General features: G+C 34.4%; 51 protein-coding genes and 3 tRNA genes (1 of these 54 running past the window's edge). 12 read left to right on the top strand and 42 right to left on the bottom strand.

Features of this window, described 5'->3' with window-relative positions; translation table 11 throughout:
- The 9 genes from UMR38_07445 to uvrB form a co-directional block, all read right to left on the bottom strand.
- Positions 1–274 carry the 5' portion of a hypothetical protein gene (locus UMR38_07445; protein ID MEC9485694.1) on the bottom strand. It extends 734 nt beyond the left edge of the window, so only the first 274 of its 1,008 coding nucleotides appear in the window; the start codon lies at positions 272–274; its stop codon lies beyond the left edge, outside the window.
- Complete coding sequence (locus tag UMR38_07440; GenBank protein MEC9485693.1) at positions 274–690, bottom strand: secondary thiamine-phosphate synthase enzyme YjbQ; 417 nt, start codon at positions 688–690, stop codon at positions 274–276. The genes UMR38_07445 and UMR38_07440 overlap by 1 nt, the downstream gene beginning before the upstream one ends.
- A 54-nt stretch (positions 691–744) precedes the next feature.
- Positions 745–2,094: a 23S rRNA (uracil(1939)-C(5))-methyltransferase RlmD gene (gene rlmD / locus UMR38_07435; protein ID MEC9485692.1), complete on the bottom strand. Its 1,350-nt coding sequence runs from the start codon at positions 2,092–2,094 to the stop codon at positions 745–747.
- A gap of 104 nt (positions 2,095–2,198) precedes the next feature.
- Positions 2,199–2,564: a hypothetical protein gene (locus UMR38_07430; GenBank protein ID MEC9485691.1), complete on the bottom strand. Its 366-nt coding sequence runs from the start codon at positions 2,562–2,564 to the stop codon at positions 2,199–2,201.
- A gap of 156 nt (positions 2,565–2,720) precedes the next feature.
- Complete coding sequence (locus UMR38_07425) at positions 2,721–3,077, bottom strand: DUF2089 domain-containing protein (GenBank protein MEC9485690.1); 357 nt, start codon at positions 3,075–3,077, stop codon at positions 2,721–2,723.
- 10 nt (positions 3,078–3,087) lie between these two features.
- Positions 3,088–3,444 (bottom strand): hypothetical protein, encoded by a 357-nt coding sequence (locus UMR38_07420; protein MEC9485689.1) that lies wholly within the window; start codon positions 3,442–3,444, stop codon positions 3,088–3,090.
- A gap of 164 nt (positions 3,445–3,608) precedes the next feature.
- On the bottom strand, positions 3,609–4,340 hold the full coding sequence (locus UMR38_07415; GenBank protein MEC9485688.1) for a hypothetical protein: 732 nt from the start codon (positions 4,338–4,340) through the stop codon (positions 3,609–3,611).
- A 1-nt stretch (position 4,341) separates the two neighbouring features.
- Positions 4,342–5,586: a M48 family metallopeptidase gene (locus tag UMR38_07410; protein MEC9485687.1), complete on the bottom strand. Its 1,245-nt coding sequence runs from the start codon at positions 5,584–5,586 to the stop codon at positions 4,342–4,344.
- A gap of 52 nt (positions 5,587–5,638) precedes the next feature.
- Positions 5,639–7,600: an excinuclease ABC subunit UvrB gene (gene uvrB / locus UMR38_07405; GenBank protein ID MEC9485686.1), complete on the bottom strand. Its 1,962-nt coding sequence runs from the start codon at positions 7,598–7,600 to the stop codon at positions 5,639–5,641.
- A gap of 81 nt (positions 7,601–7,681) precedes the next feature.
- Here uvrB and UMR38_07400 point away from each other — a divergent pair, with 81 nt between their 5' ends.
- On the top strand, positions 7,682–9,301 hold the full coding sequence (locus UMR38_07400) for a DUF4080 domain-containing protein (GenBank protein MEC9485685.1): 1,620 nt from the start codon (positions 7,682–7,684) through the stop codon (positions 9,299–9,301).
- Between the two features lie 8 nt (positions 9,302–9,309).
- Here UMR38_07400 and UMR38_07395 read toward each other — a convergent pair whose 3' ends face one another.
- The 10 genes from UMR38_07395 to UMR38_07350 all read right to left on the bottom strand — a co-directional run bounded on the left by UMR38_07395 (position 9,310) and on the right by UMR38_07350 (position 24,226).
- Entirely contained in the window at positions 9,310–9,903 is a 594-nt protein-coding gene (locus UMR38_07395; GenBank protein MEC9485684.1) for a TetR/AcrR family transcriptional regulator, read from the bottom strand.
- A complete protein-coding gene (locus UMR38_07390; protein MEC9485683.1) occupies positions 9,896–13,183 on the bottom strand; it encodes an efflux RND transporter permease subunit in 3,288 nt (1,095 codons plus the stop codon). Before UMR38_07390 ends, UMR38_07395 begins: the two co-directional genes overlap by 8 nt.
- A gap of 82 nt (positions 13,184–13,265) precedes the next feature.
- A complete protein-coding gene (locus UMR38_07385; GenBank protein ID MEC9485682.1) occupies positions 13,266–14,777 on the bottom strand; it encodes a DUF1700 domain-containing protein in 1,512 nt (503 codons plus the stop codon).
- Complete coding sequence (locus UMR38_07380) at positions 14,770–15,090, bottom strand: PadR family transcriptional regulator (GenBank protein MEC9485681.1); 321 nt, start codon at positions 15,088–15,090, stop codon at positions 14,770–14,772. The genes UMR38_07385 and UMR38_07380 overlap by 8 nt, the downstream gene beginning before the upstream one ends.
- 124 nt (positions 15,091–15,214) lie before the next feature.
- On the bottom strand, positions 15,215–16,648 hold the full coding sequence (gene pyk, locus UMR38_07375; GenBank protein ID MEC9485680.1) for a pyruvate kinase: 1,434 nt from the start codon (positions 16,646–16,648) through the stop codon (positions 15,215–15,217).
- A 10-nt stretch (positions 16,649–16,658) separates the two neighbouring features.
- Positions 16,659–17,615, bottom strand: a complete 957-nt coding sequence (gene pfkA, locus UMR38_07370; protein ID MEC9485679.1) for a 6-phosphofructokinase — start codon at positions 17,613–17,615, stop codon at positions 16,659–16,661.
- Between the two features lie 69 nt (positions 17,616–17,684).
- A complete protein-coding gene (locus UMR38_07365; GenBank protein MEC9485678.1) occupies positions 17,685–20,696 on the bottom strand; it encodes a DNA polymerase III subunit alpha in 3,012 nt (1,003 codons plus the stop codon).
- A gap of 66 nt (positions 20,697–20,762) precedes the next feature.
- The gene (locus tag UMR38_07360; protein MEC9485677.1) at positions 20,763–22,037 is read right to left on the bottom strand and encodes a hypothetical protein; all 1,275 of its coding nucleotides are present in this window, start codon (positions 22,035–22,037) and stop codon (positions 20,763–20,765) included.
- 60 nt (positions 22,038–22,097) lie between these two features.
- Positions 22,098–23,282, bottom strand: a complete 1,185-nt coding sequence (locus UMR38_07355; GenBank protein MEC9485676.1) for an acetate kinase — start codon at positions 23,280–23,282, stop codon at positions 22,098–22,100.
- Positions 23,279–24,226, bottom strand: coding sequence for a hypothetical protein (locus tag UMR38_07350; GenBank protein ID MEC9485675.1), 948 nt, complete (start codon positions 24,224–24,226; stop codon positions 23,279–23,281). The genes UMR38_07355 and UMR38_07350 overlap by 4 nt, the downstream gene beginning before the upstream one ends.
- Before the next feature lie 108 nt (positions 24,227–24,334).
- On the opposite strand from UMR38_07350, the gene yidD reads away from it, so the two are divergent.
- Together yidD and UMR38_07340 are read left to right on the top strand one after the other, a co-directional pair.
- Positions 24,335–24,559 carry a membrane protein insertion efficiency factor YidD gene (yidD, locus tag UMR38_07345; protein MEC9485674.1) on the top strand — a complete coding sequence of 75 codons (225 nt, stop codon included), beginning with the start codon at positions 24,335–24,337 and terminating at the stop codon, positions 24,557–24,559.
- Between the two features lie 5 nt (positions 24,560–24,564).
- A complete protein-coding gene (locus UMR38_07340; GenBank protein ID MEC9485673.1) occupies positions 24,565–25,002 on the top strand; it encodes a peroxiredoxin in 438 nt (145 codons plus the stop codon).
- Between the two features lie 29 nt (positions 25,003–25,031).
- Here UMR38_07340 and UMR38_07335 read toward each other — a convergent pair whose 3' ends face one another.
- From UMR38_07335 to UMR38_07320, 4 genes are all read right to left on the bottom strand, one after another.
- Positions 25,032–26,306: a cation:proton antiporter gene (locus tag UMR38_07335; protein MEC9485672.1), complete on the bottom strand. Its 1,275-nt coding sequence runs from the start codon at positions 26,304–26,306 to the stop codon at positions 25,032–25,034.
- Positions 26,307–26,492: 186 nt separating this feature from the next.
- A tRNA-Leu gene (locus tag UMR38_07330) sits at positions 26,493–26,575 on the bottom strand.
- Positions 26,576–26,580: 5 nt separating this feature from the next.
- Positions 26,581–26,655: transfer RNA gene (locus UMR38_07325), tRNA-Gln, on the bottom strand.
- Positions 26,656–26,659: 4 nt separating this feature from the next.
- A tRNA-His gene (locus UMR38_07320) sits at positions 26,660–26,735 on the bottom strand.
- A gap of 143 nt (positions 26,736–26,878) precedes the next feature.
- Between UMR38_07320 and UMR38_07315 the strand changes: the two genes are divergently transcribed.
- Entirely contained in the window at positions 26,879–28,825 is a 1,947-nt protein-coding gene (locus tag UMR38_07315; GenBank protein ID MEC9485671.1) for a sulfatase-like hydrolase/transferase, read from the top strand.
- 42 nt (positions 28,826–28,867) lie between these two features.
- On the opposite strand, the gene UMR38_07310 is transcribed toward UMR38_07315, so the two are convergent.
- Genes UMR38_07310 through UMR38_07300 form a run of 3 tightly spaced genes read right to left on the bottom strand, consistent with a single transcriptional unit; the run spans position 28,868 to position 31,320 of the window.
- On the bottom strand, positions 28,868–30,025 hold the full coding sequence (locus UMR38_07310; protein ID MEC9485670.1) for a glycosyltransferase family 4 protein: 1,158 nt from the start codon (positions 30,023–30,025) through the stop codon (positions 28,868–28,870).
- A gap of 4 nt (positions 30,026–30,029) precedes the next feature.
- Positions 30,030–30,713 (bottom strand): hypothetical protein, encoded by a 684-nt coding sequence (locus UMR38_07305; protein ID MEC9485669.1) that lies wholly within the window; start codon positions 30,711–30,713, stop codon positions 30,030–30,032.
- A gap of 52 nt (positions 30,714–30,765) precedes the next feature.
- Positions 30,766–31,320: an AAA family ATPase gene (locus tag UMR38_07300; protein MEC9485668.1), complete on the bottom strand. Its 555-nt coding sequence runs from the start codon at positions 31,318–31,320 to the stop codon at positions 30,766–30,768.
- Positions 31,321–31,385: 65 nt separating this feature from the next.
- On the opposite strand from UMR38_07300, the gene UMR38_07295 reads away from it, so the two are divergent.
- Positions 31,386–32,531: a DUF362 domain-containing protein gene (locus tag UMR38_07295; protein ID MEC9485667.1), complete on the top strand. Its 1,146-nt coding sequence runs from the start codon at positions 31,386–31,388 to the stop codon at positions 32,529–32,531.
- A gap of 29 nt (positions 32,532–32,560) precedes the next feature.
- On the opposite strand, the gene UMR38_07290 is transcribed toward UMR38_07295, so the two are convergent.
- The 13 genes from UMR38_07290 to UMR38_07230 form a co-directional block, all read right to left on the bottom strand.
- Positions 32,561–33,409, bottom strand: a complete 849-nt coding sequence (locus UMR38_07290; protein ID MEC9485666.1) for a DegV family protein — start codon at positions 33,407–33,409, stop codon at positions 32,561–32,563.
- Between the two features lie 16 nt (positions 33,410–33,425).
- The gene (locus tag UMR38_07285) at positions 33,426–34,049 is read right to left on the bottom strand and encodes a hemolysin III family protein (protein ID MEC9485665.1); all 624 of its coding nucleotides are present in this window, start codon (positions 34,047–34,049) and stop codon (positions 33,426–33,428) included.
- 106 nt (positions 34,050–34,155) lie between these two features.
- Positions 34,156–35,166 (bottom strand): hypothetical protein, encoded by a 1,011-nt coding sequence (locus tag UMR38_07280; GenBank protein MEC9485664.1) that lies wholly within the window; start codon positions 35,164–35,166, stop codon positions 34,156–34,158.
- The gene (locus UMR38_07275) at positions 35,159–37,174 is read right to left on the bottom strand and encodes an HD domain-containing phosphohydrolase (GenBank protein ID MEC9485663.1); all 2,016 of its coding nucleotides are present in this window, start codon (positions 37,172–37,174) and stop codon (positions 35,159–35,161) included. The genes UMR38_07280 and UMR38_07275 overlap by 8 nt, the downstream gene beginning before the upstream one ends.
- Complete coding sequence (locus UMR38_07270) at positions 37,161–38,288, bottom strand: PAS domain-containing protein (protein MEC9485662.1); 1,128 nt, start codon at positions 38,286–38,288, stop codon at positions 37,161–37,163. The genes UMR38_07275 and UMR38_07270 overlap by 14 nt, the downstream gene beginning before the upstream one ends.
- Before the next feature lie 89 nt (positions 38,289–38,377).
- Positions 38,378–39,019 (bottom strand): cyclodeaminase/cyclohydrolase family protein, encoded by a 642-nt coding sequence (locus tag UMR38_07265; GenBank protein ID MEC9485661.1) that lies wholly within the window; start codon positions 39,017–39,019, stop codon positions 38,378–38,380.
- Complete coding sequence (hutI, locus tag UMR38_07260; protein ID MEC9485660.1) at positions 39,010–40,260, bottom strand: imidazolonepropionase; 1,251 nt, start codon at positions 40,258–40,260, stop codon at positions 39,010–39,012. The genes UMR38_07265 and hutI overlap by 10 nt, the downstream gene beginning before the upstream one ends.
- 8 nt (positions 40,261–40,268) lie before the next feature.
- Positions 40,269–41,231 (bottom strand): glutamate formimidoyltransferase, encoded by a 963-nt coding sequence (ftcD, locus tag UMR38_07255; protein ID MEC9485659.1) that lies wholly within the window; start codon positions 41,229–41,231, stop codon positions 40,269–40,271.
- 1 nt (position 41,232) lies between these two features.
- On the bottom strand, positions 41,233–43,242 hold the full coding sequence (locus UMR38_07250; GenBank protein MEC9485658.1) for a urocanate hydratase: 2,010 nt from the start codon (positions 43,240–43,242) through the stop codon (positions 41,233–41,235).
- On the bottom strand, positions 43,229–44,761 hold the full coding sequence (gene hutH, locus UMR38_07245) for a histidine ammonia-lyase (GenBank protein ID MEC9485657.1): 1,533 nt from the start codon (positions 44,759–44,761) through the stop codon (positions 43,229–43,231). The genes UMR38_07250 and hutH overlap by 14 nt, the downstream gene beginning before the upstream one ends.
- Positions 44,762–44,906: 145 nt before the next feature.
- Positions 44,907–45,836 carry an aldo/keto reductase gene (locus UMR38_07240; GenBank protein ID MEC9485656.1) on the bottom strand — a complete coding sequence of 310 codons (930 nt, stop codon included), beginning with the start codon at positions 45,834–45,836 and terminating at the stop codon, positions 44,907–44,909.
- On the bottom strand, positions 45,826–46,236 hold the full coding sequence (locus tag UMR38_07235) for a thioesterase family protein (GenBank protein ID MEC9485655.1): 411 nt from the start codon (positions 46,234–46,236) through the stop codon (positions 45,826–45,828). Before UMR38_07235 ends, UMR38_07240 begins: the two co-directional genes overlap by 11 nt.
- A 4-nt stretch (positions 46,237–46,240) precedes the next feature.
- A complete protein-coding gene (locus UMR38_07230) occupies positions 46,241–47,734 on the bottom strand; it encodes an NAD(P)H-hydrate dehydratase (protein MEC9485654.1) in 1,494 nt (497 codons plus the stop codon).
- Positions 47,735–47,842: 108 nt separating this feature from the next.
- On the opposite strand from UMR38_07230, the gene UMR38_07225 reads away from it, so the two are divergent.
- The 6 genes from UMR38_07225 to UMR38_07200 all read left to right on the top strand — a co-directional run bounded on the left by UMR38_07225 (position 47,843) and on the right by UMR38_07200 (position 54,011).
- Positions 47,843–48,526, top strand: a complete 684-nt coding sequence (locus UMR38_07225) for a metal-dependent hydrolase (protein ID MEC9485653.1) — start codon at positions 47,843–47,845, stop codon at positions 48,524–48,526.
- Positions 48,527–48,623: 97 nt separating this feature from the next.
- Positions 48,624–49,919 carry a hypothetical protein gene (locus UMR38_07220; protein MEC9485652.1) on the top strand — a complete coding sequence of 432 codons (1,296 nt, stop codon included), beginning with the start codon at positions 48,624–48,626 and terminating at the stop codon, positions 49,917–49,919.
- A 129-nt stretch (positions 49,920–50,048) separates the two neighbouring features.
- Positions 50,049–52,007: a toll/interleukin-1 receptor domain-containing protein gene (locus UMR38_07215; protein ID MEC9485651.1), complete on the top strand. Its 1,959-nt coding sequence runs from the start codon at positions 50,049–50,051 to the stop codon at positions 52,005–52,007.
- Entirely contained in the window at positions 52,004–52,825 is an 822-nt protein-coding gene (locus UMR38_07210; protein MEC9485650.1) for a hypothetical protein, read from the top strand. The genes UMR38_07215 and UMR38_07210 overlap by 4 nt, the downstream gene beginning before the upstream one ends.
- A gap of 2 nt (positions 52,826–52,827) precedes the next feature.
- Entirely contained in the window at positions 52,828–53,703 is an 876-nt protein-coding gene (locus UMR38_07205; GenBank protein ID MEC9485649.1) for an SPFH domain-containing protein, read from the top strand.
- 8 nt (positions 53,704–53,711) lie between these two features.
- A complete protein-coding gene (locus UMR38_07200) occupies positions 53,712–54,011 on the top strand; it encodes a hypothetical protein (protein ID MEC9485648.1) in 300 nt (99 codons plus the stop codon).
- Positions 54,012–54,044: 33 nt separating this feature from the next.
- Here UMR38_07200 and UMR38_07195 read toward each other — a convergent pair whose 3' ends face one another.
- Genes UMR38_07195 through gnd form a run of 3 tightly spaced genes read right to left on the bottom strand, consistent with a single transcriptional unit; the run spans position 54,045 to position 56,909 of the window.
- On the bottom strand, positions 54,045–54,659 hold the full coding sequence (locus UMR38_07195) for a cyclase family protein (protein ID MEC9485647.1): 615 nt from the start codon (positions 54,657–54,659) through the stop codon (positions 54,045–54,047).
- On the bottom strand, positions 54,649–56,016 hold the full coding sequence (zwf, locus tag UMR38_07190) for a glucose-6-phosphate dehydrogenase (GenBank protein ID MEC9485646.1): 1,368 nt from the start codon (positions 56,014–56,016) through the stop codon (positions 54,649–54,651). The genes UMR38_07195 and zwf overlap by 11 nt, the downstream gene beginning before the upstream one ends.
- The gene (gnd, locus tag UMR38_07185) at positions 56,013–56,909 is read right to left on the bottom strand and encodes a decarboxylating 6-phosphogluconate dehydrogenase (GenBank protein ID MEC9485645.1); all 897 of its coding nucleotides are present in this window, start codon (positions 56,907–56,909) and stop codon (positions 56,013–56,015) included. Before gnd ends, zwf begins: the two co-directional genes overlap by 4 nt.
- A gap of 115 nt (positions 56,910–57,024) precedes the next feature.
- Between gnd and UMR38_07180 the strand changes: the two genes are divergently transcribed.
- Positions 57,025–57,540 carry a heme-binding protein gene (locus UMR38_07180; protein MEC9485644.1) on the top strand — a complete coding sequence of 172 codons (516 nt, stop codon included), beginning with the start codon at positions 57,025–57,027 and terminating at the stop codon, positions 57,538–57,540.
- Positions 57,541–57,671 lie beyond the last annotated feature (131 nt).

The following is a 57,671-nucleotide window of genomic DNA, read 5'->3' as shown; positions in this document are numbered from 1 at the left end:
ATATTTTAGCTAACCTTTCACCATACTGTTGCGCGATAGAAAGGCTCGTTTTTCTAATAGAGGGTACTTCTGATTGAATACATTCATTGAATCTTTCTAATAAATGCTTGTTTGTTTCTAATTCATTTAATCCAAGTTGATCTTTATGGGCTAAGATGGCTTCTTTAATCAAAGAAAGCTGAAATAAATCACTTACTTTGTCATCATCTACATATGTGTTATTAATTGATGCTATCGGTAACATATAGCCGTTTTCTTTAAAGGGATTACTCATTATTCACCAATAATTTTAACCAATACACGTTTCTTACGCATACCATCAAATTCTCCATAAAAGATTTGCTCCCACGGACCAAAATCAAGTCTACCCTCTGTAATTGCACAGACTACTTCACGTCCCATAATTGTTCGTTTAATATGGGCATCCGCGTTATCTTCATACCCATTATGATCATATTGATCATACGGTTTTTCAGGGGCAAGTTTTTCTAGAAATCGCTCAAAATCAGCATGTAAACCAGACTCATCATCATTAATAAACACAGATGCTGTGATGTGCATCGCATTAACTAAGACAAATCCATGTTGTATCTTTGATTCATCAATGCATTTCTGTACATCTCGTGTGATATTAATAAATTCTCGACGATGTTTAGTGTTAAACCATAATTCCTTACGTAAATGTTTCATGAAACCACCTCTTCACCTTATTATAGCACAAAAAAAAGGTAAGACATCAATATCTTACCCAATGTATCTAATTTTTGTAACAACCTCAATGTGAGTTGTTTGTGGAAACATATCAAATGGTGTTACTTCTTCTACCTCATACCCATGGCATTGCAGATAATTTAAGTCTCTTGCAAGGGTGGATACATTGCAAGAAATATATACAATTTTAGGTATTCTCATATCTTTAACGGTTTCTAAGAATGATTTTTGTACACCTTTACGTGGTGGGTCTATAAATAATGTATCAACTTTGTAATTTGCCCAAGAATTGATTACTTTTTCAGCACGACCAGCAACAAATTTAGCATTATTAATTTTGTTGTTTTCAGCATTTTCTTTTGCATCTAGTATCGCTTGTTTAACGACATCAACACCTAGAACAGTCTTAACATGTTTAGCAGCTGAAAGGCCAATAGTCCCAATACCACAGAAGGCATCAATAACAACATCATTTTCTGTTAACTCAGCATATTCCAAAGCTTTTTTGTAGACTTCTTCTGTTTGTAATGGATTGATTTGATAAAAAGAGCGATGTGATATTTTAAAGAATACACCATTAATCTCATCTCTAATATAATCTTCACCAAAGATTACTTTACTTTTTTTACCAAGCACCACATTAGTCTGTTTATTATTGATATTATGTATAACAGATACAATTTCCTCATATCGGTTTGTCAATTTCTCTAATATAATATCTTTTTTTGGTAAATCTTTTGTCTGTGTCACAATTGTTACCGATATATCATCATATTTATATGAATTTCTAATCATAACGTGACGAATGACACCGGTTTGATTATCTTCATTATATGCTGGTATATTGAGTTCTTCAAACACATTCTTTAAATATCGAATGATGTCTGATGTAATTTTTGGTGCAATTGAACATTTTTTCATGTCGATAATATCATGTGATCGTTTGCGATACAAACCAGCAATCATATTGCCATCTTTTTCACCATACGGCATAATTGTTTTGTTACGATAATAGTATGGATTTAACATACCTTCTGTTGATTTAACCTCTGTTTCAATTTTACCTAATTTGCGTAATGTTTCTTTGACTCTAAATTGTTTAAAATCTAATTGCATCTGATAATCCATATGCATCAGATTACAGCCACCACACTCCGCAAAATAGTCACATATTGGTTCTTTTCTAAATGGTGATTTATGTGTAACATTAATTAAGCGCCCAAAACCAAAACTTTTGTTTACTTTAGTCACCTTTATTTCTGCTTTTTCACCTTTTAATGCTTTTTCAACAAAAATAGGGAATCCATCAATCTTACAAACCCCCATACCATCATGTGTCATATCCACAAATTCTACATTGTAGTACTCATTTTTACTAACCACGTTGTCACCTCTATATTTTGCCTTCTTATCTATTATAACACACTTTTATAAAAAGTTATAATTACATGTAAAAAGGGCTCAACCAAGCCCTTTTTAAATTAAATCTATTCGATGACAATTTCGACTGTATCGCCATCAGCTGATTCAATATCGACAATTTTACCAAGTGTTCCACTATCAATCATTTCCAAGATCATATCAACATCTAAATCAAGATCACCTAATTGATCCATTTTCATAAATCCTTTGCCATTCTTTAGTGCGACTTTGGCAAATTCAACTGGGATTTGAACATTTACTTTGTCCCCATCATTACTTAATATTTTGATACGGAACATTTTAAATGCGTCTTTTTTTGGGGATAATTTTGTTACCTCAGTTGTATCTAATGCTTTTAATAGTTCTGCGCCTTCAGCTGCAGTAATTTGTTTCTTTTCAATCATTTCTAAAATTCTCATTCTATCATCCATTTTACTTTCTCCTTTCGATTCATATTATAATTTTTTTCGGTCATGCTTTTTATGTTTACAGTTACAATCAATTAATATTTTATTTTTCTCACGTTCCAACTGATAATCAACCATTAGGTTGTCATGCATAAACATACACATTTTATTGCCTCCTATCTACTTCAATAGTTTGACAGCTTCCTTCGCAGTAATTTCTCCATTTTCTAACTTCTTAAAAACATCTTCTTTCTTCTCTTTTTCATCATCCGTAACCTCATACCCTAAATGTACAATAACTTCATCAAGGTTCTTTTTAACGGTTGGATAAGAAATCCCCAGTTCTTTTTCGATTTGTTTGATATTTCCGCGATTTTTGATGAACACTTCAATAAAATATAAGTCTTCTTTTGATAAATGATTAAATTTAGATAACTTAAACTTTCCTGATACTTCTGTACTACACGATGTACAACTTAATTTACTTACAACTAATTCTCCGCCACATATTGGGCATTCTCCTATAACATTATTCATAATATTCCTCCTAAATAATTCTAATATCTACTTGTGCATCATTTGAATCTACTTGTATTTTCGTATTTTTCGAATATTTGATCAGGTGTGATAGTTGATCAAAATCAATCTCATCATTGTCTAATTTCGCAAATCGTTTACCTAACCGCAAGCCCATTCGCGCAAAGATCATAGGTATCGGAATCGCAAACAATATTTTTAAAAACGTATTGACACCTTTAGACTCATCTGGGACACGAACATCTATCTTTATAAATGTAGCACGTTTTCCTGGTTTTACTTTTGTCACTGGATACATTTTCTCAAATGCCTCTTCAGCTGTTAAGTCACCAGATTCAATTTTGTCTAGAATCCTTTTTGTTTTCAAGTATTTCACCGCCTTTGATTAAATTTATTAATTCAAAGTTAAATATTTTTAATTACAACTACAGTTTATCTTATATATTTGATTTTGTCAATACGTTTAATTAATTTATTTAATTTTGTGTTTAATATGATTAATTATTATATTAAATAAAATAAAAAGAGGCGTTAAGCCTCTTCATTTTCTGTAATTCTTTCTTTTAATTCCTTAAATAAATTTGTATAAAATACTGGATAGTTTTTATCTAGCATAAAATCAATCACGGCCAATGCATCCTCTTTATTATCAAGTTGACCATAAGCAAGCGCTAAATAATATTCCATTTCAACAATATGTAGCCGGGTCTTATATTCAGGGATTAACAGTAATAATAATTCTTTAGCTTTGTAGTACTCTTCATCAATTAAATGTCTAAAAAGTACAATAGTTTGACCTACCGCAAACGTTCTGTGTTTATGTCCTTCAATGCGTTTTTCTAGATTTATGAGTGCTTGTTTATTATTTTGGTAATAATAAATATGTGCTTCAACCAATGTATAAACACGAAATAAATCTTCATTTAAGTCATCTATTGTCAATGTGTTTTCTTGATATACACTAACCGCTTCATCTAGTTTGTTTTGGTAAATCAGTCCATAAGCTTTATATAAAGGATAATAAAGTGGTACGCGTCTTTTCACTTTTGATTCAATGTATTCCATATACACTGATGGATTAACAATCTTTTCTAAATAGGGTAAGGGACGAATTTTAAAATATAACCCATAAATGATATATCCACCACTAATTAAAGCAATAACTCCAATTAATAATGGAAATGAACGCGTGACATCATACAGTACGACTAAAGAAGCAAGAACTAACACTTGAAATAAATACACTTTTACACCTTTGCGCATATTATGTCACCTCATTAATTGCTGCTATACGGTTTGCGGTTGGAGGATGAGAATATCGTAATTTTACATAGAGTGGATGCGGGGTAAGATTAGCAAAATTTTCTTTTGCTAAGACTTTTAATGCCTGAATCATCGCATCATTAGAAGTGTTGAGTGAAGCATAAGCATCCGCTTGATATTCATGTTTTCTAGAAAAACTTGATGTAACTAACTCAATTAAAATAGAGATTGGATCGATTAAAACGGTAAATAGAATTAAAGAAAATCCAATGTTAACCGTATCAAATCCAAAGGCAGTGCTAAACACTGAAACATTAAGCACTAACAGTAAGACACCTAAGTAAACTGTCAATAAAAAGGCCGATTGAAGCATATTAAAGATCACATGTTTATGTTTATTATGACCAATCTCATGTGCCAATACCGCAACTATCTCCTCTTCATTCATCTTATCTAACAATGTATCAAATAATACAATATTCTTAAACTTACCAAATCCTGAGAAAAAGGCATTTAACTTAGTTGAACGCTTAGAAGCATCCATCACACTAATCTTATTAACTTCATACCCAACCCCTTCAGCAAAATCTATAATTTTATCCCTTAAGGAGCCGTCTTCAAGTGGCGTTAACTGATTAAATAAAGGAACAAATACAGGTACATATAATATATTAATGACAATAAAGATCATCACTAAACTCAACCATGTGAAGATGAAGAATGTTGTTCCTGATGGCATTTGCACATATAAAGAGATAACCATATATAATAGTCCACCACCTAAAATGATCGTTAAGAGAATACCTTTAATTTTATCTAAAACAAAAGTCTTTTTGGTTGTCTTATTAAAACCATATTTTTCTTCAATAACAAAGGTACGATAATATGATAACGGTATCCCGATAATTTGATTTATGATGTAATAAGGTGCCATAAAGACAATTACCTGTAATGGTGTACGGTTTGGTACAAGCGCTTCTGACCACTGATTAAATAGTACAAAACCACCACTTGCAAGTAAAATGAGAAATACTGCTAAAGAGATTAATTTCGCTATTTTCGTAAACCGATGATTGTCCATCGAATACTGTTGCCATCGCTTATACTCTCTATCATTATAAATGTCATTCACTTCTTCAGGAATTTTGGTATTTCGATGATCATAATTTAACTTACTCAACCACCAATCAAACATAAATGTAGTTAAGATAATTGTATAGATGATGATTTGTATTGCTAGTTCCATATTATCACTCTCCATTGTCCATATTATAGCATATTATATCCATTGAAACCACTTATAGTGATGCTTTCATTTCAATAATAATATCTCGTAATTCGGCAGCTTTTTCAAAGTCTAACGCTTTTGCTGCATTGTTCATATCCTTTTCTAGTTCACTGATCACACGTGCTTTTTCTTCTTTAGTCAACTCATCTATCGTTTTTGTTTCTTCGCTCACTTCGAGTTTCACACGAACACTTTCTTGAATCGCTTTTTTAATCGATACCGGCTCAATCCCATGGGTTTCATTATATGTTTGTTGAATGGTACGACGTCGTTTCGTTTCATCAATCGCAATTTCCATTGCTTCTGTCATTTTATCGGCATAAAGAATAACTTTACCCTCTTTATTTCTTGCCGCTCTACCAATTGTTTGAATTAAACTACGTTTACTTCTTAAAAACCCTTGTTTATCCGCGTCCAAAATGGTTATCAAACCAACTTCTGGAATGTCTAAGCCCTCACGGAGTAAGTTGATCCCAACTAAAATATCATATGTCCCTAGTCGTAGTTCACGAATAATCTCTAGGCGTTCTAATGATTTAATTTCGCTATGTAAATAGGCTACTTTAAACCCTAACTCACGCAAATAGTTTGTTAAGTCCTCACTCATTTTAATGGTGAGTGTTGTGATTAACGTGCGTTGGTCTTTTTCTATCTTTTGCATAATTTCATTGACAATATCATCAATTTGTCCTTCTTTAGGGCGAACTTCGACTTTAGGGTCTAATAAGCCTGTAGGACGAATAATTTGTTCTACTAGATGAGGTGTGCGCTCCATCTCGTAATCTCCTGGTGTCGCAGATAAGTAGATAACTTGATCGATTTTTTCATTAAATTCATCAAAATTAAGTGGTCGATTATCAAGTGCGCTTGGTAATCGGAATCCATAATCTACTAAAGTTTGCTTTCTAGCTTGATCACCGTTATACATCCCTCTAACTTGTGGTAAGGTGACATGAGATTCATCGACAACTAATAAATAATCATCCCCAAAGAAATCCATAAGTGTCGACGGTGTTTCTCCTGCTTCTCGTAAACTTAAATGGCGAGAATAATTTTCAACGCCACTACAACTCCCTACTTCCTTAAGCATCTCTAAATCATATTTAGTACGTTGCTGTATGCGTTCTGCCTCTAAATACTGATCATTTTCTTTAAAATAGGTAACGCGTTCTTTTAGTTCTTCTTCAATGCGACGGATTCCTTCATCAATTTTATCCTTGTTTGTGACAAACTGCGTTGCTGGAAAAATGGATAATACATTATATTCGTTTAAAACTTCTCCTGTAAGTATATCGATTTCTCTGAGGCGTTCTATTTCGTCATCAAACATCTCTACGCGTAATCCATTAGTTTTTGTATAGGTAGGTAATATTTCAATCACATCCCCTTTAACACGGAATGTCCCACGTGTAAAATCATAATCATTACGGGTAAATAACATATCGACTAGTTTTGCGGTGATGTCATCACGATCAATGATTTGTCCAACCCTTAAGGTCATCATTGAGTTTTTATAATCTTCAGGATCTCCAATTCCATAAATGCACGAGACACTTGCAACAACTATTACATCATCACGCTCTAAAAGCGACGCAGTTGCGCTGTGTCGCATTTCATCAATTTCATCATTGGTCTTAGCATCCTTCTCTATAAACAAGTCTCTAGAAGGTACATAAGCTTCTGGTTGATAATAATCATAATAGGATATAAAATATTCAACACGGTTATCGGGAAAGTATTGTTTTAACTCACTGTAGAGTTGTCCAGCTAGTGTTTTGTTATGAGCTAACACCAATGTCTTTTTGTTGGCTCGCTCAATAACATTACTAATCGTAAAGGTTTTTCCTGTCCCCGTCGCCCCAAGTAGGATTTGTTCTTTAACACCTTGATTTAAATGGTCTGTTAAATACTCAATAGCCTTAACCTGGTCTCCCATTGGCGTATAGTGGGCTTGTAACTTAAATCTATCCATTGTATCACCTTTTTCTATCATAATTGTAACACATCTATGTTCTTTTCTTAATAATATGGTACAATTATTTTGGTGATTCTTATGAATGCATTACTAATCAGCATCAATGCTAAATTTATCCATACAAATAACGCTGTTCGCTTATTAAAAGCGAATAGTGATTTTCCATGTACCATAAAAGAGTTTACTATCAAAGATGACATTCGCGATATTATGACAATAATTGAACGATCGAATGCATCATTAGTTGGCATAAGCGTGTATATTTGGAATGTTGAAATGGTGAAAAAGATATTGAATGACCTTAACACATCGATTCCGATTGTTTTAGGTGGCCCAGAAGTAAGTTATGATCCTGAATACTTCTTATCATTTAATCATGTATCATACATTATTAAAGGGGAAGGAGAAATAGCCTTTAATCAGTTATTACATGCATTAAACAGTCAAGGCTCATTTGAACACATTTCAAATATAAGTTATCTATCTGATACCGGCTCTGTCCATCAACCCATAGAAGAAATCATGTCATTAGATACATTAAATCCACCTTATTATTTTGAAGAAGATATCCACCATATCCCCAACCGGATTGCCTATATTGAAAGTTCAAGGGGATGCCCTTATCAATGTAGTTATTGTTTATCTTCTTTAGAAAAAAAGGTCCGCTTTTTTAATATTGAATCTGTCAAGAAAGCTATTGATTATTATATGTCACATGGTGTCAAAACGATCAAATTTCTTGATAGAACCTTTAATGCGAACAAAAAAACACTGGATTTAATTCAATACATTATTGATCGTGATAATCATCAAACCGTCTTTCAATTTGAGATTACTGGTGATATCTTAGACCCTAAACTGATTAACTTTATTCATAAACATAGTCGCAAAGGGTTATTTCGGTTTGAAATTGGTATCCAATCCCTAAATGAGAAAACCAATGCATTGGTGAATCGTTATCAAAATAACCAGCGTTTATTTGACAACATTAAGCGTATGGTAAAAGAAGATATCATCACACTACATCTAGATTTAATCGCTGGCCTTCCTGAAGAAGATAAGGCTTCTTTTATCAATACTTTCAATACAGTATTTAACTTAGGCGCAAAAGAATTACAATGCGGCTTTTTAAAGTTACTCAGAGGAACAGCTCTTAGAACACAGGCATCCATTTATGGCATTGAGTATCATCAGACCGCACCTTATGAATTAATAAAAACTGGTGTCTTGTCAGAAGAGGATATTCGTGAAATTCATGATGTTGAACACATGTTAGAGTTATACCACAACAAAGGATATTTTAAAGAAAACATGCATCAAATCCTTTTAAATAAAGACTCTGTTTATCATTTTCTTCTTGAGATTGCATCGCATTATAACGATCATAATTACAGTCTTCACAGATATCAATTAGATGATATTTATAAACGCATTATGCCATTATTAACACCATATGAACAATTTCTAATCTTACAAGATTATCTTATGCGTTCTACGATAAAACCTAAAGCATTTTGGAAGAACACACTCGATAAATCTCAGCGGAAATCGGTGCTAGAGGCCTGTTCAGTTAAGACAGACATTCCACTACATTTATTATTTAAACACACCAGGGTCATTCATTATGAAAACATGTATTTCGTCGTTTATTATAAAGGTAATCATCCTGAGTCTTATGTAATAAAAAAGGACCTTTAATCAAGTCCTTAATTATTTACAATCCGTAACAACGTTTCATAAATCGTATCAATCGTATCTTCTAAACTGAGGGTATGATCGATTTCAACATTGCTATAACGCATGATGCTTCCCGAGACAACTGACTGAATCATAAACCGTTTTGACTCATCCAAGGTATCAGGAATCACCCCTTCGGTGATTCCTTTTTGAATGATTTCAGTAAATCGCTTTTCGTAGAAGTCTCTTAATTGTTTCATCTTTTGGATCATAGATGGTTGAATCAATTTCGGAAATGAATGCTCATATTCCATTTGAATATAGCGCATGATGTATTTCTTTTGATCATTCAATTGAAACATGAAGCGTAGTTGAGCTTTAAATAGTGTTTCAAAATCCGCATTATCATCTAGGGGTTGGGCATAAATCATGTCTACCATGTGATCAAATAATTGTGTTATCGCTGCCTGGATAATATCTTCTTTTGTAGAAAAGTATTCATATAATGTACTTTTTCCAATATCAACTTTTTTGGCAAGTTCAGACATCGTAAAATTGACATTCAGACCTTCTTCTTTAATCATATCCAGTAACGCGTTAATAATCTCTTGTCTTCTATTCATAACTGATACCTTTTTTATAGAAGTCAACCATCACTACCCCTAAACTAAGGAGAGCTAATATAACAAGTACTACAGTATATAACGTGGATCCAAGTAATATATTCACAGCTATTGCGCCAATGAAAAACACCGCGCTAAGTAGTGATAATAAAATACGTTTTGCATAACGATACAATAGATAATACATAATTGGCACAATCAACAACGTCAATACGGTCGCATATAATAGTCCACCGATGGTTGTAATGGCCATAGGCTGCATCATTTCTGCGCCTTGTCCGAGACCTAATGCCATTCCTGTGAGTGCGAGTACGGTTGTTAAAGCTGTCATAATAATTGGGCGTAATCGCGTTTTACCTGCCTCAAGTAATGCCTCTTCAACAGAGTAGCCTTCCTCGACTAATTGATTTGTATAATCGACTAGGACAATACCGTTATTGACAACTACCCCTACGAGGATAACAAAACCAATTAACGCCACAACACTTAATGGCATATTCGCAAGATATAATATCGCAAACCCACCAGTAAACGCAAGTGGTAATGTAAACATAATAATGAATGGGTATTTCAGTGATTGAAATTGAGATGCCATAATCATATAGATTAAGACAATTGCTAATACTAGAGCTAAGCCAAGTGTTTTAAATGCTTCTATTGTTTCTTCGTTTTCACCACTAACTGTATAGTCAAAACCATCTGGCAACTCATAACTTTCTAAGGCATCATTGATGACACTAGATACTTCAGTAATATTCGCTCCTTCTTCAAAACTAACATCAACAGTTATTGCTCGATCACCATCGATATGATTGATACTACTTAATCCTTTTTCAAGTTCAACCGTTGCGACATCACCAACCGTAACCGGACTTCCTGATGGGCTCATTCCAACAACTAAGTTTTCAACTTGATTTAAGGATAGGCTTGCTGCTTCAATATTTGACTGACTATCAATGACATAAACATCATAAAGATGGCCTTCTTCATTGATCGTAGTTACCGCTGTTTCAGTCGATAGGTTAGCTGCGACAACACCCATAACTTGCGCTGTTGTTAAGCCATATTGAATGGCTGTGGCTTTGTCGACAGTAACATGAAGTTCATCAGCAAGAATACCAATCCCATCATTCACTTCTTCAACACCATCAATATCTCTGATAACTTGGCTAATTGCTGAGGCTTCATCTCGTAACATATCTAAGTCATAGCCGATGATATCTACTTGAAGCCCACTACCTGTCAGCATTTGTGTTTGTTGTTGTGATCCTGATATAGTTGTAGTCACCATCTGGTAATTGTTATCTAAAAGTTGCTTTATCTTACTCTCATTTTCAGCTGTTGTATCGGCTCTATCTTCAGCAAGTAATACGTTCACTGACGCACTGTTTTGATCTGACATACCAAAGAACATCCCTTGCGTAGATCCTAGAGTGATCCCAACCGTCTCAACATCATCAATGGTTAATAAATCATCATTCAGATTATCTAATACGTCTGTAAACGCATCATAGGATAATGGGTTATCGACAGGATTACTCACTGAGACAACGATTTCACCTTCATCTGATGCTGGGAAATATTCAAAGCCTTTAGTTTGCGATACATAGAGTGACCCCACAAATAATAAGACAACAAAACTTAATACGATTGTTTTGTATTTAAACGCAAACTGATAAATTCGTTCATAAATCACCTTATATTTCGGTTCATGATCTAATACTGTTTTATGCTTTAAAACTTTTGAAGAAATGGCAGGTACTAGCGTTAATGCAATAACAAGTGAGGCAAATAAACTATACGCGATAACATAGGCCATTTCAATAAAGATTTCTTTAATAAATCCTTCAATAAATAATACCGGAATAAAAACACTAATCGTAGTAATAGTAGAGGCTGTTATCGCCCCAGCGACCTGTTTTGCTCCAACGATTGCAGCTTCTTTATTGCTCTTGCCTTCATGCTTAAGTCTAAAGATATTCTCCATAACAACAATGGAGTTATCCACCAGCATTCCAATTCCTAAGGCTAATCCACCTAAAGAAATAATATTTAATGTAATATTAGAAAAATAGATAAGGACAATCGCAAACAATAAACTGATTGGAATACTAATCCCTACGATAAATGTAGCACGTGCACTTCTTAAAAAGATAAGCAAGACAATTATCGCAAGCACGGCACCAATATATAAGTTATTTGATACGCTGCCTGTCGCTTCTTCAATATATTTCCCTTGATCAAGGAGTACTGTTACCTCTGTATCATCATTGGCTTCAATCGCTTCGATCAATGCGTTTATTTCATTGGTTACTTCTGTTGTCGGTGTTGCACTACTCTTTTGAATTGTGATACTGATTGCATTCTCACCATTTACTTTAGAATACGCATCACTATTTGCATTAACATATGTGACATCCGCAATATCATCTAGTGTGACTTGGAGGGGATCAATACTTAACGCTGGAATACCTGGTGAATTAAATAACATCAAATTATTTAATGCTTCAACACTTCCAAAATCATCTCCAACGCGGACCAAATAATCAACTTCATCAATATTGATATAGCCTACTGGGAAACTGATATTCTGGGCTGACAGAATATTTTCAATTAGTTCTTTATCTAGATAAATGGGTTCTGATGGCGCTACTGGCATCGTATCATACATTTGTTCTAACTGCGTGTTAATATTCTCAATAGCAGCTTCATCAAGCACAATATGAACATCACTTTCAAACGCACCAGAGATAGATACACTCGCTACTCCATTAATTCGTTCAATAAGCGGCAACACATCTTCATTAACATACGTTGTTAAAGCTTGTTCACTGACACCCTCTTTTGACACACTCAACTGCATCACAGGCATTAAATCTGGATTCAACTTGATAATCATTGGATCCATGACATCATCTGGTAGACTTGATGTGGTCATATCAAGATTCTCTCGCATTTCTAACACAGCACTATCCATCGAAGTATCTGTATTAAACTCAAGGATAACCATCGATACATTCTCACTTGAGGTCGAGGTCATCTCCTTAACATTCGTTGTTGTTGCTAAAGTTTCTTCAATGGGTTGTGTGACTAATTGTTCTATTTCTTCAGGACTTTTTCCTGGGTAATAGGTCACAACCACACTGTAGGGAATATTTAAACTAGGTAATAAGTCGGTGGTAAGATTGGTATATGATACCACCCCAAAAACTATAACGATAATAACAGCCATAAAAACAGTTATGGCTCTATTAACGGAATAAGCTGCTAATTTTTTCATAAAATCCTCCTCAAATAAAAAACCCGACCGAACGGTCGGTCGGGATAATAATACCATAGTCTCTTACGCTTTGTCAACACTTTTAATCTGTATTAGTTGATACTTTTCCGTTCACTGTGTCTGCATCAAATCTTGTCGGTATAAATGTCTCATCATTATTAAAGTAATCGATATCACCATTAGTATTCTCACATGTGATATTTAGAACATATACATTGTTTAATTCGATATCACCATTAATGTTCTGAGCAGTTAATGTATTGCCATCTTTATTATCGACATTTAAGTTTGTTAAAAGAATTTCACCGTTATCATTATCAAACTCATAATCAGAAAACACAGCGCGTTTAATTGTGATCCGTCCATTGACATTGTGAATATCTAATGTACCGTTTAAACGTGATGTACTATCTAAGACAGAAATATCGCCGTTAGTATTATGAATGGTTAAATCTGTCGTCACATCAATAAACTGTAACTGTATCCGACCATTGGTAAGTTGAATGCTTAATGCATTAGTGTCGATATTATTGATATCAATATCACCACTTACATTTTCAATCGTCACATTATCTAATAATAATGCTTGTGGCACTTCAATACGTACCTCTTTTGTCATTGTAATTGCGCTAATGACGGATGTGATATCCCAGTTAAAGAAATCATTTGTTTGACGTTCTGTAATCATAATCTGGTTGGTCTCATCATTGATAGATGCGCTAAACTCATTATGATTATTATATTGATGATATACATGGATATTGTCATCGTCTGAGAGTACGACATCAATGTCCATCCATTCAAGATCAGTGACAATGGTCCATTCTTCATTATTCATAATATCATCTGTCACATCTAGTTCATACGTATCGACTTGCAACTCATCATATTGGTAATAAGCCAAGACAGCTTCTTGATTACCAAATAGCCATACACCAGTATATAGTATCGTCACAATCGCGCCAACAAGTGCAAAATTCTTAATTCTTCGAATCAATGTATGACGTTTAAACCAACGATCGACACTCACTTTACTTAGCCCCTTAATATACTTGTCACGCTTTCTCAGCTTAAACACATTGAGATGCCATATAATAACTTTACGTGTGACATACAATGCTGCTTCTAATACAACAAAGGCAAAAATTAATAATAATACATACCCCGCTGTTAGAAAGGCAAATAAGAATTCGTCATAGAAGGTTCGTTCCCCAAGCATTAATGGAATAACGCCCACATAAGAGAACATTGAGCCAAAGATTGATATGAAAAAGGTAAATAACGTCGGAATCAACCATGTTGCGATTACCACATCAAAAATAATAATCCCAACAACACTTGCAGTATTTATATTACTGTAGCGTTCTTCTTTTGTTTTCACGTATTTCTTACTCACACCATATTCTGATAATACATTCTCCGCAATTTTTTCAGGTGATTCAAGTTCAGCTAAAATTTCTTCTTCTGTTCGGTTTTCATAATTAATGCCTGTATGAAATCTCTCTTCATAAAACGCGATGATTTCACGTCGTTCTTCTTTATCCAAAACACTTAGTTCTTGGTTTAATTGATTTAAAAATTGTAATTTATTCATAGCGATCACTCCTTATCATTTTATTCACTACCCGCTGAAACTTTTCCCAATCTCGTTTTAAGTCTACCAAACGATTTTTCCCTTTAGAAGTCAGTCTAAAATATTTACGTGCTGGGCCAACACTCGATTCTCTTAAATAGGTTTCTGTATAGCCATCTTTAGTCATCTTTCTTAATATCGGATAGATTGTACTTTCACTTATTGCCATATTCTTTGATATTTCTTGATATATATCATACCCATACCGATCTTTCATATCTACTTTACTTAAGACCACCATTTCTAAAACACCTTTTTTCAATTGTGTACTCATAAAACCCTCCTTTACCGATTAACCATCATCTATTACAATACGTTGTATGGTATTATATAATGTATAGTACCCTACGAAAAATAATAATGCAAGGCCAAAATAAAAAAAGCTGTTGCCAGCTTTTTTATTCTATATCAATTATCCGCATACCGTTGGTTGGGGCACCAATAGGGAATCCACCTGTAATAATAATTCGGCTTCCTTTTTTCGCTCCATATTCTTCTTTAACCATTTTGATTGCTGAAGCAACAACGGTTTCTACATCTTTAACCAGGTTAAAGTGAACAGGTTCTACCCCGCTATGTAGCTTTAACGATTTTGCACTAGCTTCTGTTGGGGTTAGTGCTAATATACGGGCATTTGGTCTAAACTTAGATAAGTATCTTGCTGTATTTCCTGTCATTGTTGGTACAATGATCAAATCAACTTTACTTTGAATTACAGTATATGCCACACTAATCGCAATTGATGTTTGAATATCGCGTGAAGTATTGGTGGTCTTGTTAGCGCGTTTAACGATGTCTTTTCGATCGACTTGGTCTTCAATCGTTTTTGCAATTTTAACCATCATTTCAACACTTTCAACTGGGTATTCTCCAATCGCACTTTCACCACTAAGCATAATTGCATCTGTACCATCATAGATGGCATTTGCAACATCACTGACTTCTGCACGAGTAGGTCTCGGATGATCAATCATTGATTCTAACATCTGTGTCGCTGTTACACTAACAATGCCTTTAGCAAGACATTTATTAATGATGCTTTTTTGAATAATTGGAACATCTTCGGCAGGAACCTCCACACCTAAGTCACCTCGGGCAATCATGACACCATCTGCAATATCGATAATTTCATCAATATTATCGACACCTTCTTTATTTTCGATTTTCGCAATAATTTTTATATTTTTATTCCCATTATATTTCATAATGTTACGAATTTCTTGGATGTCACTTGCACGTCTTACAAATGATGCGGCAATGAAATCAACATTGTTTTGACATCCCCATGTTATATCTTCATAATCTTTTGGCGAGATAAAATCTAGATTTAATTTAACGCCAGGGACATTGATGCCCCGTCGATCTTTTATCGTATGCGTATTTTCAGCATAACATTCAATGGTTTTATTAGCGCGATTAATGGATTTAACAGTTAATTCTAAATAACCATCATCGACTAATACAGTATCCCCTACATTAACATCGTCATGAAAATTAGGATAGTTGACACTAAACGCCTGCTCAGTTCCTTCAATCTCTTCGGAATGAATGGTAACTGTCGTTCCTTCTTCAATGGTAACTTTTCCATTAGTAAATTTATGGGTTCTAATTTCTGGACCTTTAGTATCTAATAAAGCGGCCACATGTGTCCCTAACTTTTCATTAACTTTATCTAAGCGTTCTAACCGTTCTTTATGTGTTTTGTGATCGCCATGTGAAAAGTTTAATCGCATAACATCCATACCTGCTTTTGTTAATTCGATCATTTTTTCAACACTATCTGTCGCAGGACCAATTGTACAAATAATTTTCGTTTGATTTACATCTAACATATTGTCACCTCTATTTCAGTCGACCCACTAGGCCATATCGCTTATTTGGAATTTCACGTTTTTTATTTAACGCAAAATTGATATCATAATCTACATAATCCATATTACTTAATCCAACAGCACGACCACCCTTGCCATTGGCAATGAGTTTTACGGCATACTCACCCATCTCAGTCGCAAGCACACGGTCAAATGCGACAGGGTCGCCACCACGTTGAACATGGCCAAGAATAGTCGCACGTGTTTCATACCCTGTGTAATCTTCGACTTCTTTTGATAATTCGTGCACATCCATCATATTCTCAGTCACGACGATAATAGCGTGCCAACGGCCATTATCATGAGCTTTTTTAATTGCATTTAATGTTCGTTCCTTTTCAAACCCTGTTTCTGGAGTCACAATGTATTCACTCCCCCCAGCAATACCTGCATAGAGGGCTAAGTCACCACAGTTTCTTCCCATCACTTCAACAATACTACACCGTTGATGACTCATTGATGTATCTCTCAACTTATCGATACTATCCACAACAGTTTGTAAGGAGGTAAAGAATCCTATCGTATAATCTGTGGATGAGATATCATTATCAATCGTTCCTGGTAGTCCAATACATGCGATTCCCATCTCGGTTAATGCTTGGGCACCTCGATAGGTTCCGTCTCCCCCAATAACCACCAATCCTTCTATCCCAAGTTCTTTTAAATTGTCCACGGCTTTTTGACGGACACTCTTTTCCTTAAATTCAGGATAGCGTGCACTACCTAAGATCGTTCCCCCACGTGATAATACGCGGGTGACATCAAATCGTTCAAGTTTTTTAATGGTCCCTTCTACAAGACCTTTATATCCGTAATAGACCCCATATACTTCATAGCCATAATGAATTCCACTACGTACTACAGCGCGAATTGCTGCGTTCATCCCTGGGGCATCTCCACCAGAGGTTAATACTGCTATTTTCTTCATACTAATCACCACTTAAATTATAGCACAGTTTAAAATCCCTATAAAGCAATATCAATAATGTATACGTTTTTATTGGTCCATTTTATGGATTTTATCAATGATATATTGTAATCGTTTATTACGAAACTCAACTTTTCCTAAGAAAAGAAAGATATGTTGCTTCTCAAGGATATTCTTAAACCGTTGATATGTCCGCGGAAATAAGACACCATCGAGTTCGCTATCTTCATCATCAATTGTGATAAAAGCCATCTGATCTCCTTTTTTGGTAGTGATTTCTGTAATGCGACTAACCATACCTAAGAGACGTACTGTTTGATTGGTATTATCTTGTGTAATATCTGTTGGCGTTAATAAGTCTTTTTCTGTAATCATTTTCTCATATTTGATTATCGGATGCGTAACTAAATGGAACCCAAGCAATTCTTTTTCATGGGTCATGACTTCTTCATATGGAAACTCACTCATCGGTGTAATCACAAACTCTTGTTGGTCGATAAATGCCCCATAGTCACTATACCCTAAAATATCATCTAATTGCGACATCATTGCACGCTTACTATGATCAAATTCATCACATGCGCCGACCAATATTAAAGATTCAATGACTCGTTTATTAACAATTTGGTGGACACGAGAAACAAAATCAACAAAACTTGTAAAGTTCTTTTTTTTTCGTTCTTCCAATATCGCTTTAACAGTATTTCTGCCAAGATTCTTAATCCCTAATAATGGAAAAACCAGTCCTTGTTTAATCGGTTTAAAGCGTAACCCTGATTGATTAATTGATGGTGGGTAAACTTTAAGACCAAGCCGTTGGGCTTCGCGGCGATACTTTTTAAGAGATGTTGCTGAGCCAATGACACTGTCCATTAATACCCCTATAAAATACTCTGAATAATTGGCTTTTAAATATGCCATCCAATAGGCAACACGGGCATAGGCAACACTATGCGCTTTGTTAAACCCATAGTTAGCGAACTTCACAATATAATCATAAATCGTGTGGCTTAATGTCTCATCTCGACCTTTTTGTTTTGCTTTATTGACAAAGTTTTGACGCTCTTGTTCTAAAGCATCTAATTCTTTTTTACTAACGGCACGTCTCAAAATATCAGCTTCTCCAAGACTGTATCCTGCAAAAATATTCGCAATCTTAATAATTTGTTCCTGATAGACGATGATACCATTTGTTGGTTCTAAAATTGGTTTTAATTCAGAATGTAAATAGGTTACTTTTTCTTGTTTAAAACGTCGTCTTAAGAAAGGTTTGATACTTTCCATTGGACCCGGACGAAACAATGCCAAGACAACCACAATATCTTCAAAGACTTTCATGTCCATTTTTTTTATTAAATCAACCATACCTCTAGACTCTAGTTGAAACAATCCAACCGTATCTCCACGGTTAAGTAGTGACATCGTTTTTTGATCATCTAATGGTATTTTATACATATTAATGTCTTGTCCAGTATTATCTTTAATGATGTTTAGTGTATTTCTAATTATTGATAGATTACGTAATCCTAAGAAATCAATCTTTAATAAGCCTAAACTTTCTAAGTCTTTTGCCTCATATTGGCTTTGCATCATCCCTAGTAAACCCTCTTGTAAAGGAGTATACTGGGTTAAGACATTATCTGCTAGAATAATACCTGCTGCATGGGTACTAACATGTTTGGGTAATTCTTCTATTGCAGAAGCAATCTGTAAAATGTCTTTAAACTCAGGATGGTTCTCAATAATTGTTTGTACTTTTTCTGATTGTTTTATGAGGTCTCCAACTGAATCAACATTGGCTGTTTCTTTTATTATTTGATTAACAATTAATCCACTCTTACCATGAACTCTAGCGGTTTCACGAATCGCTGATTTGATTTTAAATCGTCCGAACGTACAGATACTAGCTACACGATTAAGACCATATAAATCCCGGACGTACTCAATTACATCATCCCGTTTATCGTCCGGTAAATCAATATCAATATCTGGTAATGTAATACGCTCTGGATTTAAAAATCGTTCAAAGACTAAATCATACTGTAATGAATCGATTGAAGTAATCCCTAAACAATATGAAACGAGCGATGCCGCGGCACTCCCACGTCCTGGCCCAACCAAATATCCTTGTTGTTTGGCGTATTTAACAAAATCCCAAACAATCAAGAAGTAATCATTGTACCCCATCTGATCAATTACATTTAGTTCATAGTTCACTCGTTCATAATATGCGTCATGATTGGTCTTTACTGATTGTAGTCGCCGTTTTAAGCCAGCATAAACTAAGGCCTTTAAATAGGCTTTGCTTGACGGTTTATCATGGGGGTATGTTGGTAAATGTTCTTTGCTAAAATCAAGTTCTAAACGGCACTTATTAACTAGTTTCTCTAAGTTATCTAAACTCTTTGGATAACGACTATATCGATCGATAAAACTCTTTCTTGATATAAAATAGTGCTCTTTCTCAAACCTATCTGATTCAACCGAAAAAATGCGTTGTAAGGTTTGTCTAATTGAGGCATCTTCTTTTTGATTATATAATACTCGGACTAATGGTACTAAATTATAGCTCTTCTCCAAGATATCGTTTATCGTATCATTGTCTGTTAATCCAAGATAAATATCTATATTGTGGTCTGTGAAAAAATCTCGTAACATATGAAGTTCATTCTGTTTGTCATTTTGAATAAAATATTTATATTCACTATGGTCTGTATCTATAACGAAAGCACATCCTTGATGATAGGTTTTAAGTTCATCAAGCGTTATTTGGTTATTAAGTGCATATAAACTGGCTAGTTTCAGAAGATGTTGGTAGCCTTTATACTCCTTAGCATACACAAAGATGTGATTTAATTGCTCAGTTACGAAGCCTTCAAGTTGAAAATGACCCCCGATTATCGGTGTGATACCTTCAGTTTTACAGGCTTTATAAAAGGCTATCGCGCCATATAATCTATAATCTGTTAGGACTAGAGTGTCATACCCCAATTCCTTACCACGTAAAACAAGAGAATCTATATCTAAATTAGATCCTCGCATTGAATAACTGGTTTCAATTTGTAATGGCGTAATCGACATAATGTATCACCTGAACTCATTATAGCATAAGGCGCTTTTAAATTGAAAAAAGTAAAGAAATTTTCTTTACTTTTTCTTTAAATAGATAATTGAACTAATGCCTACTGCGATAAAAACAAAGATATCATACTGTTGGATAAAATGAATCCAGTTAGTCTCCTTTTCTTTGGCTTCTATTTGAAAGTGAATCGTTTCAAGATAACTGTTTTCTCCTTTGATTTGCAATACATATTCTCCCGGGTCATCTACAAGTAATGGTGACTCAACATATTGATTATTGAGATACCCATGACCGTCAAACTCAATTTGAAGAGGACGTTGATAGGTTTGATTATTCACAACACCTGTTATTTTAGATGTGATTTGAAATTGCCAGACCTTTTTATAACCGTTAGCGCCTCTTACTTCAAATGTGTAATTTCCTGGTGAGCTGATTTTGTCTTGTGAGACATATAGATCATCATTTAAGTATGCTTCATTATGATTCACATCAATTGATACGGCATCTTGATAAATGCCACCATCCTCAATACCACTTACCTGTGCCTCAATTGTAAAAGTGTAGGTATTCTGATTATATACTAACTCATAATATCCTGGCGTTGATACCTTATATCCGTTTGAAATAACATTCCCATTTAAGGTTGCCTCATTGATGACAGGAAGATACACACTTCCGTGATACTGTGCATTCTCTTCAATATCTAAAGGGGTATTATATTCATAGAAATTAAATTGTTCATCAATCGCAGCTTGATAATAGTCTAATGTATCATAACTAAAGACATAGAGTTCATCTTCAACTGACTCTATTAAAATTTTTCGCTCTACTGTGAACTCATCTAAATAGGTAAATGTTAAATCAAATGATCGAAAGACGTATTGAAGAAACTCAGGCCGTTCAGTCGTCCGTTTTGTTTGATGTGTGCGAAAAATCCACACATCATCAATTTTAAACACATCATCTACAATCTCCATATTACCATAATCATCAATGTATTCATGGACAATATCCCCTTGTTTATTCATGATTAAAACATAAGCATCATAAAAGGTATCTGCCTCTAAATAGTGGACATCGCCATAAATTACTAGTAACTCATCAATCTCTTTCATCCCACGTATATCTACCCATGCATTATCAATGAGGATTGTTGTTTCAAATGGTGAATTTCCTCGCTTAGTGAGGTAGTAGCCACGTTCTCCTTGTTCTGTCCCGAAGCGCTCTGTTTCAATCGTAAACGACTCAAACTCATACGTTTCATATAAATCGGCGTAACTCACTTCACCGTGTGTTATGACAACACACATTAAACATAATAAAAAAATAATCTTTTTCATATCATCACTCCTCAGAACTATGATATGGACTCAGATTATTTTTTTCTTTTTTATACGATATTATTGTGTTAATCGAACAGTATCCCTTGCGATCATGACTTCTTCATTCGTTGGGATGAGTAAGACATTGATCTTTGAATCTTCTGTGGAAATAATTGTTTCTTTTCCTCTGACTAAGTTCTTCTTAATATCTAGTTGAACGCCTAACGCTTTTAACCGGTCGACAACTAATTTGCGTGTTTCGCTCGCATTCTCACCGATACCGGCAGTAAAGCAAATAGCATCACAGCCTTCAAGTAATAAATAGTAAGCTCCTATATAATCAGCAATCATTTTGGCTTGTTTTTCAACAGCTAAGATTGATTTTTTGTCTCCACGTTCAACTGCTTGCCATAAATCTCTTGAATCACTGGATAATTCACTTAATCCTAAATAACCAGAGCGTTTATTTAACTCATCCATCACTTGATCTAAGGTCTTATCTTCTTTCTTAGAGATGTATTGCACAATTGCTGGGTCAATATCACCACTACGTGTTCCCATCGCAATACCAGCTAAAGGGGTGAATCCCATTGATGTGTCAATACTCTTACCGTGTTTAACAGCACATAAACTTGCCCCATTACCAATGTGACAAACTATAACTTTAGACTCTTCAGGGGCTTTACCTAACATTTTTGCAGCGCGTAGACTGACATACTTGTGACTTGTCCCATGAAACCCGTATTTTCTTACACCGTATTTCTCATACCATTCATATGGTAAGCTATACATATATTCTGTTGGTTCCATTGTCTGATGGAATGCTGTATCAAATACCGCAACTGCCGGCACATTTGGTAAGGCTTCTTGAAAAGCTAAAATTCCCGTTAAGTTTGCGGGGTTATGTAGCGGTGCTAAATCACTTACTGATTCAATACCATCAATGACCTCTTGATCAATAATAACTGAATCACTAAACAGTTCTCCACCATGGACGACACGATGTCCTATACCTTCAATGTCATCCAGACTTGATAATATATTTAACGATACTAAACGATCTAATAATAAATTAACAGCTACTTTATGTGTTTTAATCTTTTCTATTTCTTTATGACGCTGATCATCAAACTTAATTGAAAAGATTGCATCATCAAACCCTATCCGTTCGACAACCCCACTTGCAAGAACGGTTTCTTCTGGCATATCTAATAACTGAAATTTAAGAGATGAACTTCCTGCGTTCACAGCGAATACTATCATTGTTCATTTTCCTTTCTGTTTAAAAACCATTGATCGATTTGCTTAATGGTATGTGAAAAAGCTTCATTATCTGTAAAACTCGGTAAATCAACTAACAAAAACTTCCCTTTATCGTTCTGTGGTTCTTTTTGTTTCTTTTGTAAGATCAAAATACTTTTCGGATGTTTTGAAAATAGCGATTCACTGAGTTTAATCAATCCAAACACATGTGCCTTTTTATGGATTTCTTCTTTAAATACATCACTATCTTTTTGTTCAAAGAAATCATTCTCAATCAAGGCAATTAAAAATTTGTCTTGATTTAAGGCATTAAGTGTGTGATTGATAATTTGATAGGGAAGGTACGGATCTTTCTTCTCAAATATAGCTAAATCTGTACAAACCACATCAAATCCCTTATCTAAATAAGAGCGTGTATCTTGATAAAATATTTCATTATCTATAGATAACAAATCACCAAAGTTACGGGCTAAACGACATTGTAAAATATCATCATCTACACCAATAACCTTCGGTCTTATCTCAAGTTGATTACAAATCGTATAAATCAAGTTACCTGTTCCCATCATCGGATCAAGAATACTGTTAATCTCTGTTAAATCAGGGTATAACTTACTGACTAAGTACCCCATAAAAAGACCGATCGAATCAGGGGTCATTTTCGCATTTGTTTCATAGGTATGTTTAAACCCTTTTAAGATACCCAATTGAACTGCTTTGCGTACTTCTTCAGGATTGAAATCAGTATTTTCTACTACTTTTTTTACCTGGTAAATGCGCTCCATATCATCCTCAACTAAATCATATTCAAATTCACGATCTAAGAGAAAATCAAACGCAACATTCATTCCTTCAATATATCCTAATTGATTTTGTTCATAAAGAATATTCGCAACCATATCAAAATAATCATAAAATTTCTCTATATGGGCTTTATTAATCATTTTTATCACCACAAATTAATTATAGTTGAATCAAACGTATTTGTCTAATGATAATCACATTTCTTGTTGGTGGCTTTGATTTTTGGTATAATTAACCCGGTGGTTAACATGACAAAAATCATACTTAAACTCATTGATTGGTATCAATCAAACACACAAAACAAACAAATTACCTGTCGATATCATCCGACATGTAGCAATTACGCAAAGGAAGCATATCAAACCCGAAACTTTTTGTATGCGACCATATTAAGTATTTGGCGGATTCTGCGCTGTAACCCCTTTTCAAAAGGCGGATATGATCCAGTCCCAAAAGCGAAAAATAAGGAGTGATTTAAGTGGACTATTTATCGATTGAATTACCTGCTTTAGATGGCAAAACCTATAAACTATCGGATTTTAAAGACCAAAAAGTGATTCTCTACTTTTACCCCAAAGATGATACATCAGGATGTACCCTAGAAGCCAAAGATTTCACTGCTTTAAAAAATGACTTTAAAGATAAAGGCTATCAAATCATTGGTGTCAGTCGGGATTCTATTAAATCTCATCAAAAATTCACAGATAAACATGACTTGAACCTATTGTTACTTTCTGATGAGACTGAAGAACTTGTCAAAGCCTTTGATGTCTTAAAAGAAAAACAAATGTTTGGTAAAACTTACATGGGTATTGTTCGTTCAACGTTCATTTTAGATGAAGATGGCAATGTTGTTGAAGAGTATCGCAATGTTAAAGCAAAAAATCATGCTGAGGAATTACTAAAATCATTATAAAATCACTTCCGAGGAAGTGATTTTTTTTATTAGTAATCGCGAATTTCACCAGATTTATCAAGGCTATATTTCACACCAATTGGACCGAATAACTCATAGACAAGCGTTGCAATCAAAACAACAATTAAAATTGTTATTCCAGACTCACCAAAGTCTGATTTTGCTTGATATGCCATTCCCAATGCCACTCCAGCTTGTGGTAATAGACAAAGTCCTAAGTATTTTTTAACATTTCTGTGAGAATTCATCAACTTAGCACCAACGAATGATCCACCCATTTTACCAGCGATACGTGCTAAGATGTAAATCACTGTAATCCCTGCCAGGCTAACATAATTAACATTAGTATTTTCGAAAAATGCAACTACTAACTCCGCACCAGCAAGTGTGAAAAATGCCACTAAAATTGGTGCCGTAAAACTTTCAACAGTTTCGTTCACATCATGACTACGAACACGACTCATTGAATTAGCAAAAACAATTCCCATAACCATTGGTGTTAGTATCGGTGATAAATGGACATATAACTCACCAAAATGTAATCCGATTTTTGCCATCCCTACAGTCACTAATACTGCAACGATACTGACCGCTAAAAATAGTTCTTCTTTTTGATGATCTTTACTATCTATTTTACGGACAATTAAGGCCCCTAATAACCCAACAACCAAACCAATCAATGCTGAGAAGACAAGTTCTAATGCTGGTCCTTCAATCATTTCAAGAAAGGATAAACTTTCTCCTCTTGTCATCGAATTAGCAATTGATAGCAAGACGCCAAACAAGATAATACCAACAGCATCATCCATCCCTACAAGCGGGAGTAACGTATCTGTTAGGGCACCACGTGATTTATATTTTCTGGTTAGTAACATAATTGGGGCAGGAGCAGTAGCTGTTGCAACAGCACCTAACACTAAGGCAATCGGTAATGATACGCCAAATAATAATAAAGCAAATATGACTAACAATGCCGCAGCTAATGCTTGTAATATTGTAATGATAATAACTTCTTTGCCGCTTTTTTTCAGTTTAGTAAACTCTAACTCTGTTCCAATTCCAAATGCAATAAAGCCTAAAGCAACACTAGAAATAACAGCTAAATGTTCAACTAATTCACCCTTATGAATCCCAACCAGCAGTAAGCCTAACAGTACACCGCTAATAATATATCCTGTAATATGCGGTAACTTGATTTTTTCAAAATACCTACCGGCATATATCCCAAAAAACAATACGAGGGCAAGCACTAATAGTGCTTCGTAGGTAGTGGATACATCGCTTGTCATAAATAGATTGAACATCAAATCACTTCTTTCATATATTTATACTTCTTCATAACGCAAATATCATTTTACTCCTGTGAATACTGAAATGCAAGTTATTTCATAAAAAAACACAGATTTATTTAATATTCTAACTATTGGTTATAAAAATTATGATTTTTATTGTATAAAAAAACCATGTTACCATGGTTTGTTTTATAATCTTGGTGCGGGTGACAGGAATCGAACCTGCACTCCGAAGAACTAGATCCTAAGTCTAGCGCGTCTGCCAGTTCCGCCACACCCGCTAAGATGGCTGGGCTAGATGGACTCGAACCATCGATCCCGGAGTCAAAGTCCGGTGCCTTAACCGCTTGGCCATAGCCCAATAATGGGGCGACCGATGAGAATCGAACTCACGAATGCCGGAGCCACAATCCGGTGCGTTAACCACTTCGCCACGATCGCCGTATAAATACAATTTTGAGACTATTAACATTTTATGCAATTCAGTGATAAATGTCAAGTCATTTTCATAAGTTTTTTTTACTTGAGAGTTGGCAAGAGAGCAAAATTGTTATATAATAATTAGATGTGAAAGAGTGATATATATGAACCAAAAACTATCTAATGCTTTAACATTGTTCGCAATGTTTTTATTATCTATTATTTATCTAGAGATACTCTTTAAAAGTCGTGTGCTTATGTTTGAATTTAATGCCGCTCTTTTTAGGGTTATTTTATTCTCATTTGCTTATGCATTCTTTATTATGTTTGTTTTAATGTTTTTTAAAGAGAAAACCGCGAAACGTATGTCCCTGTTCGTTATGGTGATTTTTACCTTCTTATTCTTAAACCAAGAAGTTTATTATTCTTTCGTTGAGGGGTTTTATTCTTTTCGAGTAATTGGCGATTTTACTGCTGGACTATCATTTTTTAGTGATTATTTCCTAGCACTTAAATTTAGCCATATAACTTATGCATTCCCTTTAATTGGATTTATTGTTCTAATGAAATATAATCTTATAAGTTATGATATCGAATATTTTAATATCAAACAACCGTTAATTGTTCTTGTTATTGCGTCACTAACTTTGTTTATTGGCATTCAAACAATCAGCGATAAAACAACGATTCAAACAGTTGATACTGATGAACAGATAATCGATGTCACAAATGGGACTCTCATTAATTATAATGATGTGGATTTATACACCTATGTATACAATAATCAAGAAGCCTTACACAAGTTTGGACTATTAACCTATACACAACGCGATTTTTTTAACTTATTCAGGAAGGATCCGATTTCAAAAGAAGCTTATAACATTCTTATTCGTGACTATTTAGAGAACTTACCTGAACATAAGCGGAATAATATGACTGGCTTGTTTGAGAACAAAAATTTTATCTTAATTATGGCAGAAAGTTTTGATACATTTGCCATTAATGAGACTTTAACTCCTAATCTATATGCTTTAAAACAGAACTATACCTACTTTGAAAACTATTATTCACCGTTGTATTATCGTTCAACGGCAGATACGGAGTTTCTCGTGCAAACATCAATGTATCCCAATAAAAACGTGACACTAAGCATGGATGCTTATATGGATAATACTTTTCCGACTACCCTACCAAAGCTATTTGAAGATGCTGGGTATTCAAGTTATTCATTTCATAATTATACAGACTACTTCTACCCTCGCGGTGATTTCCATATGAATACTCTTGGCTATGATCAATATTGGGGTAGTGAAGAACTCGGTATAACCTCTAACTTCGATCCTGATGATATTATCATAGACCATGTTTGGCAAAGTGATTATGAACTTATGCAACTCGCTGTACCTAAGTTTATTGATGATAATCAGTTCTTTGTAAACTTACTTACTGTCAGTGGACACTTCCAATACTCTGAGAATCATGAAATGGCGAAACCTGAATATGTGGAAGCTGTTACGACTTATCTTTCAGAACAAAACCTGTTAGATGATGTCGCAGATGAAATTATATATTATCTAGCAGTCCATATGGAATTAGACCGGGCAATCGGTTACCTTATGGATGAGTTAACCGCAGCCAATAAACTCGATGATACGGTCATTATGATTTTTGGAGATCATTATGCGTATGGTATTAATAATGAAGATATTTGGGAGTATGAAGATACGTATAAAATTGATAATGATGAGTTAGATATTCATAACGTCCCAATGATGATTATTTCAGATGAAACAGCATTTCATGGCATTCAAGATGAATATATGTCTAGTATTGACATTATGCCAACCGTTGCTAATCTCTTTGATTTAAATGTGAATTACCACCAATTATTTGGTAGTGACATCTATGATGATGAACGGAATATTGTTCATTTTGCGAACGGAAGTATGTTGAGTGCTGATTTTAGATATAACTCCTTAACACAAGATTACGAAACAACTGACGATAGTATTACAGACTATTATCTCCTTAGTCTTAACACCGCTTTTGTCAATGAATATTTATATAATGTTCGTATTCTTGAATACAACTACTACAACAAAAAAGATTAAAAAAATCCCTTCAGTTTATATGAACTGAGGGGATTTTTATCTCTATCTTTCCTTAACAACATCTAAGTAGATCTTTTCAATTTGTTTAGCATATGATAATGCTGAAAAGCGCTGAACACTCTTGATAGTGTTCTTTTTAAGTTCACTTTGTTTACTAGGATGTTTAATATAATTTGATACCAGATGAACAAAGTCTGCATCGTCTGTGAACGTAAAACCGTTTTTATCATCAATCACAACATCTTCAAGGTTATCATCATATTTAACAATTAATGGTAAACCACTTGCCAATGCTTCATAATAGGTTAATCCTTGGGTTTCAGTCACACTAAAGTTAACAAATACATCCGCAAGCTGATAATATTTAGGCACCTGTTCTGGTGGAACCATACCCGTAAAGATAACATAATCTTGAATGCCATATTTGTTCACTCGTTCAGTGAATAAATGTCGATCTGGTCCATCGCCTACAAGCATTAGTTTAGCATTCGAATGCTTTTGCAATACGTCAAAGAAGCCATCTATTAATGTGTCGACGCTTTTTTCTCTAGATAAGCGTCCTAAAAATAACATGACAAAATCATCTTGATTAATGCCTAATGCGTGTTTTAATGCAATGATGGACTCTTTAGAAAATTTTGAGGGATGAAATTGATTAATATAAATACCCGTAGGTATAACCAGGCCTTCTTTATTAAACCCATACCGATCAAAAGTCCGTTTAACTTTGACTGTCGGAAACACAACTTTATCAGCACGATTAGCAAAACTTTTTGAATACCATTTACTGATTAGGCGAAGTGGCTTTGTCAGCCATTTTGAGACAAAGTGAACATAGTCTTCATACATCGTATGATAGGTATGAACAACTGGAATATTATTCCGTTTTGCCGCACGGCGTCCTAAGCGTCCCATGGTAAACTCAGTATGGCAATGAATGACATCAAGATTCAGTTTATCGAGTTCTTTTACTTTCTTGTGTGTCACTTTTCCAATACGATATTCTTCTAACCCTTTCATCGGTAACCGGAATCCTTTCACACGGTACACATTGGGTTCTTTTTGGGCATGTTCATGATCATTTGTAATCACATGCACTTCGTGCCCTAACTTGGTTAATTCTTTAACTAATATATCAACTGATATCGATACCCCACTGATAATTGGATAATACGCATCAGTAAATAATCCTATTTTCATAATGTCACCTGCTCGTCTTTAAAGATTTGTCATATAATAAATAATACAGATAAAAAAAGCCAAATGCGATGATATAGTGTATCGTCGCAAATATAATCGACGGTGTACTTGGAAATAACTCTCCAAATATACTTTGTCTTGTTAGATAAAAGTAATCCGTTTTTAATAAAGCATTAATGGGAATAAAAAGATACAGTGTGATGGCCATTAAAAAGGTAATCCGATAGGCATCTTTAACGGTAGGAACATAGTCTTCATACAATACCAAGTAAAACGGGGTAATAGCCAAAAGGTAGTGATCAATAAAGAATGTTTCTGTTAAATTGGCTATATTATTAATTGGTCCATTTGGATAAATAATTCCAGCTACCCCTGTCGCGCCCCAGAAAAACAAAAACGGCATCACGTGTCTGTCTTTTGTCAAAACATAATACAGTAAAATGACTGAGCTTATTCGACATACATAAAACGGCAATGACTCACCTAAGATAAATCCATCTCGAATAATCGCAAACCCATATCGTGTCAATTGTGTATAAATCAATAATAGTGTTACTATTAAATAAAGTTTATCTTTATGCTGCTTGAAAAATGATGGATAATGAAACAACGCATATAGTCCACCAACAAACGAAAAAACAAATATCATATACATTAAGTATGGATTAATAAAATCAAAAAACAACATCGTATCACCAACTTATCGTAAATTACATTATATCATATTTAAGCGGTTTTTGTTATTCATTTTCAATAATTATATCAGCTTCATCAATGATATTGAATGCTTCAAAATATGCGTCTTCAAGAGGTATCCATTCATTTATAAATCGCTCATAAATATGAGGTTGACTACGCTGTTTTAATCGTTTAAGTTGTGTTTCACGTGAAACATAACAAACCACTTTAAGATCATAATACGAAACAAGCTTAGGATGATGCGCATAAACACCTTCAATAATCACAACTGTTTTTTTAACTAACGCAGGCCGAGTTTGTAACGTTTGTGTTTTACAGTTAAAGTGATGACTGTATATTTTATCTGACTCTAGTCGCTTAAAAACCTCATCTTGTAGTCGCTCAATATCAATATTGCCACCAGGCTTACTCAGACGTTTTACTGTTTTCTTTTCTTCAGGTAAAAAATAATCATCCATATGGATAATCGTCACATTAAATTGTTTGCTTATCTCATTCACAAGAGTAGTCTTACCTGAACCACTTGGCCCATCAATCGCAATGATCATTGTCTGATTCCTATTTAATATATTAAATAACTTTTCTTTAATTGTCATCACCACCTAAATTATTATAACAAAAAAAGTCACTTTTTGGTATAATAGTGTAAAGGTGTGATTTTATGGCAAAAGTTGTTGTATTAAAGGTAACATCTTATGATGTAAAAATAATAAAAGATAAACTCTTAGAAGGACTAAATCTTTTAGGTGGTATCGAAAAGATTATTCCAAAAAACCAATCAATACTTCTCAAACCTAACTTGCTTATGGGTGTCGATGTTGATGAAAGTGTTACAACACATCCAAACGTATTCAAAGCAATAGCTGATATCCTATTAGACAAAGGCTACACCGTCGGTTATGGTGATTCCCCGGGGTTTGGAAAACCCTCTAAAGTTGCTTCTAAAGCAGGGATTTCTTCTATTGCGAATGATTTGAAAATTCCCTTAGCTAATTTCGATCATGGACATACAATTCATCATCCTGAAGGGAACATTTCAAAACAGTTTGAAGTAGTAGATGCCATAGATGATTATGACGCTATCCTTAATCTTCCTAAAATGAAGACACATGCCTTACAGCGCATTACTGGCGCAGTAAAGAACTCCTTTGGTCTTGTGTATGGATTAAATAAGGGTCTAATGCACGCTCGATTTCAAGATGCCCATACCTTTGCTCAAATGTTGGTTGATTTAAATACTTATCTTGGTGTAAATCTTCATATTATGGATGGAATTATTGCAATGGAAGGAAACGGTCCTAAAAATGGTCATCCTACGATGATGAACACAATATTAATATCACAAGATCCTGTAGCTTTAGATGCTGTTTTCTGTCAATTAATTGATATTAACCCTAATTACATTCCAACGATTACTTTAGGCACTAAAAGTGGTTTAGGAGATCATCATCATATTACCTTGTTAGGGGATACCATTGATACATTAATAAATCCCGACTTTAAGATTGAGCGAGCACCTTTAAAAAGTTCTGAGAGCTCGTCTCTTACGTTTTTAAAAAACCATATTATAAGACGCCCTTATATCATCGAAAATAAGTGTAAAAAGTGTGGTGTTTGTGTGGACGTTTGTCCAATTGATACAAAGGCAATAAACTTTGTATCTGATCAAAAAACAAGCCCACCTAAGTATGATTATACTAAGTGCATTCGATGTTATTGTTGTCAAGAAATGTGTCCTCATAATGCCATATCTATAAAAACGCCTTTCTTGGGAAAACTAGCTTATAGACTCCGTATACTAAAATAAAATCACTTCCGCGGAAGTGATTTTTTTGTTTATTCTACGAAGTAACTTATCCCGTAACCTTTACGACCGACATGAATGGTAAATACAGGTCCTAGACGTGTTGACTCTGTTATTTTTGCGTTAGGATACTTGCTTTTTAGTGCATCTTTTAATTTATTAGCGCTATCTTCTGAGTTTTTACTCAATAAATAAAATGTAACTTTTTTATGCCCTTGAAGTGTTTCTTCAATACTGTTAATCATGTAACGATGAAGTTTTTTATACGTCCTTTCACTCTTAACTAGCTTGAGTTCACCATCAACCATACGAACAATTGGTTTTACACGTAATACTGTTCCAATCATGGCCTTTGCAGCACTTAAACGTCCACCTTTTACAAGAGAGAATAAGTTCTCAACTGTAAACATTTGTTCTGAATTAGCAGTGATACGTTCGGTTCTAGTAATTACTGTGTCTGCTGAGTCACCATTTTGAATCATATCAATAATTTCTAAAGCAATCATAACATTTCCATATGCTGCTAACTGCGTATCAAAGATATGAACTTTATCAGGATCATCTAACATATTTTGTGCTAATGTAGCACTTTGATAGGTTCCACTGATATCCTTGGATACTACGACGACAAATATTTTCTCATATCCCGCCTTAATCTTTTCTTGGTAAGCTTCTAAGAACTCACCTGGTGCTGGTTGGCTTGTCGTTAAATGACTACCACTATCTTGTCTCTCATAAACAAAATTATTATCAATTTCTGTCTCTTTGAAAGACTCTTTTCCATCTACCACATTTAAAGATACAACCCCTATATCATTTTCCTTAATAACTTCTGGTTCTAAGTACACTGTGCTATCTACGATTAATCCTAATTTTTTCATCTCATCTACCTCTTTTTTATATTAATATTCCTAAATAAATTGCTACAAAGTGAGTGATACTGCCAGCAAGAACAAAGATATGCCAGACAAAATGGTGATACTTAAATTTGCTAGCATAAAATATCACACCAAGTGTATAACTAATCCCACCAACAAATAAAAGTGCTGTACCAAATTCTAATAACTCAATTACATCACTGATAACCCATAGGATGCTCCATCCCATAACAATATATAATATTACATATAAAGCATGGTATTTATGAAGCCAGATAGCTTTAAAAGTTATTGCGAGTATCGTTAATCCCCATAATACAGCGAGTAAAATATACCCTTCAATTGATTTAATAACTAGTAACATAAAAGGTGTGTAAGTTCCACTTATTAGTAGAAAAATACTGCTATGATCGAGTCGTTGGAATACTTGATTTGTTCTAACCATTTTATCCGGAAATGCATGAAATAATGTAGAAGATAAATACAGGATCACAAGTGTAATACCATACACTAATGTGGCAAATAATTCAATTGTTGTGTCCGATACAAGGATCATCAAAATCAATCCGGTAATGGCAAGCAAGACACCAACGCCATGTGAAATAGCATCTGCTAATAATTCGCCTAATGTCGTTTTTTTCATTTCTCATACCTCTTTATAATTACTCTATTACACATAATAATTTATCATTAATTACTCTATCTGTCAAGGTAATCATAAAAAATAGCCCAATAATGGGCTATTGAATTTACATTAGGTGCTTAAAATGGGGATTTTCCTTCATTTTAAACTGATATTTTGGCTTCATAATCATGTCTTTTATCTTGTTCTTTAGACGATTTAATCGACGGTTGTCTAGTAGTTTAGGGTAATCAGAGACCATCTTAAGGTAGACATGATACCACAAGGTATAATCATCAAATCGACCAAACACTTTAACACTTTTATTGTTCATTTGCCAAGGTTTAACTCCTGCAAAGTGTGTTCCATTCAACACATTCAGTTGTGGATACCCATTAAATGATGCATACCGTAAATCAATATTGTGCCATTTACCACTGAATTTCTGTGTTAAATATTGCATCTCTGGCCACCTGAACTCAGCGATTTTCGCTGCAATATCTTGGTTCTTTGTATCTTCCATGATAGACGTATATATCTTTACACTCGGGCGCAATACCCATAATGCGGCAAGAACACCCATATTGTCTGAATCCATTAACACACGATCTGTCATATCTTTAGGGATCGATGTTCCATGTGGAACATTGCGATAGACATCATGCCAAATCCATGTTCCATATTGTTTCACAGTATTCGGTGTAATATATTTACCATCTTGATACTCCATACAATGTGCTTTGTATTCATTAATAATGCCTGCGGGTGCATCAACGTCAAATAATGCATCATAATTTTTAATTGGTAAAATGTCCGCATCTGCTAAGACAATCTTATCATACGCTAAGTCATACCCTCCGTTTTCACCTAATAAGAAGGCATTAAATCGTGTAAATAAAAATGGCCGATCTTGACGTTCGTGGCGATTATGGTGTGGTACATATACTTGATCCATCTCAATCACATGTGTGAATACTTCTTTCAAAGCTTCTTTACCATACTCAGTGACCCCTTCAGAGACAATACAGACCAAATCATGCGATGTGCCTTGTTGTTTTAAAGCATAAGCAAAGACTAAAGCACCTGGAATAAAACTATCGTTACGCATAACAAATGTAACATATGCATAGTTACTCACTATTATCACCACCGAATGTTTCAATAAATATATCAACAATTTCAGGATCAAATTGTGTTCCTGCATTTTCTTTCAATTCTTGAATCGCTTCTTCGTGAGATTTAATCGTATTATATGGCCGTTGAGTAGTCATCGCATCATAAGCATCTGCTACAGCTAACATCCGCGACAATAAGGGGATTTCATGGGCTTTTAATCCTTTTGGATAGCCAGTACCATCATAGTTTTCATGATGCGATAAGATGTATTTTGCGACATTTTGTAATTCAGGTGAGGCCTGTGCGATACGATAGCCAATTTCTGGATGTCGCTTCATTTCTCGCCACTCATCGTCTGTTAGTGGTCCTTCTTTTTTAAGAATTTCATCTGGAATTCCGATTTTCCCAAGATCATGTAACATACATAGTAATTCTAAATCATCTCGTTTGTCACTACTTAATCCATATTGTTTAGCGAGCCCTTTTAAGTAATCGAATAAACGATTTCCGTGTGATTGGGTTTCGCTACTTTTCTCCTGTAATGCTTTTTGCATCGATGTAATAATTTTACTATGCATACTTGATTTACTTAACATTTTACGTTTATACATGTTTGTTTCTGCGATACGCATAATATCCATAATATCATCACTTGTTTGTTTTTTAACACCATATCCAAGGGATATACTTGGTGTTACACCTTTTATTGCATCTTTGGTGCTTAAGCTTTCAAAATACTGAATGATGCGGTACATGATAATATGAACCTCTTCTTCATTTGTTTGAGGTAGTAAAATAACAAACTCATCACCACCCCATCGTCCTACAATATCTTCTTGACGACACAAGTATTGAAGGGATTTAGCGACTGTCTTTAACAACGTGTCGCCAACATCGTGGCCAAAAACATCATTGGATAACTTTAACCCATTGACATCCCCCATAATCAATGAAAATGGCAATTGTCTTTTGGTATCGAGTCGTTTTATCTCTTCTTCTAAATAGGCTCTGTTATATAAACCTGTCAATACATCATGATAAGATAAATATAGAATTTCTTTCTCGCGTTTCTTTTGTTCATTAATATCGACAATAACGTACACTTTCCCTAGTACTATTCCGTGGTTATTACGAATATTCCGAACAGTTACACTAACATGCCAATACATGCCATCCGTAGAGACTAATAAAGCATCTGATGATTGATATTCCGACACTGATAAATAATCAATTCGTGTATATTGATAATCTAATAACGTTAATACTGAGTGTATGGGTACCCCTTCAGTGGACTCATTCCACCCAGTCATATTAGTGGCATTCTCATTCATCCGGGTAATCTTATCATCTTTATCGGTGATAATGATTGCTTCTCCAATTGAATCAAGGGTATGTAAGAAATATTCTTTTTCGGCATTTGTTTTCAAATATTCACTTCTCAGTTCAGACATATCCCTTATAATAACAACAAAGTATTCGGTGTTATGATAATGATAAACAGAGATACCTGCATTTACTTCGTAGACAGTACCATCAATTGACTGGAGTTGTAATTCAATGATACCACTTTCTCCGCGATCAATAAAATCATGTAACTTTTGCAAGTTATCGTCATCTAAAAAATCATTATATTTAAGTTTATTGTTCTTCATATGATGCAACTGAAAATACTCAGCAGCTTGTTGATTACGAAAAATCAAATTTGTATCTCTAAATACAAATACCATTTCCTGTAGTTGATTTAACAACTTTCGATACTTCAATAAAAAATCGTCACGATATTCCTCTAAACATACAATTAGATATGTATGTTCTTTAACTGTTATATGTTTCTGACGATATGTCTTATTATCGACAACGAAAAGAGGGGTAGTTAGTCCCTCTCCTTTTGTTACCTTTTCCCTAATCTTATCGGTTGGTAATGTCGTATCAATCGTCGGATAGATAGTTTCCTTATCAGGATCGATAACCATACAATCATGATCTGATAATTGTGTAATAACTTCATAAATGTGCTTAATTTCTGTCATTTTCTGTCACCTGTTTTCCATAACCTAATACATGATATGTTCCATTAGCGTTACTAAATGGATAGAATGTAAATTCAACTAATAATCCATTGACGGTATGTTGCATTGTGGATTGCTTCCCTTTTAATGCTAATTGAATTTTCTCACCAAAAATATCATCCGCTTGATCAAGCGAAAGATTACTTGGTAAATCTGTCTCTTTTTGTTCACTAAAATATTGTGCAAGTTGACCACGCATTTGAACTAAATGGCCTTCGTGATTAATTTCAAAGACGATACCTTCAATGCGATCCAATAAGAAGGCAATCTTTTCTCGTTCTTGTTTAAGGGTTGTTTCAACTTTTATCTCATCAGTCATATCAACTGAATATCCTATAATACCAATATATTTATCATTCTTATTAAAGACTGGAATCTTTGTTACTTCTGTATAAGCTTGTAAATTATTCTTTTGTGACTTAAAACTAAAGACAATCCGTTTCTTTGATTCTTTTGCCTCTTGATCACTGTTTTTGAATGCATTTGCAATATCATTATCATATATTGAAAAATCATCCTTTAGATAAATATCTTCTAATGCATTACCCGTATGTTTGGTGAAACTTTTATTACAGAAAATATAACGATTAAATCGATCTTTAATCCATAAATCAATTGGCATAAGATCTAATAATAATGATAATGATTCATCAAACTGAAATAAATTAGAAATGTCTTTTGATTCAATCGACTGATAGAGTAAGGCCAAGACTTCGGTCGTAGGTCCTGATTCATACATACTCGCTTGGTAATCTCTTTGAATAGAGTGGCCGAATAATAAGTTGTGCTTGTCAAAGCGGTGAATACGCACAATAAAGAAACGATAAGCACCCTGTTTATGATATAATTTGATTGTAATGTCACGACTCTCTTTATGGCGATATGTATACTCATTATACATTGTTTTATCTTCCGGTACAATCAAGTCTAAAAAGGTACGGTCGATGAGATCAGACTTGTGATATCCTAATAATTCACAAAACTGTTGGTTACAATCAACAATTTTATCATCTTGATTAACCGTAACAATAATACCTTCATATTGATCATAATAATCCGGATTAACGATTGCCATATTTTCACTCCTTTTGTTATTTATATTGTACCACTTTTTTCTAAAATTAAAACCAATACAACATTATGTTGTATTGGTTTTATCCGTAATTATCCTATTTTTGCTTCAATTTTAGGAATTAACCTTTCTTTCAATTCTTGTTGTTCTGTCTGTACTCGTTCAACCTCATTTTCATAGAATGAACGTTTTTCATTATCTTTTAACATACTTAAATTAATCTTGATATTAAATAATGCGCCTTCTATACCAGATGAGAGCAATAGTATTCCAACACCAACATCACTAATTGCATTGATATTTCCATATTGAATAAGAGTATCTAATTGTTTTAAAACATTCAAACTTTCTTCAGCAACCTGATAAGGCACTTCAATAGCTTCTATTGTTGCTTGTTCAATCGCATGTAATCTAGCTAACTTATCCGTTTCTGTTTCTTTTGACATCTTGAAAGCATTCATAATTTCATTAAATGCTTCAGTGTCTTTATCAACTAAACTCAGTAATATTTCTTTAGAACTGTGGATCTTAGCTAACGTGTCATGAAATTGTTTTTGCACATCTATGTTACGATTTCTAAACGCCTTTTTATGAATCGTTAGTTTTCCTAACATGCCTGATAATGCAGTTCCTAAAGTAGCGACTAACGCACTCACACTTCCTCCACCAGGGGTTGGTTTATTTGAATCGACAGCTTCTATAAAATCTATTATTGTATGTTTTACTAATGACATGATTTACCTCCACTATTAATTAATCTGTTTTTAACAACATGTTGTCCTTTTTTAAATACATCGGTTACATGGTTAATCCCGTAATGATAAAAGAAATAAGCTAAATTAGGTATATCGCACAAAACAATATCGGCATCATAATCAGTATCTAAGATCCCCACTTGGTGATCAATTTCTAAACTATAGGCAGGATGTAACGTAACCCCTGTAAGTATCTCTTCTGGCGTTAATCGCATTTTTAATGCGGCTAAATGCATAGAAAATTGTAAGTTCTCACTTGGTGTGCTACCAGGATTATAATCACTTGAGATACCTATCATACATCCTTTATCAATCATCTTTCTTGCTCTGGCATATGGTTTATTAAGATAAAATGATGTACTAGGTAAAAGATTACATAAAGTATTAGTATGTGCTGCTTTTTGAATATTATCATCAGAGATCACAATTAAATGATCAATACTTTTAGCATTATAATTTAACGCAATTGGTGTGCCACCAATTGACTCTATCTCATCTGTGTGAATCCGTAAATTCAAGTTTAATTGTTTCGCTTTTTTAGCCAATTTTTCAGTATCTTTGTCATCGAAGACAAAGGCTTCACAGAAAATATCCACTGCCTTAGCTAAGTCATGCTTTTTAATATAGTCCATATCATCTAATACACTTTGAATATACTCATCTTTATCTTCTTTATATTCTATTGGTAATGCGTGCGCTTTTAAAAAGGTAGAGTGAATATCTATCACATGGTCTTGATTGAGTTTTTGATTCACTTTGAGTTGTTTTAGTTCAGTATCAGTGTCTAATCCGTAGCCACTTTTTGCTTCAATAGTAGTGACACCAAACTGTAACATATGATTTAACGACTTTAATGCTTGTTGGTATAAACTATCAAATGATGCTTGTCTCGTTGCTTTTACAGTTGATAAAATACCGCCATCTTGTTTTAAAATGTCCATATACGCTACACCGTTAAGTTTTAAGTCAAACTCATGTTCACGAGACCCCCCATGCACAAGGTGGGTATGCCCATCTATAAAACCTGGCAAAGCAACTTTCCCTTTTGCATCGATCATATAGTTAGCATCATATGATGTTAAAGCATTTCCAATAGCGACTATTTTGCCATCCTTAATCGCTATCTCACAGTTTGATAATTGCTTTACGTGATAACTTTTAATCGGTTTTACCGGTGTATAAAGATGCTTAATATTGATTATTTTCGTATCAACTTTCATCACATCACCTACATATTAGCTTCAATTATTTTTAATGGATCAAGGTCTCTAAATCCCATATATGTTTTGGCATCTTGTGTGATTTGTGCAAAAGAAATATCCTTTGGCCATGTTTTATTTTCCTTTTCATAGTAATATTTTAGACTATTCGTAAATGTTGCTTTTGGCGCTAATCCTACAAGTTCACAACTTGGAACATCGACATGATAACGCGCTGCCTCCATTTTAACTGTCTCTAAAATACGGTAAATAGGATTCTTTTTATAATCGAGGATATTCATTGTTACTTGAACATGCCCGCGCGACTCTAATTCTGCAGGGCCTGCTTGAATAAAGCGAAACCCTCCACTTGAAAACCGAATTGCTCGACTTATTTTTTTTGCAACATTGAGATCATTTGTAGCTAAATCTATGTTGTAGGCAATTAATGGAATTCGAGCACCAATACCAATCACCCCAAATGTTGGATGAATTTCTGGATTACCGTAATCAGGGTGCCATTTTTCTTGTTGGATTTTTTGTTTCATGCCTTCAAATTCACCTTTACGGATGGTTGGTAATTTACGGCGCAAGCGTGTTTGCGCTGCTTCTGCATATAAGAACGATGGTATTTTTAATGTTTCCCAAATAATACTTGCGGTATCATGGGCATATCTAACACAGTCTTCCATTGTAACACCACTGATCGGAATAAAAGGAATGACATCGACTGCACCCATACGAGGGTGTTGTCCTGATTGTTGATTCATGTCAATATGTTCAAGCACTTTTTCGACAAAGACAGGTAATGCGTTAATAATCGCTTGTGGGTCACCAAGCAAGGTTACTACAGTTCGGTTATAATCTCCATCAGGTTCTACACTAATACACTTAAATCCATCTTTATTTTGTAAGACAGAAACTATATCATCTATCTTTTGTTGATCTCGTCCTTCACTAAAATTTGGTACACATTGTACAACTTTACTCATTTTACTCATCCTCATCTACTATCGTATTTATTAAGTCATCATTTGCGATTTCTGGCAATGTTATAAGGGCATTGTTATCGAGTGTATTAAACTGTTTTGCAGTATCATACGCATGCTCATTACGTGCCCAAGCTCGTCTAGCAACACCTGTCATCACATCATGTAACATTGCAGTGTTTAGTATTTTATCAACACGTTCTGATCCATCAAGCACCATGCCATAACCACCGTTTACCGCTTTTGAAATACCAACGCCACCCCCATTGTGTAAACTGACTAGACTCATACCCCTAGCAGTATTACCTAGTGCAACATGAGTTGCCATTTCTGCCATTATATTACTCCCATCTTTAATGTTAGACGTTTCTCTAAATGGAGAATCTGTTCCCCCTGTATCATGATGATCACGGCCTAACATAATCGGTCCTATCTCATTATTTCTTACCATCTCATTAAACTTCAAAGCAATCTTTAAGCGCCCGTATGCATCTTGATATAAAATGCGTGCTTTCGTTCCAACAACTAACTGATTCTTCTTAGCATCTTTAATCCAATTATAATTGTCTAAATCCTGAAACCGTCGATTTTTATCAATACATGCCATTGCTGCTTGGTCTGTTTTATCTAAATCGCTGTCTTTACCACTTAGACATACCCAACGAAATGGACCATATCCATAGTCAAATAAAACAGGTCCCATGATATCTTCTACATAACTCGGCCAAATGAATCCATCTAAATCATTTTTGTTATTTTGACATATTTCAGTCACACCACTATCATAAATGGCTTTTAAAAAACTATTGCCATAATCAAAGAAGTATGTCCCACGCTCAGTGATGGTTTTTATCGCCTCAAAATGCCGTTTTAGTCCTTTATCAACTAATTTTTTGAACAAATCTTTGTCTGTTTCAAGCAATTCAGTTCGGCGTTTAAACTTGACACCAACTGGTGTATAGCCCCCATCATAAACAGCATGACAACTTGTTTGATCACTCAGTAAGTCGATAGGGATATTTTTCTCAACAGCATACTCAAGTAACTCTACCACATTACCTAGGTAAGCTATCGCAATTGGGGTTTTATTATCTTTAAATTTACGAGCTAAATCATAGGCTTCTGTAGGCGTATAGGTAATATGATCTACCCACCCTTGTTCATAACGGGTGTTAATTCTAGATCGATCAACTTCAGCAATAATAGCGGCTGCGCCAGCTATTTTTGCGGCTTTACCTTGGGCACCACTCATCCCACCCAAACCTGAGGAAACAAATAAGACACCACTTAAATCTTGATCTTCGGGTATATTAAGTTTTGCTCTTCCAGCGTTTAACAAAGTAGAATAGGTCCCATGAACAATTCCTTGTGGACCGATATACATCCATCCACCAGCAGTCATTTGTCCATAACTAGCCACCCCTAATTGTGCTGCCCTAGACCAGTGGTCTAAGTCATTAAACTGGCCTATCATAAGGCCATTTGTCAAAATTACACGAGGCGCTTCTTTATGAGACGCAAATAGTCCAAGTGGATGTCCACTGAGTAAGACAAGGGTTTGTTCATCATTCATGATTTCTAGATATTTTTTTACTAAACAATACTGCATCCAATTTTGCATAACACGGCCTGTTTCACCGTAGGTCACCAACTCATATGGATAGAGCGCAATATCAAAGTCTAAGTTATTATCAATCATCACTTGAAAGGCTTTCCCTTCAAGTGTTTTCCCTTTATAAGTTTCAATAGGATGCCCTTTTAATTGTCCTTTGGGGCGGAAACGATACCCATATATGCGCCCCCGCGTCATGAGTTCATCGTAAAACTCTTTGGCTAATATGTCATGCCATTTTTTAGGAATATAGCGTAACGCATTTTTTAAGGCTAACTTTTGATCTTGTTTATTCAGTGTCATTTCTCGTTTTGGTGCGCGTCTTATTCCTTCTTCAAACTGCGGATATTCTGGTAATTCTGAAAAAATATCATCAAGTGATAATTGCTTAATCGGTTTCATCTTGTGTCACCTCATTCATAATGGATTTATAAAACATATCATCTTGTAACAATGTATCGATTTTATGTAAATGAGGATACATTGTTTCATCTTTCTCAATAAATGGTATGTATTCTCTAATTTTATTATAAGCTTTTTCAGTTGTTACGCCAAGCTGTCTTTGATCTCTTAAATCTATTGCCTGACAAGCTGTTAACATCTCCATCCCAATCACTTGTCGAACATTGGCTAAAATCTCTTTTGCTTGCAATGCCCCATTCGTTCCCATTGATACATGATCTTCTTGATTGGCACTACTTGAAATACTATCAACAGATGCTGGATGGGCCAAAACCTTATTATGGCTCACTAACGATGCTGCACTATACTGAACAATCATAAACCCACTATTAGTTCCTGGCTGTGTGGTTAAGAAGGGTGGTAACCCTTCTGATAACTGTGGATTAACCAATCTTTCTAAACGTCTTTCTGAGATATTAGCCAGTTCACTTAAGGCTATTTTCATGTGATCAATAACTAAAGCAATTGGTTGTCCATGAAAATTCCCTGCGCTAATTGCTTCATGATCATCCGCAAATAAAATAGGATTATCTGTGACAGCATTCATTTCAATTTCTATCGTATCTTTGACATAAGATAAGGCATCTAATGATGCACCATGTACTTGTGGTGCACACCGTAAAGAATATGCATCTTGGACACGTTTTTCTCCTTGTCTAGTAACAGACTCACTCCCTGTGAGCATCTTTAATATCGCCTTTGCGACTGTTATCTGACCTTGATGGCCTCTCACTTGATGAACACGGTCATCGTACGCATCAGTGATTCCTTCTAATGCTTCTAAAGAAAGGGCTAAAGAGACATTGGCAAAATCACATAATCGTAGACCATCATAGACCGTAAAGGCTGCTAAACTTGTCATTGCTTGTGTCCCATTGATTAAGGCGAGTCCTTCTTTCGCAATCAGTTGTGGTATCGGTTTTATATCTGCTTCTTTAAATGCATCTTGTGTTGTTAAGCGCTTATTGTGGTATGTACATTCTCCTAAGCCAATAATTGGTAAACTCATATTGGATAAGGGGGCTAAGTCTCCACTCGCTCCTAAACTGCCTTTTTCAAATACGAGAGGTGTCACCTCTTTATTTAATAACTCAATAATCTTTTCTAATACAACTAATCGTATCCCACTATATCCTCTAATTAAGGCATTAACGCGTAATAACATCATCCCTCTAACAACTTCTTCATCAAGAACATTACCGACGGTACAGGCATGACTTTTGATAAGGTTTTCCTGTAAAACAGAGACATCCTTAGCACCAATAATTGTATCACTAAGTTTACCAAATCCTGTGTTAATACCATAGACTGTTTCATTGTTATCAACAATATCCTTAACAAACTCACGGGCATGGGTTACTTTTTGTCTATGACTTTTCCCAATCATTACCTTTTCTTTATATCTTGCGACCTTGATAAAGCTTTCTAAATCAAGTCCGCCACCATTTAATGTAATCATATAGTCACCTCATTTATTTGGTAACTTTAGTATACCTTAAAAAAAATATAAATGAAAGGGTTTTCTTTCTTTTAACGGCTTAGTTTAGCGCTTTAGTTCGTTAAAGTTTACTGTATATAATAAAAAAAGCGACTGGAATAGTCGCTTACCACGGAAGTGGTTTTGGTTTAATTTTTGTACTGTATAATTCTTTTAAATCATTCATTTGTTGGTCTGATAACTCGTATGATAACGCCGCAACATTTCCTTCTAATTGTGTTTGGTTACGCATACCAGGAATGACTGTTGTGACAGCATCTTGGGCTAAAATAAACTGTAAAGCATACGGCACTAAGTTATCTGATCCAACAATTGCCTTGACATCATCCACAAGCGCAGAGCGTCGTTTAATATCTGCCTCTGTCCACCGTGAACGAATCCCCGTAAAGGTTGATGTTTTATCGTATTTACCGGTTAACCAACCTGAATCTAATGGCACTTTAATGATTAACAATATATCACGCTTTTTGACTTCATCAAATAGCGTGGCAGGTGCTTGATGAAAAATATTGTACATAATTTCAATCACATCAACATCACTAACATCAAGGACGGTTTGTAATTCTTCAAGTGTATCAATACTTACGCCATATCCATTAATTAAGCCTTGTTTTTTCAAGGTTTCTAAGTGATTATAGTGTGCTTCACCTTTAAGTATATCGATCCCGGGATTATGCAGAATAACACTATCGATGTAATCCCTATTTAGGGCTTTAAGACTGCGTTTGATTGAAGCTGTAATGCCTTCTAAAGAAAAATCAAAATTGTCGTCGGGATCATGTCCAACTTTTGTATTAATAAAAGTTTTATCCGTATGCTCCTTAAGCGCAATGCCTAATATTTCTTCACTACGTCCACTCGCATAATTAGGCGCTGTATCAAAGAATGTAACCCCTGCATCAAGTGCCTCATGAACCAATTTAACTCCTTCGTTAATCGTCATTTTTGAAAACTCTTTAGTATTTCCAAGTTGCCATGCCCCAAATCCAATACGGCTAATCTTTTTATTAAAGCGTGATAATTCTTTATACTCCATAATCTGTCATCCTTTCATAGACTTTTGGTAGTGTTTTAGATAATTTTCTAAGTTTAAATGTTGCTTTATCAACACAAACGATCACGGAAGATCCTTTGGCTTTAATTTGGTTATCTGTTTTTATAATATGGGTAAACACAATTTTAACGGGTGATATCTTTTTTATCGTTGTAACAACATAGAGTGTTTCATCTAAACGTGATGCATTATGATAAGTGATGTCTATATCATGAACAGGAAAAATAATGCCGGATGCTTCTATCTCATTATAATCAATACCTATTTGCTTAAAAAAATCAGTTCGTCCTTGTTCAAAAAAAGTGACATAATTCGCGTGATAAATCACGCCCATTTGATCGGTATCACTATAGCGTAATTGAATCTGTGTAGTTACTTCCATTTTATCAGTCCTTTAATACTTTCGCAATCGATTCAACAATATCAGTGGCAAGCATTGATGTTTCTCCATAAGTATCTTTTGCAATATTCCCCGCATGTGAATGAATACTAACACCGAGTACTGCGGCTTCGATAGGTGAATACCCTTGGCCTAAAAAAGAGCCAATCATACCTGCTAATACATCACCACTACCTGCTGTTGCCATACCAGGGTTAGCAAAATGACTAAAATACGTCAAGGTATCGTTTGTGATAATCGTTACTGGGCCTTTAAGAACAACCGTTGTGTGATACTTATGAGCAACATTTTTAGCATATAAAATAAGATTTTGATTTAACTCATCAATCGATATATTTAAAAATTTAGCAAATTCACCTTTATGAGGTGTTATCACGATGTTGCCCCGTTCAGCATGTTGGTCTTTTAAAGCTTTAAAGTAGGTGAGTCCTGCCGCATCTATAACAACTGGAATATCTGTCTTTAACAATTGATTCAACGATTCCTTACGAATCGCATTATCTTGTTTAAGACCCATGCCAAAGACAACCGCATCTTTTTTCTCTAGTTTGGGTGTAAAACTAGCAAGACCCGAATACATATCGACCATCAATTCAGGTATATATGAAGGAATAAAGTTTTGATCAGTATCTAAATATAAGACAGAGACAAGACCTGATCCACAACGCATAGATGCTTGCGCCGATAACATTGGTGCGCCCATCATACCCTTACTACCGCCAACAGTTAAGACATGGCCATAATCATATTTATGCGAGAGTGCTTGACGGGGTTTAAGATACCTACGATAGTAATTAGGATCGAGTAAATGGGTTTCTTCTTCACGGTAATCAGCTAATATACCAACATCTAATACATGGCGTCTACCCGTATAGACAATCCCTTCATTAAGAACGTTTCCTTGTTTTAGAGTTTGAACAATTAACGTGTCATTTGCTTTAACTGCGACACCTTGTATTAACCCATTGTCCGCATGAATACCAGATGGCATGTCAATACTGATAATATGATTATCATATCGTTGAATCAGTTCAATTATATCTTTATATATCCCTTCAACATCTCTCGATAATCCAATGCCAAAGATTCCATCAATTAAGATTGAAGTATCTTGTAATACCGTCATCAAAGGATCAAAATTAACAGTCTTATGTAAAAATGTAATATCTTTTTTTAGCTCTTTTACAAGCGACATTGTTTCATCACTCAACGTATCTTTTTCACCAATAAGGAAAATATCGACACGGTAATCATGTGCCAGTAGATGTTTCGCGATGACTAAAGCATCGCCACCATTATTCCCACACCCAGAGATAACTACAATATGATCAAGTTGTGTAATCAGACTATTGTTAATCATATAATCAGCCATGATTCCACCAACACGTCGCATCAATTCTAATGATGTAATATTTTCTTTTTCGATTGTCAATTGATCAAATTTACGGATTCTAGCCGTATCTACAATTGGTTGATTCATATCTTTACACCTCGTTACTTGTTACTATTATTATACACGTTCTTTGTGATTGACAAAAGGTATCATTCATTTTATTCTAAAGATAGAGAGAAAGAAGGATGATAGATAATGAAATGTACATTTTTAGGACATGCGGCTGTATTAATTGAAGCATTAGACTATAAAATAATCATTGATCCCTTTTTAACACACAACCCAGTCTATAAAAAAAATGATCGTGATATCGATGGTATCACACACGTATTAATCACACATGCTCATGGCGATCATGTGGGTGATGCGATTGAAATCGCAAAGAAAAATAATGCTTTAATTATATCAAACGCTGAAATTGCGACAATATTAAAGAGTATTGATCGTGATTTAAACATCCATGCGATGCATATTGGAGGTCGTGCTACGGTTGATTTTGGAACCGTTAAAATGACACCTGCGCTTCATGGATCAGGATATGTCGAAAACGATATGATTTATGACGGGGGTACCCCTTGTGGCTTTTTACTCAAAGTTGCCGATAAGACAATTTATCATGCTGGAGATACTGGACTTACATATGATATGAAATTATTAGAAAACAGTTTAATTGATCTTGCTTTTTTACCCATTGGGGGGAACTATACAATGGATGTTGATGATGCCGTTATTGCAGTAGATTTTATCAAGCCAGATAAAGTGGTTCCAATTCATTATAATACTTTTGATCAAATCCAAGCAGACCCTAATGATTTCAAAGATAAAGTTTCCCAATCAGACGTCATAATACTTAATCCCGGAGAATATACTGAACTCTAAAAAGCGCTTTGCGCTTTTTTTATTTGATCGATAATCTAACAGTATCTATAGTATTATAGAAGCATAGAGGGTATAATAGGATTAAGGAGTGGTTCATATGAAAAAAGTCAGTAAATTATACTATGTATTAACCTATATATTTTTCTTATATCCCCCTTTTATTTGGGGAATTGTCTCCATTTACAGTAGTTCTATAACGCGTTCTGATCATATCATTACACTCATTCTTAATCTCATACTTTTACTTGCTTTAGCTTTAGGGATTGCGTTAGCCATCTATCTTGATAAGATTCACGTACCATCAAAAATTGAACAAAAGTATTTACTCTTTGGGCTTATCGGTAATATTTTGATGTACTTTTATACCTTCCAAAATGCTCTTGAGTTATCTAACCTAATCACTGTTTATCTCCTGCTTATTCTCGTATTAGGTGTACACAGTCTATTAATTTCTCGAAGTATTAAACCTTTAGAGCTGTGGATTTTGTTACCGCTATTTATCGTAATTGACTACATCCATTTAGCTATTACTGGTTGTGGTTGGACCGATTATAATTGCAGTTCGGTTGGTGAAGGCGGACAAACAGTTGCCCTTATTCTTTACTTAGTCATGATCTTTAGTATCTTTGTTTATTATATTAAACAACTGATTCAATATCAATTATTAGATATCTTAAAATTATTGCATCTACTTATGGGTATTACCGTTGTAGTATTATTTCAAAATATTCAAAATCTCAGCACCAATACAGAACGGTTCTTAATGACACTATTGATTGCACTCGCATTCTTATTAATTGTTGATTTTATTATTTCAATTGTAAATAAAACCTACACACATAAAATGACATTATTTTATATACGAACTTTAACATTAATTGGTCTTGGCATAATGATTGGGACAATGGAGCTATTCACCGACCCAAGGCCTCAAAAGGAAATTTTAGCTATTATGGTTGCTGTTACATATATCTCTTTAAGTATCAATATTCTTAAAACATTACTCAATGTAAAAGTCACCGATACCTTAAAGTTTAGACCAACTTCTTATACGCAAAAATATCGTCTCACAGAGGAACTAATATCTGACATACATCAAGTCACATTATTAAAAGATGATGTTGAAGTTGGTCTTTATGGATATGAGATTAGAGATATTCCAATGCAAGATAAAACACAGGTAAACATCTTATCATTTGATTTACCTAATGACAACACAGACCAAGACTATATGCTAGATAAGATGATTAGTGAACTCACCAAAAAAGGTGACTCTATTCTGTTTGAATCAATTAAGTTTGATCCGACCTTAGACACGTTATTAATTTACAAAGGTTTTGTCATGATTTTTCATCAAAAGACCCATCTTGTGAGCTATATTTTGGAAACTTGAGAAAAATAGTTTTGAAATGATTAGGTTGCTTGTGATATAATTTTAACAAGGGAACGCTATGACATAATACTTATACAATCTAAAAGAGTGATTCGTCGCTCTTTTCTTTATATTAGGGAGGATTTATCTATGGAGTTAACAAAGATCGTATGTACATCATGTGGTAGTTCAATTGAGATTGATCATGAACAAACCACCCAAAAGTGTGAGGCTTGTGGCTCAACATTTTTAGTTAGCAATGGTCTCGAATTCGCTCTAAAAGGGACCAAAGAACACAAACAAATTTCGAAACTTAGGGATAATTTAAACCGTGCTGTTGAAGTTGATGACCATAAAAATATCTTACATTTCACAAAAGAAATTTTACGTCTGATTCCTAAAGATACTTTGGCTACCTATTACTATGCCTATGCCAACTATAAATTTGGAGCTAGACGTTATTTATTGAAATTTTATAATCAAAATGCATTTACGATAGAAACTGATATCACCAAAATCGTTGATCATATGATTACGTATAGTGATTTACGAGATAAACAACTAGTGATGTCGTTTATAGAATCGAATATGCCCAGTAAGCTCGAAGAATACGAACGGGTATACAACCAAAAGATTATTGAAGAAGAAAATTATGCTTCCATTCCTAGAGATGTCTTTATCTCCTATCGTTCGACCGAACAAGATATTGCGAACACCGTTGTGGATGTTATAGAATCAGATGGTTATACCTGTTGGATATCATCTAGGAATTTACGACCAAATGATAATGACAATTATTGGTCTAATATTGAAGATGCCATTACGAAAGCAAATATCTTTTTAGTGATAACATCAGAAAGTGCCATGCTTAGCCAAGATGTTCGTAAAGAACTTGATATCGCTATGAAATTAAAGAAAAACAGATTAGAGTTTAAAATAGATGATACTAAGCATACATCAACTTTTAAGTACTTCTTTGATGGATTTAAATGGATAGATGCTACAACTGATATTGATGGCGCTTTACAAGAATTAAAACAACGCATTTATCATGGCTTACAAGAAGCAAATCTAAAAACCACGACCTCCCAAGAAAAACGTCAAAAAACACAATTAGACGAATATGACAAATTGTTAAATAGAAGTCATATTGAACTTATAAACCAAAACTATCAAGACGCAATAGATACGACAAAAGAAGCCCTCAGCCTAAAACCTAACGCTCAAGAAGCTTGGTTTCAACTCTTTTTGGCAGAAAATGAATTTTCTAGTGAAGAGGTCTTTCATACCTTTACACAAAAGGATGAAAACCTAGATAAACTCATGGCGTGTTACCAACAATCTGCTTATCAACAGTATAAAAAATATACGCCATTTGTTGATGGACATTATCCTAAAACAATAAAACCCTTTGAAGATGCGTTATATGAACAATTACTGCATTATATCAATATGCCACGGCTAAATCCTAAACATAAAGAGAGCTATATTGATGTAAAATGTCACCGTCATATCTTAAATACATGGAACAAATTATTGATTAAATATGCGTTTGATACCGATGATCAACTAAATGAATCTCTGAATAAAGACACACCCAACTTCGATCAATTGACACCACTCTTTGATGATATGGAAAGCATTAAGGAACACCCTGATTTTAATCGAAGTCATATTCCAAAATATATTACAAACTACTTAGTAAAGTTTAAAGCACATCAAAAAGAAACCACAGAAACACTTGAAGAAAACCGAACTAAAGTCACTCATTTACATGAAGAAATCTTAATTGCCTTCGAACATAAAGACTATAAAGAAGCGCTCAGCCTCACCTTAGAACTCTTTAAATACGATAACACTAGCAATAAAAAATATCTTTACTTACTACTAGCTAGTATGAAGGTGAATAATACAGTTGATTTATACAAAGCGATTGCTAAACTTCGTAAGAAAAAGCGCTATAAGTTACTTGAATCTCAACTTGTTGAAAAGTTATTTGAACTTGATGAAACACATGATTTGGTCATCGATTTGCTCATGCATTGTCGTCATAAAAAGCGTAAAAAGAAACACCGGATTAATTTATCATTAAGGGGGGAGACATCATGAAGTGTCCCAGTTGTGAAAAAACCTTAAATGGTATCACTATCATATGTGACAATTGTGGTGAAATCATAAACGACGATGCAACAGAAATCTCTTTTCAAGATGTTGTGAGCAAAATCGCTTCTAATGGTGATGTGAACCAATTTTCTAAAGCATTACAAGATGCTTTAACTGAAGGTCTATACTTATCAAAACGTGTACATGATGTTTCTTATCCGGTTAAATTTTATTATAAAAAGACATTAGAATTCATAATCTTTTGGATATATTATGAAACGCACAAAAAATACCTTTTGACAGATGATTTCACTACTCAAGAAGCACTTGACATCTTTGAAACACTCGATCAAGGACATCTCAATGAAGGGACAAAAGAATTATTGGAAAAAGAATACCCTGATAATTTCGAGAATTTAACCATTCCAAAATCAGCGTTTAAGGGAGTAAAACATCCTTATATGCTTAAAACTAAATATCCGCAATACAGGGTATCAAATATTATCTTTTCATACCTTACATTACTCTTTAAGCACTTTTTATCTTACGCCATTTTATTTCTTGCTATTACATTTGGTATATACGCACTAAATAGCATATTAGAAATATCAAGCCCCTTGATTAACCAAGTCATTAATACACAAGAATATCTGATCATAATTGCTTCAATTGGTGGGCTATATGGGTTAATAAACAAAAGAAAGAGTATTTCAAGATTACCTGTTAAACAGTTTAAAGACAGTCATCCTGCATTAAGTAAACACATTAATACACATGCTAAAAATAAAATTAAAAGCTTAAAAGCTAGAGAGGAAAAGGAATAGTTATGGCAAAACGTACAGAAGTCATATTTAAAGGACATCCTGAGGCAGTCATTTGGAAAAGTGATGTCACAACATTAACAAAGAAATCTAAAATTTATGCTCGTAAAGATTGTGACATAATTTTCTTAAGAAAAGGGGCTTTTTTAGGCGCATTTGATGATCGTGAAGAGTATTATGTCGTCAATACTAAAGGCACAGGTTTCCTCAGTAAACTTCTCAAGAAAGAAAAGACAATCACTGATTGTAACATTTACTACATTAATCGGACCGCGCAACTTGAGAACAAATGGGGTACGCCAAACAAAATTGATGTCTATGACAAAAAATATGATATGCACACAGATGTCGGCGCAAATGGATCATACAAGTTCTCCATTGATAATTCAATGAAGCTCTTTTCAAAAGTGCAAGGGTCTCATCAAGAGTTAACACAAGAGATGGTAAAAGATTTCTTTAAAAGTGAACTTAATCAAGAAATTCGAAATACCATCGCAAAGGTCTTTCTCAAAAATAAATATGGCCTTGATGATATCCAAATTATTACAACTAAAGAAAAAGAGATTGCAAATCAATTAAAAGAACTACTAAACCCTGTTTTTACTGAGTATGGAGTAACCTTAAACAAATTCTTTATTGAACGGTTTTATTATGATGAAGCGTTTCTTGAAAAACTCAAGGATGTAAAAAAAGAAAGTATTTTAAATAATACAGAATTTAATGACAATAAAAAACTTCGTAAAGGGGTCAGAAAAGAAATAAAAAAGGATGCTAAAATTCCTAACCAAGGACCTCAAACGGATAAAGTATTCTGTAACAAATGTGGTCATCCTAACCCTAAAGAAGCCAACTTCTGCAGTAAATGCGGAAAGGATTTATAGGTGACAATATGGCTGATTTAGATAATAAAAGACGTAAAACAATTGAAAACTTACATGATTTAGCAAGTGCACTTGATCGTGTCGCAAGTAGTACCAATAAAGACAAATTTAAAGACTCTTTGAATGATTTAAAAGAAAACGTTGAATACTCCATCAACAATAATAAACAAATTAACAAACGCAAGTTGAAAAAAGTTTATAAACTACTCCGTCAAATTAAGAAACACTTAAAACATTCCTTTTGGAATAGTCGCAAAATAAAACGCAAAATGAAAAAGATTAATGAATTACTTGGTATCATGATTTAAAATAAAGCGTTGCTCGTACGAGCAACGCTTTTCTTAATCGATGAGAATTGCCCGTAATGGCAATGCTTCGACATCTTTAATTTTAAGTGGTAATGCGTACAATTGATAATCACCTTCAGGAACGTCTTTTAACCTAAGCCCTTCAATAATAATGATATCAGCACCAAGTAGGATTTTATGAGTTGGGTGGTCTTTTTGTGCACGTTCAATTCCAAGACCATCTATTCCGACACCACGAATCTGTTGGTTCTTTAAATATTCACTTGCTGCTTCATTGACATAGATAAACTCCATTAAGAACGCATCTGTCATTGAGTTTTGTGTTTTAAAGAGAATAAAATCATCTTTATTAATGTTGAGCTTTTTGACATCATCTAGACCAATATGGTCTTTACATTGTGTCATATCAAAAACCTTTGCCTGGCCAATTAATGGCTTTAATTGTTCCGTTTCGGATGTTTTTCCCTGTGGAATCATATGTAAAGGGAAATCCATATGTGTTCCTGTATGAAGATTCATCTCAATTCGAGACTCATGAGCACTACTTGTTTGATGTGTGCCATCAACCGTTATTTTAGGGGCCTTCTCTGGTTTATTTTTATAGACTTGCATGTCTTCGTGAATCAACATTGAAATATCATAAATCATAGAAATCTTCTCCATACTGATGAATAATTTCTTCTTTAACTTCCTCAAACGAAGCATATTTAAATAACTGATTTCTGCGTCTACTTGCTTTTTCAATAATATTCCATGTTGTTTCAATTTCATCCCAACGTGTAAAGAGCGTTCTGTTATGATTTAAGACATCCAAGATGAGACGTTCATATGCCTCTGGTGTGTTTTCCATAGCTTGACAACTATGACAATAATCAAGTTTTGCTGGAACAATCTTCTCTGATAGTCCAGGGTTCTTAACATTGAATTGGAAGACGACACCCTCATTTGGTGCTACCTCTATTTTCAATCGATTATCTTTAGCTTTTTCACCAGGCCATAACTGATTGATTGTATCACTTGATTTAAATTGAACAATAATTTCACTCCGCTTTTCATTTAACGCTTTTCCGGTTAAGAAATAAAATGGTACACCGCGCCATCTAGCATTATCAATTGATGCTTCCGCAAAAACAAGTGTTTCTGTATTTGAGTCATTATCCACATCATCTGTTTCTGTATACCCTTGATACTGCCCTAATAGTATATCCTTGGGTGCCATTTTTAACCCTTTTAATACGGCAACTTTTTCATTCTTAATAGCTTCCGAATCATAGTTTTTAGGGGGTTCCATTCCGACCAATGCGGCCATTTGTAATAAATGACTTTGAAGCATATCTTTTAATGCACCGATCTTATCATAGTAAGCACCTCGTGTTAATACCCCTTCTTCTTCTTTTGCGATAATCATGACATAATCAATTGCTTTTTGATCCCAAACTTGTTCAAATATCTTATTGGCAAACCGAACCATTAAAATATTTTGAATCATCTCTTTACCTAGATAATGGTCTATTCGATAGATTTGCTTTTCATCAAAATACTCCCATAATGATTTGTTAATAGATCTAGCACTATCTAAATCTTCTCCAAATGGCTTTTCAAACACTATGCGGTTTGATATATCACCTTTTTCAACGAGACCAGACTCACATATACCTTTAGAAATGACTGGAAACAAATATGGTGGCACAGCTAAATAAACGGTTAAGTCTTCAATACCATCCGCCATAACTGTTTCTTTGACACGGCTATAATCCTCAGCTGTTTTGACATCAATCTTAATATATTTTAGTCTTTTTTCAATCGCTGCCCAATCAATATCATTATCCGTATTTGACTTAATATCATTAAAATAATCATCGCTATCCCAATCGCGTCTTCCCATGGCATATATTACAAGCTCATTTTCAATATGTTGCTCTTTTAATAATTGATCAATTGCGGGAACTAATTTTTCATACATTAAATTCCCTGTCGACCCAAAAACCATTAATGCTTGTTTCATTCCTTATACACCTTATGCCCTCCAAACTCGTTTCGCATAGCAGCAATCAGCTTTTCTGCAAAACGCTTTTCATCACGTGATTTATACCGGGTAAATAATGATTGCGCGATAACTGGTGTACTGACATCAAGTTTCAACGCTTCTTCTACAGTCCATTTCCCTTCTCCACTATCATCTATTCGTCCTTTAATAGCTGTTAACTTAGGATCTTTTTTAAAGGCACTTTCAACCATTCGAAGAAGCAATCCCTCAATAATACTGCCATGCGCCCAAACCTTCGATACTGCCTCATAATCGAGTTGGTATTGGCTAGCTTCTAATACATCAAACCCTTCACTAATCGCTTGCATCATTCCGTATTCAATGCCATTATGAACCATTTTGACATAGTGTCCAGCACCACTTTTACCCATATAGTCATAGCCATCTTCAATGGCAATCGCCTTAAATAATGGCTCGACTCGATCGTAAATTTCACGTTCGCCACCAACCATTAAACATGCACCATGACGTGCACCATATGTACCACCACTAGTGCCACAATCTAACATATGAATATTTTGATGTTTTAATTTCTTATAATGTTCTAGAGTATCTGTGTAGCGTGAATTCCCGCCGTCAATAACAACATCATCTTCTTCAAGTAATCGACACATACTGTCAACAACGGTATCTGTCGCTTCTCCTGCAGGGACCATTAACCATACGATACGGGGTTTACTCAATGATTTAACAAGCTCTTCTAATGATTCACTAAACTGTATTTGATCATGTGTTTGTTTCATTTCATCAGTTATATTTAAATCATACCCAAACACCTTAACATCATGGTCTACCATATTTAATGATAAGTTTAATCCCATCTTTCCTAGTCCAATAACACCAACTTGCATTATATCGCCTCCTTTTTTTTATACAATACATTATTATACCATTAATTATAATCAATATCACTTATCTTACTTTATCACATGCAAGTATTTGTGGTATACTATAAGGGGTGATAACATGGGATTATTTGAAAGTATACCATATAAATGCACAAAAAAAGATGGCAAAATTGAAATTAGAGAGTATGATGATTTTATCTTAGCGAGTACTAAGACACATAAAAATAATAAACAAGATTCTGGGTTTAACAATGTCTTTAATTATATTTCTGGTGACAATGATCAAGACACGAAAATAAGTGTGACAACGCCTGTCGTTACATATGAAGAAGATAACGAGCTTGTTACTGGGTTCTATATTCCTAAAAAGAACACAGCTAATATACCCACTCATCTAAGTGACAAGGTGTTCTTAGATACAGAACAATCTTCTTTATTTGCTGTTATCCGTTTTCGGGGTAAATGGACTGATAAAAACTTTGATAAACATGATGAAGAGCTTAAAATCTATTTACAAGATAATGATAACAAATTTCTTTCTAACCGCTTCTTATTTCGGTATCAGCCACCAATGGTGCCTAGCATTTTCAGACGTAATGAAATCGCATATAAAGTAACAAAAAAGGATATCTAGTGATATCCTTTCAGACTGTTGACAAAGTACTTGATGAAAATCAGGTACTTTTTTAATGGGGAGTTTTAAGTTATCCACGTGGATAAGTAAAACTAGGGATAAGCACTGATAAATGGTATAATAGAGGTAAG

Origin of the sequence: Candidatus Izemoplasma sp. (assembly GCA_036172455.1) — a bacterium.
Lineage (GTDB): Bacteria > Bacillota_I > Bacilli_A > Izemoplasmatales > Izemoplasmataceae > JAIPGF01.
This window is presented reverse-complemented; position numbering and strand designations above follow the sequence as displayed.

Bases quoted from the DNA above. Each gene is read 5' to 3' on its own strand.
- UMR38_07440 (MEC9485693.1), bottom strand. From the start codon at position 690: ATGAAACATTTACGTAAGGAATTATGGTTTAACACTAAACATCGTCGA.
- UMR38_07430 (MEC9485691.1), bottom strand. From the start codon at position 2,564: ATGGATGATAGAATGAGAATTTTAGAAATGATTGAAAAGAAACAAATT.
- UMR38_07425 (MEC9485690.1), bottom strand. From the start codon at position 3,077: ATGAATAATGTTATAGGAGAATGCCCAATATGTGGCGGAGAATTAGTT.
- UMR38_07415 (MEC9485688.1), bottom strand. From the start codon at position 4,340: ATGCGCAAAGGTGTAAAAGTGTATTTATTTCAAGTGTTAGTTCTTGCT.
- UMR38_07410 (MEC9485687.1), bottom strand. From the start codon at position 5,586: ATGGAACTAGCAATACAAATCATCATCTATACAATTATCTTAACTACA.
- uvrB (MEC9485686.1), bottom strand. From the start codon at position 7,600: ATGGATAGATTTAAGTTACAAGCCCACTATACGCCAATGGGAGACCAG.
- UMR38_07400 (MEC9485685.1), top strand. From the start codon at position 7,682: ATGAATGCATTACTAATCAGCATCAATGCTAAATTTATCCATACAAAT.
- UMR38_07395 (MEC9485684.1), bottom strand. From the start codon at position 9,903: ATGAATAGAAGACAAGAGATTATTAACGCGTTACTGGATATGATTAAA.
- UMR38_07390 (MEC9485683.1), bottom strand. From the start codon at position 13,183: ATGAAAAAATTAGCAGCTTATTCCGTTAATAGAGCCATAACTGTTTTT.
- UMR38_07385 (MEC9485682.1), bottom strand. From the start codon at position 14,777: ATGAATAAATTACAATTTTTAAATCAATTAAACCAAGAACTAAGTGTT.
- UMR38_07380 (MEC9485681.1), bottom strand. From the start codon at position 15,090: ATGAGTACACAATTGAAAAAAGGTGTTTTAGAAATGGTGGTCTTAAGT.
- pyk (MEC9485680.1), bottom strand. From the start codon at position 16,648: ATGTTAGATGTAAATCAAACGAAAATTATTTGTACAATTGGTCCTGCG.
- pfkA (MEC9485679.1), bottom strand. From the start codon at position 17,615: ATGAAGAAAATAGCAGTATTAACCTCTGGTGGAGATGCCCCAGGGATG.
- UMR38_07365 (MEC9485678.1), bottom strand. From the start codon at position 20,696: ATGTCGATTACGCCATTACAAATTGAAACCAGTTATTCAATGCGAGGA.
- UMR38_07360 (MEC9485677.1), bottom strand. From the start codon at position 22,037: ATGAAAAAGATTATTTTTTTATTATGTTTAATGTGTGTTGTCATAACA.
- UMR38_07355 (MEC9485676.1), bottom strand. From the start codon at position 23,282: ATGATAGTATTCGCTGTGAACGCAGGAAGTTCATCTCTTAAATTTCAG.
- UMR38_07350 (MEC9485675.1), bottom strand. From the start codon at position 24,226: ATGATTAATAAAGCCCATATAGAGAAATTTTATGATTATTTTGATATG.
- yidD (MEC9485674.1), top strand. From the start codon at position 24,335: ATGACAAAAATCATACTTAAACTCATTGATTGGTATCAATCAAACACA.
- UMR38_07335 (MEC9485672.1), bottom strand. From the start codon at position 26,306: ATGTTCAATCTATTTATGACAAGCGATGTATCCACTACCTACGAAGCA.
- UMR38_07315 (MEC9485671.1), top strand. From the start codon at position 26,879: ATGAACCAAAAACTATCTAATGCTTTAACATTGTTCGCAATGTTTTTA.
- UMR38_07310 (MEC9485670.1), bottom strand. From the start codon at position 30,025: ATGAAAATAGGATTATTTACTGATGCGTATTATCCAATTATCAGTGGG.
- UMR38_07305 (MEC9485669.1), bottom strand. From the start codon at position 30,713: ATGTTGTTTTTTGATTTTATTAATCCATACTTAATGTATATGATATTT.
- UMR38_07300 (MEC9485668.1), bottom strand. From the start codon at position 31,320: ATGACAATTAAAGAAAAGTTATTTAATATATTAAATAGGAATCAGACA.
- UMR38_07295 (MEC9485667.1), top strand. From the start codon at position 31,386: ATGGCAAAAGTTGTTGTATTAAAGGTAACATCTTATGATGTAAAAATA.
- UMR38_07290 (MEC9485666.1), bottom strand. From the start codon at position 33,409: ATGAAAAAATTAGGATTAATCGTAGATAGCACAGTGTACTTAGAACCA.
- UMR38_07285 (MEC9485665.1), bottom strand. From the start codon at position 34,049: ATGAAAAAAACGACATTAGGCGAATTATTAGCAGATGCTATTTCACAT.
- UMR38_07275 (MEC9485663.1), bottom strand. From the start codon at position 37,174: ATGACAGAAATTAAGCACATTTATGAAGTTATTACACAATTATCAGAT.
- UMR38_07270 (MEC9485662.1), bottom strand. From the start codon at position 38,288: ATGGCAATCGTTAATCCGGATTATTATGATCAATATGAAGGTATTATT.
- UMR38_07265 (MEC9485661.1), bottom strand. From the start codon at position 39,019: ATGTCATTAGTAAAACATACAATAATAGATTTTATAGAAGCTGTCGAT.
- hutI (MEC9485660.1), bottom strand. From the start codon at position 40,260: ATGAAAGTTGATACGAAAATAATCAATATTAAGCATCTTTATACACCG.
- ftcD (MEC9485659.1), bottom strand. From the start codon at position 41,231: ATGAGTAAAGTTGTACAATGTGTACCAAATTTTAGTGAAGGACGAGAT.
- UMR38_07250 (MEC9485658.1), bottom strand. From the start codon at position 43,242: ATGAAACCGATTAAGCAATTATCACTTGATGATATTTTTTCAGAATTA.
- hutH (MEC9485657.1), bottom strand. From the start codon at position 44,761: ATGATTACATTAAATGGTGGCGGACTTGATTTAGAAAGCTTTATCAAG.
- UMR38_07240 (MEC9485656.1), bottom strand. From the start codon at position 45,836: ATGGAGTATAAAGAATTATCACGCTTTAATAAAAAGATTAGCCGTATT.
- UMR38_07235 (MEC9485655.1), bottom strand. From the start codon at position 46,236: ATGGAAGTAACTACACAGATTCAATTACGCTATAGTGATACCGATCAA.
- UMR38_07230 (MEC9485654.1), bottom strand. From the start codon at position 47,734: ATGAATCAACCAATTGTAGATACGGCTAGAATCCGTAAATTTGATCAA.
- UMR38_07225 (MEC9485653.1), top strand. From the start codon at position 47,843: ATGAAATGTACATTTTTAGGACATGCGGCTGTATTAATTGAAGCATTA.
- UMR38_07220 (MEC9485652.1), top strand. From the start codon at position 48,624: ATGAAAAAAGTCAGTAAATTATACTATGTATTAACCTATATATTTTTC.
- UMR38_07215 (MEC9485651.1), top strand. From the start codon at position 50,049: ATGGAGTTAACAAAGATCGTATGTACATCATGTGGTAGTTCAATTGAG.
- UMR38_07210 (MEC9485650.1), top strand. From the start codon at position 52,004: ATGAAGTGTCCCAGTTGTGAAAAAACCTTAAATGGTATCACTATCATA.
- UMR38_07205 (MEC9485649.1), top strand. From the start codon at position 52,828: ATGGCAAAACGTACAGAAGTCATATTTAAAGGACATCCTGAGGCAGTC.
- UMR38_07200 (MEC9485648.1), top strand. From the start codon at position 53,712: ATGGCTGATTTAGATAATAAAAGACGTAAAACAATTGAAAACTTACAT.
- UMR38_07195 (MEC9485647.1), bottom strand. From the start codon at position 54,659: ATGATTTATGATATTTCAATGTTGATTCACGAAGACATGCAAGTCTAT.
- zwf (MEC9485646.1), bottom strand. From the start codon at position 56,016: ATGAAACAAGCATTAATGGTTTTTGGGTCGACAGGGAATTTAATGTAT.
- gnd (MEC9485645.1), bottom strand. From the start codon at position 56,909: ATGCAAGTTGGTGTTATTGGACTAGGAAAGATGGGATTAAACTTATCA.
- UMR38_07180 (MEC9485644.1), top strand. From the start codon at position 57,025: ATGGGATTATTTGAAAGTATACCATATAAATGCACAAAAAAAGATGGC.